This window comes from Aeromonas sp. MdU4, assembly GCF_041929505.1.
In the GTDB taxonomy this organism is placed as follows: Bacteria; Pseudomonadota; Gammaproteobacteria; order Enterobacterales; family Aeromonadaceae; genus Aeromonas.
Map to the genome: position 1 here is coordinate 665 of NZ_JBHFMW010000029.1, position 56154 is coordinate 56818.

Annotated in this window: 53 protein-coding genes (1 of these 53 running past the window's edge); 34 read left to right on the forward strand and 19 right to left on the reverse strand. The window is 59.4% G+C overall.

All coding sequences use genetic code 11. From position 1 onward, the window contains the following. Positions 1 to 58: 58 nt before the first annotated feature. The gene (locus ACE1BR_RS17175; RefSeq protein ID WP_374872683.1) at positions 59 to 424 is read right to left on the reverse strand and encodes a YijD family membrane protein; all 366 of its coding nucleotides are present in this window, start codon (positions 422 to 424) and stop codon (positions 59 to 61) included. Positions 425 to 443: 19 nt separating this feature from the next. Beyond that, positions 444 to 1064: an HTH-type transcriptional repressor FabR gene (fabR, locus tag ACE1BR_RS17180; RefSeq protein ID WP_101345983.1), complete on the reverse strand. Its 621-nt coding sequence runs from the start codon at positions 1062 to 1064 to the stop codon at positions 444 to 446. 147 nt (positions 1065 to 1211) lie between these two features. Between fabR and ACE1BR_RS17185 the strand changes: the two genes are divergently transcribed. Continuing rightward, positions 1212 to 2342: a fatty acid desaturase gene (locus tag ACE1BR_RS17185; RefSeq protein ID WP_374872379.1), complete on the forward strand. Its 1131-nt coding sequence runs from the start codon at positions 1212 to 1214 to the stop codon at positions 2340 to 2342. 82 nt (positions 2343 to 2424) lie between these two features. Here ACE1BR_RS17185 and ACE1BR_RS17190 read toward each other — a convergent pair whose 3' ends face one another. After that, positions 2425 to 2577: a hypothetical protein gene (locus tag ACE1BR_RS17190; protein ID WP_374872381.1), complete on the reverse strand. Its 153-nt coding sequence runs from the start codon at positions 2575 to 2577 to the stop codon at positions 2425 to 2427. 175 nt (positions 2578 to 2752) lie between these two features. Between ACE1BR_RS17190 and ACE1BR_RS17195 the strand changes: the two genes are divergently transcribed. Continuing rightward, complete coding sequence (locus ACE1BR_RS17195; protein ID WP_374872383.1) at positions 2753 to 3379, forward strand: lysoplasmalogenase; 627 nt, start codon at positions 2753 to 2755, stop codon at positions 3377 to 3379. Positions 3380 to 3436: 57 nt separating this feature from the next. On the opposite strand, the gene ACE1BR_RS17200 is transcribed toward ACE1BR_RS17195, so the two are convergent. Together ACE1BR_RS17200 and ACE1BR_RS17205 are read right to left on the reverse strand one after the other, a co-directional pair. Beyond that, positions 3437 to 4990, reverse strand: a complete 1554-nt coding sequence (locus ACE1BR_RS17200) for a DHA2 family efflux MFS transporter permease subunit (protein ID WP_374872385.1) — start codon at positions 4988 to 4990, stop codon at positions 3437 to 3439. Next, positions 4990 to 6042 (reverse strand): HlyD family secretion protein, encoded by a 1053-nt coding sequence (locus ACE1BR_RS17205; RefSeq protein ID WP_374872387.1) that lies wholly within the window; start codon positions 6040 to 6042, stop codon positions 4990 to 4992. The genes ACE1BR_RS17200 and ACE1BR_RS17205 overlap by 1 nt, the downstream gene beginning before the upstream one ends. Positions 6043 to 6139: 97 nt before the next feature. Between ACE1BR_RS17205 and ACE1BR_RS17210 the strand changes: the two genes are divergently transcribed. Together ACE1BR_RS17210 and ACE1BR_RS17215 are read left to right on the forward strand one after the other, a co-directional pair. Next, positions 6140 to 7042 carry a LysR substrate-binding domain-containing protein gene (locus ACE1BR_RS17210; RefSeq protein WP_374872389.1) on the forward strand — a complete coding sequence of 301 codons (903 nt, stop codon included), beginning with the start codon at positions 6140 to 6142 and terminating at the stop codon, positions 7040 to 7042. A 9-nt stretch (positions 7043 to 7051) separates the two neighbouring features. Further along, complete coding sequence (locus tag ACE1BR_RS17215; protein ID WP_374872391.1) at positions 7052 to 7366, forward strand: DUF2007 domain-containing protein; 315 nt, start codon at positions 7052 to 7054, stop codon at positions 7364 to 7366. 6 nt (positions 7367 to 7372) lie between these two features. On the opposite strand, the gene ACE1BR_RS17220 is transcribed toward ACE1BR_RS17215, so the two are convergent. Then, positions 7373 to 8656, reverse strand: coding sequence for a dicarboxylate/amino acid:cation symporter (locus ACE1BR_RS17220; RefSeq protein WP_374872393.1), 1284 nt, complete (start codon positions 8654 to 8656; stop codon positions 7373 to 7375). Between the two features lie 209 nt (positions 8657 to 8865). Between ACE1BR_RS17220 and ACE1BR_RS17225 the strand changes: the two genes are divergently transcribed. Then, complete coding sequence (locus ACE1BR_RS17225; RefSeq protein WP_374872395.1) at positions 8866 to 9111, forward strand: YecH family metal-binding protein; 246 nt, start codon at positions 8866 to 8868, stop codon at positions 9109 to 9111. A gap of 98 nt (positions 9112 to 9209) precedes the next feature. Beyond that, positions 9210 to 9809: a YhgN family NAAT transporter gene (locus tag ACE1BR_RS17230; RefSeq protein WP_374872397.1), complete on the forward strand. Its 600-nt coding sequence runs from the start codon at positions 9210 to 9212 to the stop codon at positions 9807 to 9809. Between the two features lie 74 nt (positions 9810 to 9883). Here the strand turns inward: ACE1BR_RS17230 and ACE1BR_RS17235 are convergent, their stop codons facing one another. Next, positions 9884 to 10852, reverse strand: a complete 969-nt coding sequence (locus ACE1BR_RS17235; protein WP_374872399.1) for a LysR family transcriptional regulator — start codon at positions 10850 to 10852, stop codon at positions 9884 to 9886. Positions 10853 to 11128: 276 nt separating this feature from the next. Between ACE1BR_RS17235 and tatA the strand changes: the two genes are divergently transcribed. The 3 genes from tatA to ACE1BR_RS17250 all read left to right on the forward strand — a co-directional run bounded on the left by tatA (position 11129) and on the right by ACE1BR_RS17250 (position 13258). After that, positions 11129 to 11290 (forward strand): twin-arginine translocase TatA/TatE family subunit, encoded by a 162-nt coding sequence (tatA, locus tag ACE1BR_RS17240; protein ID WP_005339944.1) that lies wholly within the window; start codon positions 11129 to 11131, stop codon positions 11288 to 11290. 14 nt (positions 11291 to 11304) lie between these two features. Further along, positions 11305 to 11607 carry a YfcZ/YiiS family protein gene (locus ACE1BR_RS17245; RefSeq protein ID WP_374872401.1) on the forward strand — a complete coding sequence of 101 codons (303 nt, stop codon included), beginning with the start codon at positions 11305 to 11307 and terminating at the stop codon, positions 11605 to 11607. Between the two features lie 229 nt (positions 11608 to 11836). Further along, positions 11837 to 13258: a transglycosylase SLT domain-containing protein gene (locus ACE1BR_RS17250; RefSeq protein ID WP_374872685.1), complete on the forward strand. Its 1422-nt coding sequence runs from the start codon at positions 11837 to 11839 to the stop codon at positions 13256 to 13258. Here ACE1BR_RS17250 and ACE1BR_RS17255 read toward each other — a convergent pair. Continuing rightward, positions 13236 to 13412: a hypothetical protein gene (locus tag ACE1BR_RS17255; protein WP_374872403.1), complete on the reverse strand. Its 177-nt coding sequence runs from the start codon at positions 13410 to 13412 to the stop codon at positions 13236 to 13238. The genes ACE1BR_RS17250 and ACE1BR_RS17255 overlap by 23 nt on opposite strands. 74 nt (positions 13413 to 13486) lie before the next feature. Here ACE1BR_RS17255 and ACE1BR_RS17260 point away from each other — a divergent pair, with 74 nt between their 5' ends. Next, the gene (locus ACE1BR_RS17260) at positions 13487 to 14740 is read left to right on the forward strand and encodes a phosphatidylserine/phosphatidylglycerophosphate/cardiolipin synthase family protein (protein WP_374872405.1); all 1254 of its coding nucleotides are present in this window, start codon (positions 13487 to 13489) and stop codon (positions 14738 to 14740) included. A 477-nt stretch (positions 14741 to 15217) separates the two neighbouring features. Here ACE1BR_RS17260 and ACE1BR_RS17265 read toward each other — a convergent pair whose 3' ends face one another. From ACE1BR_RS17265 to ACE1BR_RS17290, 6 genes are all read right to left on the reverse strand, one after another. Then, the gene (locus tag ACE1BR_RS17265; protein WP_374872407.1) at positions 15218 to 17773 is read right to left on the reverse strand and encodes a TRAP transporter permease; all 2556 of its coding nucleotides are present in this window, start codon (positions 17771 to 17773) and stop codon (positions 15218 to 15220) included. A 105-nt stretch (positions 17774 to 17878) separates the two neighbouring features. Continuing rightward, the gene (locus tag ACE1BR_RS17270) at positions 17879 to 18850 is read right to left on the reverse strand and encodes a TAXI family TRAP transporter solute-binding subunit (protein ID WP_374872409.1); all 972 of its coding nucleotides are present in this window, start codon (positions 18848 to 18850) and stop codon (positions 17879 to 17881) included. Positions 18851 to 19256: 406 nt separating this feature from the next. Then, complete coding sequence (locus tag ACE1BR_RS17275; RefSeq protein ID WP_374872411.1) at positions 19257 to 21410, reverse strand: S9 family peptidase; 2154 nt, start codon at positions 21408 to 21410, stop codon at positions 19257 to 19259. 234 nt (positions 21411 to 21644) lie between these two features. Further along, positions 21645 to 22076: a DUF411 domain-containing protein gene (locus ACE1BR_RS17280; RefSeq protein ID WP_374872413.1), complete on the reverse strand. Its 432-nt coding sequence runs from the start codon at positions 22074 to 22076 to the stop codon at positions 21645 to 21647. A 46-nt stretch (positions 22077 to 22122) separates the two neighbouring features. Then, positions 22123 to 22446 carry a hypothetical protein gene (locus ACE1BR_RS17285; RefSeq protein ID WP_005342845.1) on the reverse strand — a complete coding sequence of 108 codons (324 nt, stop codon included), beginning with the start codon at positions 22444 to 22446 and terminating at the stop codon, positions 22123 to 22125. Positions 22447 to 22534: 88 nt separating this feature from the next. Beyond that, positions 22535 to 23257, reverse strand: a complete 723-nt coding sequence (locus tag ACE1BR_RS17290) for an SDR family oxidoreductase (RefSeq protein WP_374872415.1) — start codon at positions 23255 to 23257, stop codon at positions 22535 to 22537. A 142-nt stretch (positions 23258 to 23399) separates the two neighbouring features. On the opposite strand from ACE1BR_RS17290, the gene ACE1BR_RS17295 reads away from it, so the two are divergent. The 5 genes from ACE1BR_RS17295 (at position 23400) to ACE1BR_RS17315 (ending at position 28526) form a co-directional block, all read left to right on the forward strand. Beyond that, positions 23400 to 24242: a LysR family transcriptional regulator gene (locus ACE1BR_RS17295; RefSeq protein WP_374872417.1), complete on the forward strand. Its 843-nt coding sequence runs from the start codon at positions 23400 to 23402 to the stop codon at positions 24240 to 24242. Positions 24243 to 24343: 101 nt separating this feature from the next. Next, on the forward strand, positions 24344 to 24940 hold the full coding sequence (locus ACE1BR_RS17300; RefSeq protein ID WP_068978326.1) for an NAD(P)H-dependent oxidoreductase: 597 nt from the start codon (positions 24344 to 24346) through the stop codon (positions 24938 to 24940). 67 nt (positions 24941 to 25007) lie between these two features. Beyond that, positions 25008 to 26864: a monovalent cation:proton antiporter-2 (CPA2) family protein gene (locus ACE1BR_RS17305; protein ID WP_374872419.1), complete on the forward strand. Its 1857-nt coding sequence runs from the start codon at positions 25008 to 25010 to the stop codon at positions 26862 to 26864. Then, a complete protein-coding gene (locus ACE1BR_RS17310) occupies positions 26861 to 27247 on the forward strand; it encodes a SirB2 family protein (RefSeq protein ID WP_374872421.1) in 387 nt (128 codons plus the stop codon). Before ACE1BR_RS17305 ends, ACE1BR_RS17310 begins: the two co-directional genes overlap by 4 nt. Before the next feature lie 292 nt (positions 27248 to 27539). Beyond that, on the forward strand, positions 27540 to 28526 hold the full coding sequence (locus ACE1BR_RS17315; protein ID WP_374872423.1) for a helix-turn-helix transcriptional regulator: 987 nt from the start codon (positions 27540 to 27542) through the stop codon (positions 28524 to 28526). Between the two features lie 852 nt (positions 28527 to 29378). On the opposite strand, the gene ACE1BR_RS17320 is transcribed toward ACE1BR_RS17315, so the two are convergent. Both ACE1BR_RS17320 and rsmD read right to left on the reverse strand, forming a co-directional pair. Beyond that, positions 29379 to 29690: a DUF1145 domain-containing protein gene (locus ACE1BR_RS17320; protein ID WP_374872425.1), complete on the reverse strand. Its 312-nt coding sequence runs from the start codon at positions 29688 to 29690 to the stop codon at positions 29379 to 29381. After that, entirely contained in the window at positions 29674 to 30303 is a 630-nt protein-coding gene (gene rsmD / locus ACE1BR_RS17325) for a 16S rRNA (guanine(966)-N(2))-methyltransferase RsmD (RefSeq protein ID WP_374872427.1), read from the reverse strand. The genes ACE1BR_RS17320 and rsmD overlap by 17 nt, the downstream gene beginning before the upstream one ends. Before the next feature lie 110 nt (positions 30304 to 30413). Between rsmD and ftsY the strand changes: the two genes are divergently transcribed. From ftsY to hutH, 10 genes are all read left to right on the forward strand, one after another. Further along, positions 30414 to 32366, forward strand: a complete 1953-nt coding sequence (gene ftsY, locus ACE1BR_RS17330) for a signal recognition particle-docking protein FtsY (RefSeq protein WP_374872429.1) — start codon at positions 30414 to 30416, stop codon at positions 32364 to 32366. A gap of 89 nt (positions 32367 to 32455) precedes the next feature. Next, positions 32456 to 33124 (forward strand): cell division ATP-binding protein FtsE, encoded by a 669-nt coding sequence (ftsE, locus tag ACE1BR_RS17335; protein ID WP_005339995.1) that lies wholly within the window; start codon positions 32456 to 32458, stop codon positions 33122 to 33124. Further along, a complete protein-coding gene (gene ftsX / locus ACE1BR_RS17340; protein WP_374872431.1) occupies positions 33124 to 34077 on the forward strand; it encodes a permease-like cell division protein FtsX in 954 nt (317 codons plus the stop codon). Before ftsE ends, ftsX begins: the two co-directional genes overlap by 1 nt. A gap of 450 nt (positions 34078 to 34527) precedes the next feature. Further along, a complete protein-coding gene (gene rpoH, locus ACE1BR_RS17345) occupies positions 34528 to 35382 on the forward strand; it encodes an RNA polymerase sigma factor RpoH (protein WP_374872433.1) in 855 nt (284 codons plus the stop codon). 125 nt (positions 35383 to 35507) lie between these two features. After that, positions 35508 to 36167, forward strand: coding sequence for a carbonate dehydratase (gene can / locus ACE1BR_RS17350; protein WP_033112576.1), 660 nt, complete (start codon positions 35508 to 35510; stop codon positions 36165 to 36167). 11 nt (positions 36168 to 36178) lie between these two features. Continuing rightward, the gene (gene hutC / locus ACE1BR_RS17355; RefSeq protein ID WP_374872435.1) at positions 36179 to 36883 is read left to right on the forward strand and encodes a histidine utilization repressor; all 705 of its coding nucleotides are present in this window, start codon (positions 36179 to 36181) and stop codon (positions 36881 to 36883) included. Positions 36884 to 37037: 154 nt separating this feature from the next. Further along, positions 37038 to 38273 carry an imidazolonepropionase gene (gene hutI, locus ACE1BR_RS17360; protein ID WP_374872437.1) on the forward strand — a complete coding sequence of 412 codons (1236 nt, stop codon included), beginning with the start codon at positions 37038 to 37040 and terminating at the stop codon, positions 38271 to 38273. After that, positions 38266 to 39210 (forward strand): formimidoylglutamase, encoded by a 945-nt coding sequence (hutG, locus tag ACE1BR_RS17365; protein ID WP_374872439.1) that lies wholly within the window; start codon positions 38266 to 38268, stop codon positions 39208 to 39210. Before hutI ends, hutG begins: the two co-directional genes overlap by 8 nt. A gap of 53 nt (positions 39211 to 39263) precedes the next feature. Continuing rightward, positions 39264 to 40973: a urocanate hydratase gene (hutU, locus tag ACE1BR_RS17370; protein ID WP_374872441.1), complete on the forward strand. Its 1710-nt coding sequence runs from the start codon at positions 39264 to 39266 to the stop codon at positions 40971 to 40973. A 4-nt stretch (positions 40974 to 40977) separates the two neighbouring features. After that, complete coding sequence (hutH, locus tag ACE1BR_RS17375) at positions 40978 to 42510, forward strand: histidine ammonia-lyase (RefSeq protein ID WP_374872443.1); 1533 nt, start codon at positions 40978 to 40980, stop codon at positions 42508 to 42510. 138 nt (positions 42511 to 42648) lie between these two features. Here the strand turns inward: hutH and ACE1BR_RS17380 are convergent, their stop codons facing one another. Further along, on the reverse strand, positions 42649 to 43746 hold the full coding sequence (locus ACE1BR_RS17380) for a calcium:proton antiporter (protein WP_374872445.1): 1098 nt from the start codon (positions 43744 to 43746) through the stop codon (positions 42649 to 42651). A 217-nt stretch (positions 43747 to 43963) separates the two neighbouring features. Next, positions 43964 to 45493 carry an EAL domain-containing protein gene (locus ACE1BR_RS17385; RefSeq protein ID WP_374872447.1) on the reverse strand — a complete coding sequence of 510 codons (1530 nt, stop codon included), beginning with the start codon at positions 45491 to 45493 and terminating at the stop codon, positions 43964 to 43966. Positions 45494 to 45983: 490 nt separating this feature from the next. Here ACE1BR_RS17385 and ACE1BR_RS17390 point away from each other — a divergent pair, with 490 nt between their 5' ends. Next, positions 45984 to 47912, forward strand: a complete 1929-nt coding sequence (locus ACE1BR_RS17390; protein ID WP_374872449.1) for an EAL domain-containing protein — start codon at positions 45984 to 45986, stop codon at positions 47910 to 47912. 4 nt (positions 47913 to 47916) lie between these two features. On the opposite strand, the gene ACE1BR_RS17395 is transcribed toward ACE1BR_RS17390, so the two are convergent. Further along, on the reverse strand, positions 47917 to 48843 hold the full coding sequence (locus ACE1BR_RS17395) for a 1-aminocyclopropane-1-carboxylate deaminase/D-cysteine desulfhydrase (protein WP_374872451.1): 927 nt from the start codon (positions 48841 to 48843) through the stop codon (positions 47917 to 47919). 87 nt (positions 48844 to 48930) lie between these two features. On the opposite strand from ACE1BR_RS17395, the gene ACE1BR_RS17400 reads away from it, so the two are divergent. From ACE1BR_RS17400 to mshE, 8 genes are all read left to right on the forward strand, one after another. Then, positions 48931 to 49794, forward strand: coding sequence for an MSHA biogenesis protein MshI (locus ACE1BR_RS17400; RefSeq protein WP_374872453.1), 864 nt, complete (start codon positions 48931 to 48933; stop codon positions 49792 to 49794). Further along, positions 49794 to 50387 carry a PilN domain-containing protein gene (locus tag ACE1BR_RS17405; protein ID WP_374872455.1) on the forward strand — a complete coding sequence of 198 codons (594 nt, stop codon included), beginning with the start codon at positions 49794 to 49796 and terminating at the stop codon, positions 50385 to 50387. Before ACE1BR_RS17400 ends, ACE1BR_RS17405 begins: the two co-directional genes overlap by 1 nt. Next, positions 50387 to 51034, forward strand: coding sequence for an MSHA biogenesis protein MshJ (locus ACE1BR_RS17410; protein WP_374872457.1), 648 nt, complete (start codon positions 50387 to 50389; stop codon positions 51032 to 51034). The genes ACE1BR_RS17405 and ACE1BR_RS17410 overlap by 1 nt, the downstream gene beginning before the upstream one ends. Beyond that, positions 51027 to 51356, forward strand: a complete 330-nt coding sequence (locus ACE1BR_RS17415; protein WP_374872459.1) for an MSHA biogenesis protein MshK — start codon at positions 51027 to 51029, stop codon at positions 51354 to 51356. Before ACE1BR_RS17410 ends, ACE1BR_RS17415 begins: the two co-directional genes overlap by 8 nt. Before the next feature lie 67 nt (positions 51357 to 51423). Beyond that, positions 51424 to 53100 (forward strand): pilus (MSHA type) biogenesis protein MshL, encoded by a 1677-nt coding sequence (mshL, locus tag ACE1BR_RS17420; RefSeq protein WP_374872461.1) that lies wholly within the window; start codon positions 51424 to 51426, stop codon positions 53098 to 53100. A 92-nt stretch (positions 53101 to 53192) separates the two neighbouring features. Continuing rightward, positions 53193 to 54083 (forward strand): ExeA family protein, encoded by an 891-nt coding sequence (locus tag ACE1BR_RS17425; RefSeq protein ID WP_374872463.1) that lies wholly within the window; start codon positions 53193 to 53195, stop codon positions 54081 to 54083. Further along, on the forward strand, positions 54080 to 55180 hold the full coding sequence (locus ACE1BR_RS17430; protein WP_374872465.1) for a tetratricopeptide repeat protein: 1101 nt from the start codon (positions 54080 to 54082) through the stop codon (positions 55178 to 55180). The genes ACE1BR_RS17425 and ACE1BR_RS17430 overlap by 4 nt, the downstream gene beginning before the upstream one ends. Before the next feature lie 74 nt (positions 55181 to 55254). Next, positions 55255 to 56154 carry the 5' portion of an MSHA fimbrial ATPase MshE gene (gene mshE, locus ACE1BR_RS17435; protein WP_374872467.1) on the forward strand. 810 nt of this gene lie beyond the right edge of the window, so 900 of the gene's 1710 nt are visible here — the first part of the coding sequence; it begins with the start codon at positions 55255 to 55257; the stop codon falls past the right edge of the window.

Sequence of the window (56154 nt, forward strand, 5' to 3'; positions counted from 1 at the left end):
TCCATATGGAAGGCCTTTTCTTTATCTATCAGTTGGTTGCTATCACTCAGCCAATTTATCAGGGCTTCTTTTGCTTGCCTACGCTCAGTCCTAGTTTGATGGAGAGGGCTGCCAGTAGCAGTAGCATCATGATCAGGGAGAAGAAGTTACTGCCGAGCTCAGGATATTGCACCTTGAGCAGCGCGGAGTGACCGAAGGCACCGATAAAGAAGCAGAGCAGGGTACAGATGGGGGTATTGCCCACCATGGGTTCATGGCGATAGTGCTGGAACAGCTGATAGGCCGCCAGCCAGAGGGCAATCAGCGGGAAGAAGGAGAAGGGCACCACCGAGTTGGTCAGCACGGCCAGAGAAGCATCGCCACAGATGCCAATCAGCATCGCCAGGGCGAGTGGTTTTTTGGGGAGCATCAGCTGTTCGGTCATGTCGTTCTCGATCCTGTGGTTATGGGTGAGGTTCACGGCGCTTCTGGTTTTGCACCTCGGCGCCCATGGCGATCATCCGTAGTTGGCGAATGGTGCGATCGGAGAGTGCCCGGCACTCTTCGCTGGTCATGTCGAGCGCATCGGCACCGGCACTGAATACGATGGTAACCATGGCTTCAGCCTGGATATAGGCGTCTTCCCGTGGTGCTTGGGTGGTTGCTTCCAAGTAATCGGTCAGCTCGGCGATGAAGTGCTGGATCTCGCGGGCCACCGCCTGACGAAAGGCGGCAGATGTGCCGGAGCGCTCCCGCAGCAGCAGCCGGAAGATGTTGGGGTTGTTCTCGACGAACTCCATAAAGGTCTGCACCGAGGTGCTGATGACACTGCCGCCACCGGCAATGCGCTGGCGCGCCTGTCGCATTAGCTGGCGCAGGGTCAGGCCCCCTTCATCCACCAGAGTCAGCCCCAGCTCTTCCATGTCACGAAAGTGGCGATAGAAGGAAGTGGGCGCAATGCCCGCTTCGCGAGCGACTTCCCGCAGACTGAGGTTGGAGAAACTCCGGTTGGCGCACAGTTGGCTGAATGCAGCATCGATCAATGTACGCCGTGTTTTTTCTTTTTGTTGAGCGCGAATACCCACGAAATCAGTCACCTTCAGCTTATTGAGGCCAAATGATAACCCGAAGGCGCCTCAGGGTCAGGTTTGTATCCTATTTTTTTACCATTGACCCTGATGAAGCCGCCATGGAAAATGGCTAACAGCTGTTCGCTGAAAGGATGCAAGAAGATGGCTAGACCCCCGATTATTCTCACCAACACCCTGTTGTTCTCCCTCTCTGGACTGGTCGCACTGGTTGCCGTGCCCTGGTATGGCATGACCCACGGTTACGATCTCTGGCAGTGGGTCACTTTCCTGCTGCTGTTCTGTTTGAGCGGGCTATCGATCACGGCGGGCTATCACCGCCTCTGGTCGCACAAGGCCTACAAGGCTCATCCGGCGTTGCAGTGGCTGTTTGCCATCGGCGGTGCACTGGCGTTGCAGAACTCGGCGCTGCACTGGTCGGCGGATCATCGCCGCCATCATCGCCATGTGGATGACAATGACAAGGACCCCTACAGTGCGGGGCGTGGCTTCTGGTACTCCCATATCGGCTGGATGCTGCGGGAGTATCAGGGGGAGCAATACGGTGATTACAGCAATGTGCGGGATTTGCAGAACAACCCTGTGGTCATGTTTCAACATCGCCACTATCTGGCGCTGGTGCTGGTGACCAATCTGGGTCTGCCGCTGCTGTTTGGCCTGATCCACGGGGATCTGCTCGGTATGCTGTTGCTGGCGGGTGTCTTGCGGATGGTAATGACGCACCACACCACCTTCTTCATCAACTCGCTGGCCCATATCTGGGGCAGTCAGCCCTATACGGATCGCAATACCGCCCGTGACAACGGCATCCTGGCTTTTTTCACCTTCGGCGAGGGGTATCACAACTTCCACCATCTGTTCGAGAACGATTACCGCAACGGTATCCAGTGGTGGCAGTTCGATCCGACCAAGTGGTTGATCCGGTTTGCCTCATGGTGCGGGCTGGCGCGAGATTTGCGTTCATCGCCGGAGGAACGCATCGAGCAGGCCAGGCTGGAGATGCAGCTCAAACGGGCACAGGCCAAGCTCATCAAGCAGGATGATCGCGAACTGTGGCAAGCGTTGCTGCAGGAGGAGTACGCCAAGCTGAGTCAGCAGTTGCAGCACTACTATGCCAGTCGCAAGCGGCTGCTTGAGCTACGCAAGCGCAAGGCGTTGGCTCGTTATGACCGGCTCAAGCTGCAACTGGAATATCGTGCTTTGCGAGATGGCTTCATTGCAGGTAAGCGTAATTGGAGTCGCTTGCTGGCGGGCATTGCCAGAGCCCCGGTCTGAACAAGTCGAAAAAAGAAGACCGCCAATCGGCGGTCTTCTTTTTGGTGGATCCTGCACGCCGGTTTGGCGCCAGAGTCTTGGTTTATTCGGGGTGATCCTGCTCTTGCAGCAGGCTCAGGGTTTGCTGCTCAAGTGGGCTCAGCCCCAGTTGCTCGCAGGCCTGTTCAAAGCTGATCCCCAGATGGCACATCATGATGTCGATTGCGGGCAGATAGTTTTTCATTGTTTCTTCCATGGTGATCCTCCAGACCCGACTCTTATGCCCTGAACCACTCTGGGCGGCAATTAGACTTTAGGCTTAGTCTGCCCATTTGCTAAGCACCCCTGCCACTGGGGGAGGGAATTTGTTACCCTGCACCATGATAAAAACGGTTGCCGTATGACTGCGAGCAACAGGTGAGGAGCAGGGCATGTTATTGAGTTTCTTGATCATCGCTTCAGGTTGGTGGCACATCCGTGCTGCCTACGGTTCAGACAGCCGCCAGTTCTATATCAGCAAGCCGCTGACCATGCTGCTTATCATCGCGTTGGCGTTCGGCTACCAGAGTTATGACCACGATGGTTCTCACGCCTGGATCCTGCTCGGTCTCTGTCTCTCGCTGGCGGGGGATGTGTTGCTGATGCTACCCACTGATCGCTTCATTCAGGGCTTGGCGGCATTTCTTGTCGCGCACCTCTGCTACATCGTCGGGTTTGCCCAAGGGCCGCTGGTGCTCAATCTAGTGGATGGTTTGCTGCTGTTGCTGATCGCCGGCATGGTATTTGGCCTGCTGTGGGGCAAGCTGGGGGAGATGCGGATCCCGGTCTTCTGCTACATGCTGGTGATCATCGGTATGGCCTGGGTGGCCGCCGGTGCCTGGCATGCTTCGCTCACCGCCGGCTCTGCCGCCGCTCTGGTGGGAGCGCTGATGTTCCTCTTCTCCGACAGCATGCTGGCGCTCGATCGCTTCCGTCGTCCCTTTCCTCATGCCAGAGCCTGGGTCATGAGTAGCTACTTTGCCGCTCAGTTCCTGATTGCGGGGTCGCTGGCGGGATAAGCGCACGACTGTGGATAAAGAAAAACGGGCGCTTGCCCGTTTTTTCATTTATGCCTGTTACGCCTCCAGCGGTTCGGCATCCGCTGCCCGCGGAGCGGGGGATTTGAGCAATAGCATCAGGCCGCTGGCGATCAGCAGGAAGATCCCCATGATGTAGAACACCTGGTTGTAGGCCATGATGGCCGCTTCCCGGCTGATGGTGTTGGCGAGCATGGCTCGCGCTTGCTGTTCAGCCAGCTCGGGGCCAGAGCCCTGCGCCACCATGCTTTGAGCCAGTTGCTGCAGGTAGTTTTGCCCTTCGATGCTGCTGGCAGCCAGGGTACTGCTGATCTGCAACACATGGGTGCGGGTGTCGTTGTCGAGCAGGGTCGCGATAATGGCGATACCGAATGCACCACCCAGGTTGCGCAGCACGTTGAGCAGGGTCGAGGAGGAGGGGATCTCGTCGTGGCTCAGACTGGCGGTGGCGACCAGGGAGAGCGGCACCATGATGAAGGGCTGCCCCAGCGCGCGCACGATGAGCGACTGGATCAGCTGCGGCCCGGCGTAGTCAGCACTCATGTTGACGTTCATAAAGCAGCTGACGGCGAAGATGAGAAAGCCGAAGCTCACCAGATAGCGCGGGTCGACCTTGTGGGTCAGCCTGGGCACCAGCGGCAGTACCAGCAGTTGCGGCAGCCCCATCCACATCAATACCTCGCCGATTTCCAGCGCGTTGTAGTTGTGGATCTGGGTCATGTAGAGCGGCAGCACATAGATAGAGCCCATCAGCGCCATCCCGAGGATCAGATAGGCGAAGCAAGCCAGCGCAAAGCGCGGATTGTGCAGCAGCCGCAGGTTGACCAGCGGGTGACGGCGGATCAGCTGACTGATGACGAAGAAGACCAGCGCCACCACCGAGATGACGGTCAGTCGCACGATAAAGGACGAGCCGAACCAGTCCTCCCGATTGCCCTCCTCCAGCACCACTTCCAGCAAGCCGAGGCCGAGTGCCATGGTGGTGATACCGATCAGATCGACTCGCTTGATCACCTCCCAGTCCACAGCCTTCTTGTCCAGTCCGTGCGCCAGCATGGCCATGACCAGCAGTCCCGGCGGGACGTTGAGATAGAAGATGTAGTGCCACGATATCTGCTCGGTGAGCCAGCCACCGAGGGTTGGGCCGATGGCGGGGGCGAAGGTGGCGCAGAGGCCAAACAGAGCCATGCCCGTTGCCCGTTTCTGCAGTGGCAGCAGGGTGACGATGAGGGAGAAGGCCATCGGGATCAGCGCACCGCCGGTGAAGCCTTGCAGCGCCCGGAAGACGATCATGCTGGTGAGGTTCCAGCTGAACGAGCAGAGCACGGAAGAGACGATAAAGGCGCCAGTGGTCCACAGCAGGTAACGGCGCACGCTCAGTCCCCGGCTCAGCCAGCCGCTCAGGGGGATGGCGATCATCTCTGCCACCAGATAGGAGGTGGAGATCCAGGAGCTTTCGCTCAGAGTGGCCGATAGCGCCCCCTGAATATCCTTCAGGGAGGCATTGGTGATCTGGATATCGAGGATGGCCATGAAGGCGCCGATAAGCCCCCCTATGACCGCGATCCAGTTACGACGTGGAATGGGTTCCATCAGTTGGTCGCAACCACGGGATCAGGGGTGCGGGTGTCCACGATCACTTCGGTAGAGAGACCCGGCAGCAGCTTGCCTGCCAGGGGGCCCGGCTCGGGGATGCGGATCTTGACCGGCACTCGCTGGACGATTTTGGTGAAGTTGCCGGTGGCATTCTCCGGTGGCAGCAGGGCGAACTTGGCGCCAGTTGCCGGGGCCAGGCTGTCGATGATCCCCTCGACCGGTTGATCCGGATAGGCGTCCAGCACCACTTCGACCTTCTGCCCCGGTTGCATATGGGCGAGCTGGGTCTCCTTGAAGTTGGCTTCGACCCACACCTGTTGCAGCGGCACCAGACTGGCGACCTGCATGCCGGACTGCACGTAGAGCCCTTCTCGCAGGCTGCGTTTGCCGATGATGCCATCGGCCGGTGCGCGTAGTTCGGTATAACCTAGCTCCAGCTTGGCCTGCTCCAGCTGAGCTTCACTCAGGGCCAGTTTGGCCTGATTCTGCTTGGCTTCGGCATCGAGTACCAGCAACCGTTCCCGGGCGGCCTGCAGAGCGGCCTTGGCCTCCTGCTCCTGTGCCACATTGACCTGCAGACCGGCGCGCACCTCGTCAAGGCTATCTTGCGAGCTGTAGTGACGTTGGTTGAGCTGACTGATCCGCTCTACCTGCTGTCTGGCTCGCTGCTGTTCGGCGTTGGCAGAGGCGACTTTGGCCTCTGCTTGCTGGATCAGACTCAGCTGCTGGATGCGAGTGGCCGCCAGATTCTCGGCATTGGCCTGATTGAGATGCAGGTCGGCCTCAGCCTCGGCCACTTTGGTTTTGTATTCACGGTCATCGAGCCGGGCGATGAGCTGGCCCGCTTTGACGGACTGGTTGTCGGTCACCAGCACTTCGCTGATATAGCCGGGTAGCTTGGAGCTGATCCCGGTCACCTCGCTCTGGAGATAGGCGTTGTCGGTGCTCTCGAAATAGCGTCCGTGGAGATACCAGTAGGCGGAAAAGAGCAGCGCGAGCAGGGCCAGGATCATGGCAGCCAGGAGAGGGATTTTCTTGTGTTGACTCATTTTGGGGGATTCCTGAACGTAAGAGGCGCAGGCTAACACTGCTCGACTGTTTCGATTAGTATTGGTTCACGAGATATACCGTTTCACTGGTGCAACAATGGACCTAAATGCTGCGTTAATTCTGGTACGAATTGTCGATAAAGGCTCGTTTACTGGTGCCGCTCAGGAGCTGGGCATGACCAAGGCGATGGTCAGTCGCCGGATTGCCGAGCTGGAACAGCGGCTCGGGGTGCGGCTGCTCTATCGCTCCACCCGTCAGCTCACCCTGACCGAGGAGGGGGAGAAGTACTACCGGCACTGCAGCAAGGCGGTGGAGGCCTTGACTGAAGCCGAGCTGATGTTGAGCGCCAGCCAGCAGGAGGTCACCGGCACCCTCAAGATGGCCGTTCCCATCGAGACGGGTCAGTTGGTGGTCGGACGCCTGGTCGCCAGGTTTTTGCAAGCCTATCCCGGCTTGCAGGTGGAGCTGGAGCTGACCAACCGGGTGGTTGATCCCATCAGCGAAGGGCTGGATGCGGTGGTGCGGATCGGCGATATGAGCGATTCCAATCTGGCCGCGCGCCGGCTCTGGAGCACCGGACGGCTGCTCTGTGCCAGTCCGGCCTATCTGGCGCGCAGCCCGGTTATCAAGCGGCCGGAGGATCTGGCCCACCATGAGCGGGTGACGGTGAGCAGCGGCTTTCTCGCTTCCCACTGGTGCTTTGAGCTGGATGGTAAAGAGGTGCTGGTTGACCCTCCCTCCCGTTTTCGGGTCAATAATATTACCTGTGCCCGGGAGGCGGCGAAGGCGGGTCTCGGACTTGCCTCGATTCCGGCCATGCTCTGTCAGGAGGAGCTGGCCAGCGGTGAGCTGGTCGCAGTGCTGCCAGAGTGGCAGCAACCCAAGGTGTCGATCTATCTGCTGTTTCCGGAGCGACAACTGATGCCGCGCAAACTGCGGGTATTTATCGATTTCATAGTGGAGAACGGGGCCGAGTTCGGCATCGACAAGCTGCTGTAAGGGGGAGTTATGGATAACTGGATCAATCTCTATCGTGCTTCCCACTCGTTAGAGGCCCATGCCTTGAAAGGGGCGCTGGAGGCGGAAGGAGTGGCAGTGCGGCTCAATGGTGAGGGGTTGTCCGGCGCCCTTGGCGAGCTGCCCGTCGACATGTTGCAGGTCACTTTGATGGTGCGGGCCGAAGATCGCAGCAAGGCCGGGCGGGTCATCGAGCGTTACCAGCAGCGCCAGGGCAACGGCTGGCTCTGTGGCCAGTGCGGGGAGGAGAACGGCGCCAACTTCGAGGTGTGCTGGCGCTGTCATCACGATCCCCACGACAGCTGACCTCCGCTAGCGTGGCGGAAATTCGATATCTTCCCCGGCGCTGGCATCGTGATAGGTCGCCAGATCCAGCTCGTTCTCACTGCGGGCGATCAGCACCGACACCAGAATATCCCCCGAAACGTTGACCGTGGTGCGCGCCATATCGAGGATACGGTCGATCCCCGCAATCAGCGCCACGCCTTCCAGCGGCAAACCCACCGCGGTCAGGGTCAGCGTCAGCAGCATCAGCCCGGTGCCCGGGGTGCCCGCCGTACCGATACTGGCCAGCGTCGCAATACTGATGATGGTCAGATAATCCACCAGATGAAGATCCACGCCAAACGCCTGTGCCACGAACAGGGCGGTGACGCCCTGATAGAGGGCGGTGCCATCCATGTTGATGGTGGCGCCGATAGGCAGCACCTTGGCGGTGATGGCGGGAGAGACGCCCAGCCGATTCTCGGCGCAGGCCAGACTGATGGGCAGGGTGCTGCTGCTGGAGCTGCTGGTGAAGGCCACCGCCTGGGCATCGACGATGCTCTTGAAGTAGTGGATCGGGTTGAGCCGTGCCAGCAGAAGTAACAGGGCGCTGTAGACGCCGAGCACATGGAGCAGACAACCGAGGTAGACAGCACCGATCACCTTGAGCAGGGGAAGCAGCAACTCAAGACCGTATTTGCTGGTCATCCATGCCATCAGGGCACAGACGCCATACGGGGCCAGCGCCATCACCATTTGGGTCAGCTTGAACATCCCTTCTGCCAGTGAGGTAAAGAAGAGGATGGCGGGACGGCCACGGCGACCGCTGGCATTGAGGGCCACTGCCAGTGCAACGGCAAAGACAATCACCTGCAGGATCTTGCCATCTACCATCGCTTGTACCGGGTTGCTCGGTACCAGATGGCTCAATACGCTGGCCAGGGTGGGTTGGGTCATCACGCCGATACGCTCGTAAGGACCCATGTTGGCGCCCATACCGGGCTCCAATAGCCAGCCCATCAACAGGCCAATGCAGATGGCGATGGCGGTCGAGCAGAAATAGAGACAGATCGCTTTGCTGCCGATGCGATCCAGTCCCTTGCCCTTGAGCAGGGAGGTGAGACCGGCGATGACCGAGCAGAAGATGAGGGGCACCATCAGCATCTGGATGGTATTGACGAACAACAGGCCAAGAGGCTTGAGCAGTTGGGCCTGCTGTTCAAACGCGATGCCAAGGCCAACACCTGTCAGCATGCCGAGCAGGGTCTTGAGCCAGAGCGGGCGACGGGTCCAGATCTGCCAGGGCTTGAAAGCCTCTCCATGGAACAGCATGACGCCAATATCCTTATAGATTGTCTGCGATGGTCAAAAAGGGGCGTTAGTGTAGCGATCCCCGTGAGGGGTTGCCACATTATCGACAAAGCGGCGGCGGTGACCACTCTCTCGCTCAGGTAATGCGCAATTTATTGGCCTATATCAAGATCCCTCGGAACAGGGCAGGATTTAATGGGTATTAAATATGTTCATTATTGAGGTGAGAGATGTCGCAATCGGTACATGGTCATGAAGTGATGGAGATGATGCTGGAACAGGATGGTCAATTCACCCGTGCCAGCCTCAAGCAGGCGATGGCGGAGCGGTTCGGTGCCGAGGCCCGTTTTCATACCTGCAGCGCCAGCGAGATGGATGCCGAAGCGCTGATCGACTTCCTGGCCGCTCGCGGCAAGTTCATCGATTCGGCGGAGGGTTTCCAGACCCGTGCCGACAAGATCTGCAACCACGGTTGACCCCTTGCGAGCGCATCATGGCGCTCGCTCAACTCTTCGCCCTTTGCTATATTTCGCCCCTTCTATTTTTTCTCTTCAAGGCGTAACCAGGGCGTTGTATGGATACTTTTTCTGCCGCAGTCATGCTGTTTCTGATCATGGATCCGCTGGGCAACCTGCCGGTCTTCCTCTCTATCCTGCGTCATATCGATCCCAAGCGGCGGCGCAAAGTGATGGTTCGCGAACTGCTCTTCTCGCTGGCGATCATGATGCTGTTCCTGTTCGTCGGTCAGCAGATCCTCGGTTTCCTCAATCTGCGGCAGGAGGCGGTCAGCATCGCTGGCGGCATCATTCTGTTCCTGATCGCCATCAAGATGATCTTCCCGAGTGAGGGTGGGGTGACCGGGCTGGCTGCCGGTGAAGAGCCCTTCCTGGTGCCGATGGCGATCCCGATGATTGCCGGTCCCTCTATCCTGGCTTCCTTGATGTTGCTGGCCAATCAGGAGCCCACCCGGATGGTGGACTGGTCGCTGGCGCTCTTTATGGCCTGGGCCGCCAGTGCGGTGATCCTGATGTTCTACGAGGTATTCAACAAGTTGCTGGGTGAGCGGGGACTCACTGCGGTGGAGCGGCTGATGGGGATGCTGCTGGTGATGATCTCGGTGCAGATGCTACTGGATGGGGTTCATCACTACTTGGCGGTGACCGGTCAGAGTTGACCTGCATGCTGGAATTGATGTCGCGGGGCTGTCTGACAGCCCCGTTTTTTGTTTGTAACGCGCTGGTTTTGTGGTCAGGTACGCTCAGTGATGGAGGGTTCCAGCTTGCTCATGATGAGGGTAAGCAGGGTCTCCCGGAGCCAGCGGTGGCCCGGATCTTCGTTGTGGCGCTGATGCCAGATCAACAGATGGGATATGTTGTCCAGCGCGATGGGCAGCGGCAGTTGCAACAGTGGATAGACCTGAGTGGCATGGCGGGCATAGAGCTGGGGGAGGGTCACTATCATGTCGGAGTGCATCCCCATCCGTAGTGCTGCCTCGAAAGAGGGGACATTTGCCTCGATGCGCCGGTAGAGATCCTGCTCTGCCAGTTTGTGATCCAGCATCCAGCGATCGCGCCCCTCACAGTAGGTCTGGACGTGGGGATAGCTGAGGTAGTGATCGAGGTCCCAGCATGGCGCTCGCAACGCTGGGTGCTGTTGCTGCACCAGACAGGTGAGGCCGTCGATGGTGAGCAGCCGCTGACAGATGCTGCTTGGCAGCGTGTCGAGCCGGTAATCGGAGCTGATGCAGTTCTCCCGTACCGTGAATGCGATGTCTACTTGCCCCTGGCTCATTTCGGTCAGGCTGTTCTCGGTCCACTCTTCATAACGCAAGCGGATCCGTGGTGCCTGCCGTTTCAGCTCGTTCAGATAGAGCGGGGCAAACAGCGTGAAGGCACTGTCCATGCTGGAGATGACAAACTCTCGCTCCGAGCTGGAGGGGTCGAACACGGGCGGCCGGATCAGGTTGTCCAGCGATAGCAGAATGGGTTGCAGCTGTTGTTGCAGTGTCAATGCACGGTCGGTTGGCTCCAGCCCATAGGCTGAGCGGATAAAGAGGGGATCGTCAAAGGTTTCCCGCAGACGGCCAAGCGCCTTGCTGACGGCAGATTGACTCAGATGGAGGCGGCGAGCCGCTTTACTGCCGTTGCGCTCCTCCAGCAGCACCTGCAGGATAATCAGCAGGTTGAGGTCGATGCGGCCCAGTTGATCCAGTAGCATGATATGAATCCTTTTCACTTCTAAGATGAATTTATACCATTTGTTTTCATATCTTGGCGATCTTATCCTCGTTTGGTCTCGGGTTCGCATGAACCACTGGTACAGGATGTAGCGGTTGAGGGGACACGTAGCACAATTCATATGGCGACCTTCGGGTCGCCCTATTTTTTGGCTCTGATTTATTTGCTCGCTTGCGCCCACCTTGATTTTGCCCAACAATTCCAGCGCTCTATTTTGATACAATTAATAGATATCTCTGTGTGAGGGAGTGTCTCTATGGGACTCGGTGGAATTCATATCTGGCACATGTTGATCTTGTTGCTGGTGGTCGTGCTGGTGTTTGGTAGCAAGCGTCTGGCCAGCGCGGGTGAGGATTTGGGAACTGCCATCAAAGATTTTCGCAAGGCTATGCGCGACGACGCAAATCATCCGAAGTAAGTAGGAGTAGAAGTATGTCTGTAGACGAGAAAGTTGAACTGAACGAAACCTGTGACAGCTGTGGCTGTTTTGCCGAGATCGGCACCATCATCGGCGAAGGCGACGATGTGATGGATCTGGTTATTGAAGCCGCCGCCGAGGCTGATGCCCGCGCCAAGCTGGCAGCCTATGAAGCGCTGGCCAAGCAGGTGACTGCTGAAGTCCAGATCAGCAGCGAGCTGACCCAGGGCGCCAATGGCGTGATCCTGAAAGCCCGTCTGCAATTCACCTGCACTGCCGAAAAACTGATTTTCGAAATGCGGGCCCGCTCTATCTGAGTTGTCTGATAACACGGCGGGGTTTCCTGCCGTGTTGACCCTTCTGTTGTGGGTCGCCGTTCTATAGTTTCTCTATTCCTCTGGCGGTTATGTCCGGCGTGAGCCGGTCAACAGAAGGCGTAAACATGATGACGCAGCGATGGATCTCTGCCGTAAATCCTACCTTCTATCGCGATGCCTCTGGCTGGCAAGCCGCTGGTGTTGTACTGCCGCAGTTGATTGCATCATGATGCGGCAATGGATCTGGGCTCTGTTGGCCCTCTGTTCTCTCCCCCTGCTGGCGGCCGATCTCAAGCCACAGCGTCTGCCCCAACCCGGGGATCTCGATAGCATTCTGCAAAAGCGTGAACTTAGGGCGCTGGTGGTCTATGAGCGTGGTTTCTATTTTCTCGACAAGGGAGGGCAGTACGGCATTCTGGTCAATCAGTTGCAAGGTTTTGAGCGCTGGTTGAACAAGACGTACCTCGCCAAAGAGAAGGTCAAGCTCAAGGTGGTCTACATTCCGGTGCGTCAGGACAAGCTGCTCGATTATCTGGCCGAGGGGCGCGGTGATCTGGTGGCGGCGACCATGACGGTGACGCCGACCCGGCGCGAGCAGGTTGCCTTCTCTCGACCGCTCATCTCCTCCATTGAGGAGTGGGTAGTCAGCCAAAATACATTGCCCGGATTTAATCGTATTACCCAGCTCTCTGGCAGGCGGGTTTGGGTGCGGGCCAGCTCCAGTTACTACGAGAGTCTGCGTCAGCTCAACTGGCTGTTTCGCGAGCTGGGATTGCCCCCTGTCTATATCGAGACAGTGCCGGAATATCTGCAGGATGGTGATCTGCTGGAGATGGTTGCGGCTGGCATCATTCCGCTCACGGTGACCGACAGCTACAAGGGGCGGATCTGGTTGGGGGGGATGATCTCCGGTCTCAAGGCGCACAAGCTGGTACCGCTGCGCAGCAGTGGCACCAGCGCCTGGGCGCTGCGCAAGAACAGTCCCGACCTGCTCAAGGCCGTCAATGGTTACCTGGCGAGCGCCAGCCGTAACAGCCTCTATAGCGACATGACTCTGCGGCGGCTACTGGTCCACAGCGATCAGATGAGCAATATTCTGGCGCCGGATCCCATGGGACGACTGGCGACGATCCGCAAGGTGCTTGAACAGTATGCCAACCAATATGACCTCGACTGGTTGATGCTGGCTGCGCTGGGATACAAAGAGTCAGGGCTCAATCCTCAGGTTCGTTCACACAAGGGCGCGGTGGGTATCATGCAGCTGTTGCCCAGCACGGGGCGGGAAGTCGGGATCAATGGCACCAGGTTGAATACGTTGGAGGGCAATGTGGAGGCGGCCTGCCGTTACATGCGATTGATCCTCGATACCTACTTCAATGATCCCCGGCTGGATCGGCTCAATCGTCACCTGTTTGCCCTTGCGGCTTACAACGCTGGGCCAAATCGGGTACAGGCAATGCGGGACAAGGCGGAAAAACTGGGGCTGGATCCCAACGTCTGGTTCGGCAACGTGGATCAGCTGGTAGCCAACGAGGTAGGGCAGGGGCCGATCACCTATGTCGGTACTATCTACAAGTACTATGTGGGTTATCGCTTTAGCCTGCCCCAGATCGAAGGCAAGGCTGCCGCTATCGAAGCGGCTCGGCCCTGAGCCGGTTGACCGGCAGGGTCGCCTGCACGGTTGGCAGCTGCCAGCCACCGTCTCTGTGTTGCAAAAACCAGTGGCCGGGTCCGGTGGCAGGGATGAGATCCGGTTGGCTGAGCTGGCCCAGATAGCGCATCATCGGGGTATCATGCAGTTCCATCAGCAACTCCTTGCGAGATATGTAAAGAGATCCGCCAGCGTTATGACATCTGGCCATGACAGCAGGATGACACCATGATCTCCGGATCCTTTGCCTTGATCGATGATCCCCTGCAGGCCCTCACGGTACGCTGCCACTGGATCCGCAACGCCCGCGAGCGGATCCAGGCGCAGTACTACAGCTGGGAGGAGGACAGCAGCGGCAAGCTGCTGCTGAGCGAGCTGCTCCACGCCGCCCGGCGTGGCGTCAAGGTACAACTGCTGGTGGATGATCTCTACGCCGGTGACAACCGCTTTCTGGAGATGGTGGCTCACTATCCGGGGATAGAGGTGCGGCTATTCAACCCCTTCTGGCTGCGGGGCTGGCGCCCGCTGGCACTGTTGTTGGAGGGGTTGCTCAGCTTTCGCCGCATCAACCACCGGATGCACAACAAGCTGCTGCTGGTGGATGGCAAGCTGGCGCTGATCGGCGGGCGCAACATCGGCGATCGATACTTCGGGCTGGATCTGCAGGCCCCCTTCGTGGATCTCGATCTCGCCTGTCAGGGGGGGCTGTGCCAGCAGATGGCACAGGGGTTCGAGCAGTTCTGGCACAGCCGCTGGAGCCACCCCATCCGCCATCTGCTGCGCCGAGCCCTGTTGCCTGCAGAAATTCAGGTCGTTAACGATTTCCTGCTCACCATGACGGAGCCCGCGGTCGCGGCCGTCTATGATCTGCCTCCAGCCCTGTTTGAACGAGCCGAGTTGCCGCTGCAGTGGCATGAGGGGCGGGCCGAGGTATGGTTTGACCGTCCCGGCAAGGGGCTTATCTCCCGCCCCACCACCGCCCGTCAGTTGTGGCGCCAGCTGGCTGATAATCCCGGCTCGCTGGGGTTGGTGACCCCTTACCTTATTCTTACTCGCGGTTTCCGGCACCGCCTGGCGCGGCTGCGCCAGCAGGGAGTTGCCATCGACATCCTGACCAATTCGCTGGCCAGTACCGATGTGCCACTGGTCTATGGCGCCTACCAACGCTATCTCGGCTGGTTGCTGCGCCAAGGGATCCAGGTAGCTGAATTTGGTGATGGTCACGGCAGCCTGCATGCCAAGTTGATCCTGCTGGGAGATGCGCGAGCGCTGTTTGGCAGTCTCAACCTCGATCCCCGCTCCCTCTTTCTCAATACCGAGCTGATGTTGCATCTGCACTGCCCGCAGATCTGCAAGGAGTTGAGGCAGTGGCTTGCTCGCTGGCAGGCACAGGCCAACCCCCATCCTGTTAAACCGGAAGGGTGGTCACGGCGATTGATCGCCAGGTTGAGCGACTGGTTGCCGCTGCACCGCTGGTTGTAAGGTGGCCGTTTTTTGTGCGAGATCTCGCAAAGCCTTGTGGGTTATTGCAGATGACTATTGCGAGTGAATAGCTATTTTAGATGCTATATGTATGTTTTATAAGTATTTAGTGGTGATGATAAGGCTGTTTTTTGTACTCCCATGGCTATGGGATTGGCATAAAAGCATTTTTTATTTTGTTTTTCTGCGTAATATTTCATCTGCAAGGACAAACACGGCGGTGAGTCTGCCGTGTGGACTAGGGTTGTTACGGGTTGCTGGCCATTTGCATCGCTGCAATTGGCACTCACTTCAGATGGGTCGCGAACTATCGGAAAGCGAGACAGAGACCCGGCGTAGCCGGACTCCAATATGGAACATGCTATTTGCGAGGGGGTGACATGGAAATGTCACCCCACTTTTTTGTCGTTTATCCCCTGCTCTGACCAATAAAAAGAGGGCCGCCATGGCGGCCCTCGGTCTTATCGACTCGGCGGATTAAGCCGCCTTGATGCTGCGGCGACGCTGCAGCCAGACGATGACGCCAAACAGCAGGAAGCCCGGGATCCATATCCACTCCTTGCGCCAGCGGTCGGTCGGCGCCTTGACGGCAATGAGCTGCTGATCGAACTCCAGCCCCATGGCGGCGGCCGGGCTGCCAAACGCGACGCTGTCGATCAGCGTCTTGCCATCCTGCTCATAGAGACTCACTCCCAGATTGGCCAGCCGCTCCTCGCCGTCAGCCCCATCCGGTACGGCGACCAGCAGGGTGAACTGACGGGGTTTGCCTACCGCATCTTCCCCCTGTACCCGTAGCCGCAGAGTGCTCTCCGCCTCTACCTCGCCCATGGTTTTCGCCAACTCGGCGGGTGGGGTGGTGCGATAGGGATCATGCAGCCTGTCCATCCAGAAACCGGGGCGGAACAGAGTGAAAGCGACCAGCAATAGCAGCACGCTCTCGTACCAGCGGCTCTTCACCAGAAAATGGCCCTGGGTGGCGGCGGCAAAGATCAGCATGGCAATGGTCGCCACGATGAAGATCAGCACCCCGTGGGCAAAGTCGACATCGATCAGCAGCAGGTCGGTGTTGAAGATGAAGAGAAACGGCAGTGCCGCAGTACGCAGGCTGTAGTAGAAGGCGGTGATCCCGGTCTTGATGGGATCGCCCTTGGAGACAGCCGCTGCCGCGAAGGAAGCCAGTCCTACCGGCGGCGTCACATCGGCCATTATGCCGAAGTAGAAGACGAACAGGTGCACTGCGATGAGCGGCACGATCAGCCCGTTCTGCTGTCCCAGCGTCACCACCACCGGCGCCAGCAGGCTGGAGACCACTATGTAGTTGGCGGTGGTGGGCAGTCCCATGCCGAGGATCAGGCTTAGCAGGGCGGTCAGCAGCAGCATCAGCAGCAGATTGCCCATGGAGAGCATCTCCACCAGATCCGCCAGCACCAGCCCGACCCCGGTCTGGGACACCGCGCCGACTATGATGCCCGCCGTGGCGGTCGCGATACCGATGCCGATCATGTTGCGGGCACCGGCCACCAGTCCCTCCCGCAGATCGACCATGCCGTCGTTGAAGGTGCCGTAGTCGTGCTTGCCGTCGCGGCGCAGCCAGTTGAGCAGCGGTCGCTGGGTCAGCAGGATAATCACCAGCATCACGGTGCCCCAGAAGGCCGACAGCCCCGGCGAGAGACGTTCCACCATCAGACACCACACCAGCACTACGACCGGCAGTAAGAAGTGGAGGCCGGAGAGCAGCACGGCACGGGTATTGGGCAGCTCGGTGAGCGGCTTGTCCGGATCTTCTGCCGCCAGCGGCTCATTGCTGGCCGCAATCTTCAGCAGACCCAGATAGACGCCTGCCAACAGCAGGCTGATGCCGGGCAGAGCATAGTCGCCCAGTGCGGGCTTGAGCCAACCGAGGCCATAGTAGACCGCCAGTGACAGCCCGCTGATGAGGGCGGCACCGAAAGCAAAGCCGGTCAGACGATGGAGCCATGGCTTGGGCTGGTGGTTGCCGATGGGCTGCATGCCCAGTTTCAGCGCCTCCAGATGGACGATATAGAGCAGCGCGATATAGGAGATGGCAGCCGGCAGAAAGGCGTGCTTGATGATCTCCACATAGGGAATGCCGACATATTCCACCATCAGGAAGGCGGCGGCCCCCATGACCGGCGGCATGATCTGGCCGTTGACCGAGGAGGCCACTTCGACTGCTCCTGCCTTCTCTTTCGAGAAGCCAACCCGCTTCATCATGGGAATGGTGAAGGTACCTGTGGTCACCACGTTGGCAATCGACGAACCGGAAATCAGACCGGTCAGGCCGGAGGCGACGACTGCCGCCTTGGCCGGGCCGCCGCGCAGGTGGCCAAGCAGGCTGAAGGCGAGCTGGATAAAGTAGTGGCCAGCACCGGCCCGCTCCAGCAGGGCGCCGAACAGCACGAACAGGAACACGAAGCTGGTGGAGACGCCGAGGGCGATGCCGAACACCCCTTCGGTGGTGATCCACTGGTGGTTGGCCAGCGCGGTGAAGCTCACCCCGCGGTGAGCCAACAGCCCCGGCATCCAGGGGCCCGCCAGACTGTAGCCGAGGAAGACGATGGCGATGACCGCCAGCGCGGGCCCCAACGCACGACGTGCCGCTTCCAGCAGCAGCGGGAGGCCGATGCAGGCGGTCACCAGATCTGCTGTGGTGAGATTGCCCGGTCGCTGGGCCAGCGCCTCGTACATTACGAACAGGTAGGATGCGGCGCCAGCAGCGATCAGGGCGAGGGCCAGATCGCCAACGGGGATCCGGTCTCGTGGTGACGAGCGAAATGCCGGAAACACCATAAAGGCCAGCAGCAGGGCAAAGGTGAGGTGAATGGAACGGGTTTCGGTGTCATTGAGGACGCCAAAGCCCAGCATGAAGGGGAGCGGCGAGGCGATCCAGAGCTGAAATAGTGACCAGGCCAGTGCCAGGGCGGTAATGAGCCCGCCCATCGCCCCTGGTGGCAAGCGAGCGCCCACGTCCTGGGCGATCAGCTCCTCGGTAGAGAGTTCTTTATCTTGCATAGGGTTAATTTGTGCCAACGAGTACAACAAGAGCGACACCCGCCCCCGCAATCAGGCGCGGAAAACGGGTGTCGAAGAGAGTGACCGGGGCCCGTAGGCCTGCAATCAGAGCCAGCCACGCTCTTTGTAGTAGCGGGCAGCGCCTTCATGCAGTGGCGCGGAGAGCCCTACCTTGATCATGTCGGCCTCTTTCAGCTCGGCAAAAGCAGGATGCAGACGCTTGAAGCGATCCAGATTGTCGAACACCGACTTGACCAGCTGATAGACCACTTCGGGGTCGGTCTTGGCGCTGGTGGAGAGCACCGCCTTGCCACCGATAGACGGGGTCGGCTGGTCGCTGCCCTTGTAGATACCGCCCGGGATTTCAGCCTTGCTGTAGTAGCTCTTCTCGGCCAGCAGCTTGTCGATGTCGGCACCGGTTACCGGTACCAGTACCGCGTCGGTGGTGGTGGAGGCTTCCTGGATGGCGCCGTTCGGGTGACCGACGAAGTAGCTCATGGCGTCGATGTTGTTGTCGCCGAGGGCGGAGGCCTGCTCGGCCGGTTTCAGCTCGGAGACCAGACCGAAGTCACTCTTCTTCCAACCCTTGACCGCCATGATCTCTTCGAACGTGTCGCGCTGGCCGGAGCCCGGGTTGCCGATATTGACCCGCTTGCCCTTCAGATCGTCGAAGCTGGCGATCTTGGCGTCGCGGCGAGCCAAAATGGTGAACACTTCGCTCTGCAGGGAGAAGACTGCGCGGATATCATCCATGGCTCCTTCGGCCTGGAAGGGGGGCAGCCCTTTCATCGCCTTGAACTGGTGATCAGATTGCATGATGCCGAAGTTGAATTCGCCGCTGCGGATACCGTTGACGTTGGCCACGCCGCCACCACTGGCCGGGGCATTGCATTTGATCTGGTGTTCAGCAGCGCCGCGATTGAGGAAGCGGCAGATCGACTGGCCCGCCACGTAGTAGACACCGGTCTGACCGCCGGTGCCGATGGTCACGAAGCGCTCCTGCGCCTGTACCGGACCACCAAACGAGACGCCGACCAGCGCGGCCGACAGGGCGCATGCCAAGGATAATCCTTTCATCTATTCCATCCTTTTCATTGATTTATCTCACCCGTTCCACGGGTGAATGTGCGATCAAGTCCCGTTCTGCGCCGGGCTTGCCGATAGAGCCTCATACGAGGAAAGGTTGGGCTGTTACCCCCTCCCAAAAAAGCCACCATCATCCTGCGGTGAGATAACTGGCGTCCTGCCAGTAGAAGATAATTTGGCCCCTGAGGGGCCAAATAAAAAAGCAGTTACGACTTCGATTAAGCACATTGCACCAACACAAATCAAACAAAACGGCAAAAATGCAGCGTTAAATATCGAAAAGTTTGATGTTGATCATTAATTTTCAGATCGGGGATTAATTTGTCGCGGATGACCGGGAGAGGAGGGTGGGGTTCTTTTGCAGCCCTTGCATGGCAAGGGCTGGCGTCATGGAATATCAGTGGGTTGGCGTGACCAGATCCAGGATAAAAGCGTATTCCAGCGCGATATCCTCGTAGGCTTTGAAGCGGCCCGACTTGCCGCCGTGACCGGCGTCCATGTCGGTATTGAGTAACAACTTGTTATCATCCGTCTTCAGTTCGCGCAGCTTGGCAACCCACTTGGCGGGTTCCCAATACTGCACTTGCGAGTCGTGCAGCCCGGTGGTGACCAGCAGGTTGGGGTAGGCCTGGGCCTTGACCTGATCGTAGGGGCTGTAGCTCTTCATGTAGTCGTAGTAGCGCTTCTGGTTCGGGTTGCCCCACTCGTCATACTCCCCGGTAGTGAGGGGGATCGACTCGTCCAGCATGGTGGTGACTACATCGACGAACGGGACTTGAGCCACCACGCCGCGATAGAGCTGCGGCGCCTGGTTGATGACGGCCCCCATCAGCAGGCCCCCGGCGCTGCCGCCCATGGCGTAGACCTGATCTTTGGCGCCATAACCCTGAGTGACCAGCGCTTCGGTGACATCGATGAAGTCATTGAAGGTGTTCTGCTTTTTCAGCAGCTTGCCATCTTCGTACCAGGGGCGACCCAGCTCTTCGCCACCACGGATATGGGCGATGGCGTAGACGAAGCCGCGATCGAGCAGGCTCAGGCGCGAGCTGCTGAAGTCGGGATCCATGCTGGCGCCGTAGGAGCCGTAGCCATAGACCAGCAGCGGATTCTTGGGCGCATCTGCGTGATCTTGCTTGAACTTGTCCTTGCGATAGACCAGTGACACCGGTACCGCTACCCCGTCGCGGGCGGTGACCCAGAGTCGCTCGCTGGCATATTGATCAGCCTTGAAGCCCGCCACCGGCTGCTGCTTGAGCAGGGTGCGCTTGCCGGTCGCCATATCCAGCTCATAGGTGGATGCGGGGGTGGTCATGGAGGAGTAGCCATAGCGCAGGGCGCTGGTATCTGGCTCCGGATTGTAGGCGAGCCAGGTGACATAGGCGGGATCGTCGAAGGCGATCTCCTTCTCGTCGCCGCTTTGCCAGTTGATCTGGCGCAGTCGGGTCAGCCCCTTGCTGCGCTCCTCCAGCACCAGCCAATCCTTGAACAGGGCATAGTTTTCCAGCAGCACGTCCGGATTGGGGGCGATCACCGGTTTCCAGCGATCGAGAGGACTCTCTTTGGTTTCATAGAGGCCGAAGTTCTTGCCATCCTTGTTGGATCGCACATAGAAGCGACCGCGGTAATGATCCAGGCTGTATTCGTGATCCACCTGGCGGGGCAGGAACAGCCGTGGCGACTGGCTCGGCACATTGGCATCGATCAGTCGCGCTTCGCCGGTGGTGGTGCTGGAGAGCGCGATGACGATGAAGTCTTCCGAGGTGGTGGCGTAGAGGCTGACGTAGAAAGAGTCATCTTTCTCCTCGTAGACCAGCTGATCCTTGGCAGGATCCGTCCCGAGCGTGTGGCGATAGACCTGATAGGGCAGCAGGGTCTGCGGGTGCTTGCGCACATAGAAGACGGTTTTGTTGTCGTTGGCCCACACCAGATTGCCGGAGGTGTTTTCCAGCGTGTCGGTGGCCCACTGGCCGCTCTCCAGATCGAGGAACTGGATCTGGTACTGACGGCGGGAGAGGAAATCTTCCGCTACCGCCAGCCAGCGGTTGTTGCGGCTTACCTCAAGGGCGCCGAGGGCATAGAACTCGTGCCCTTCAGCCCGCTGGTTGCTGTCGAGCAGCAGGTTCGCCTGCTCTTCGCCGAGTTTGGTGCGGGAGTAGATACCGTACTCCTTGCCCGGCTCATAGCGGGTCTGGTAGCGGTAGCCATTCTTCACATAGGGTACCGACTCATCCTGCTGGGGGATGCGGGCGACCATCTCCTTGTAGAGCTGTTCGCGCAGTGGCTGGGTCGGCTTGAGCATGGCTTCGGTGTAGGCGTTTTCGGCCTCGAGGTATTGCAATACTTCCGGCGCCTGACGCTGGTCGTCGCGCAGCCAGTAGTAGTTGTCGATGCGGGTATCCCCGTGTTTTTTCAGGGTGCGGGGATGTTTGGCGGCCACGGGCGGCTGGATTGGATGTTCGCTTGTCAGCATGGCGGGCTCTTCATTGGCATAAGTGGGGGGGAGAACTGTCAGAAAGGCTAGCAGCAGAACTCCTCGGGAAAAGGTAAACATGTCGCATCCTTGGCGCTGGAAAGGGTTGGTAGACCTGAGCATCGGCTCCATGAATTGGCGTTAAATCTGCCCCTTGTTGCCGGTGGTTGCAAGCAATCCCTTGTTATTGCAGGAAATGTAATCAAAAAAAGCCGCTATCTCGCGATAGCGGCCCTCTTTCTGGCCATGAGCGGCAAGAGTCCGCTCAGGTGTGCCTCACATGATATGGGAGTGCCCTCTCATGACCAGTTTTCGTCAGCCGGGGTAGCTCGACCAACGGTTGGTCGCGCCCTCGTTGCTGATACTCAGTACCTCATAGGGATGGCCCGGAATATCCATGCCCGGCGCACTCTGGGGCATGCCCGGAATGGTCAGGCCACGGATCGCCGGTTTTTCCCTGAGCAGCTTCTGCACATCGGCGGCCGGTACATGCCCCTCGATCACATAGCCATTTACGATGCCGGTATGGCAAGAGGCCAGTTCCGGCGCGATACCGTATTGCTGCTTCACCGCGCCGAGCTGTTCGGTCTCGATGACCTCCAGTTCGAAGCCATTCTGCTCCATGTGCTCGTTCCAGCTTTGGCAGCAGCCACAATATTTGGATTTGTAGACGGTCATCTTCTCGGCCGCGAGGGCCGAAAAGCTGATGGTACCGGCCAACATGGCCAGTAACAGGGGTTTGTACATCACTCACCTCAGATTGAAAGAAAAGATGCCCGATACGGGATGCGTTTCAGATCTGGGTGCGTGGGGGACGTTCGAGCCGCTCGCACGGGGCGTCCGGCATAAAGAGAGAGGGGGAGGCGAAGTCGGGGGTATCCGGTTCCAGTACGGCGACCGTCAGGCTGTCGCTGCCTACCAGTGTCATCGAGAGGGCGGTGGTAAAGCTGCCGCAGGGCATCGCTTTTTCCAGGGTGCGCTCGCTCTGGCTGCAGTGGGTAGTCAGGGTACAGAGGTCGGTTGCGGCCCGGCTGCCAAACGACATCAACACCAGCACCAGACTCCACAAGGGGAGCCAGCGACGGGCGTGAGCGAGTTGGCGACGGGTGAGAACCATGGAATGACTCGAAAATAACAAGGGGCACATGGTAACCCTGTGCCCCGGGGGAGGGTCAAGCCCTCCCCATGGTGTCAGTCAGCTGGATTCAAGGTTGCTGACGGGTGGCCGCCAGCACGATCTCGCGCACGCAGACGTTGGCAGGCTGGTTCCAGGCGTAGAGCACCGCGTCGGCGATCACTTCCGGCGCGATGACGCCGCCCATCTGATCTTTCCAGTCGTGGTAACCGGCCTTGATGTTCTCGTCAGTGGTGTGGCTGAGCAGCTCGGTCTCGACTGCGCCCGGAGCTATGGTCACCATCCGCACGCCGACATCGGCCACCTCTTCGCGGATGTTCTCGGTCAGGGCGTGGACGGCGAACTTGGTGGCGCAGTAGGCGGCATGGTTCGGGAAGGTCTTGCGACCGGCGATGGAGCTGATGTTGATGATGGTGCCGCTGTGGCGCTCCTTCATCCCGGCCAGCACCGCGTGGACGCCGTTCAGCACCCCCATCACGTTGATGTTGAGCATCTGCTGCCACTCGGCCGGATCCTGCACGTCAGCCTGACCCAGCAGCATGACGCCGGCGTTGTTGACCATGCAGCCCACCGGGCCGAATTGAGTTTCCGCTTGCTGGACGGCTGCCTTCATGGCGGCGGTGTCGGTCACATCGACCCCGATGCAGAGGGTATCGGGCAGGTTCAGTGCCTGCATCGGCTCGACCCGGCGGGCCAACAGCAGCAGCGGATGACCGGCGGCAGAGAAGGCACGGGCGATGGCGGCACCGATCCCGGCGGAGGCGCCGGTGATCACGACGAGAGATTTGGACATGGGTCTTTCCTTCTGATTCAAGAGTCGGTTTGAGCAAACAGGTGGCTGGCCAGCACGGAACCCAATCACTATAGTCACTGCATCTATAAGTGATAAATATTGTTTTCCGCTGGTTATCATCTGAAAAAACTATGGTTGGGTTATGCTGGACTTGAGATTGCTGCGTTTCTTCATCGCCATCTATGAAGAGAAGAACATCACGGCGGCGGCCGAGCGCTGCCACGTCAGCCAGCCCTCCCTCTCGGCGGGGCTGCGCCAGCTGGAAGAGGCGCTCGGTGACAGCCTGTTTATCCGGGGCAAGAAGGGAGTGGTGGCGAAAGATCCGGCCCACTATCTCTATCCCCATGCGGTCAAGCTGGTGGAGGAGGCGCGCCGGCTGCCGGAGCTGTTTCGCCAGAAAGCGACGCGTGCGCGGCTCAATATGGCCATCATGCCGGACTTGAGTCGCCGCCGGGTGGCCGAGCTGCTGCAGCAAGTACAGCGCGTGTTGCCGCAGCTGGATCTCACCCTCTCCGACTACACCACGCCCGCCGACTGCCGCTTGACGCTCGATGCCCTGCGTCGGGAGGACGAAATCTTCTTGCCGTTGTGGGAGGAGGATTACGTGCTCTGCGTGCCGGTCGACCATCCCCTGGCCAGTCGCGAGAGGATCGAGTTGGCCGAGCTGCAACATTATGATTTTATTGAGTGCCCACCTTGTGAAGCCCATCAACAGACCATAGGTCTGCTGGCCTGTGACCGGCTCACCCTCAATCTGGTGGCCAAGGCCGAGAGCAAGGGGTTGGTGATGGCGCTGGTGCTGGCGGGGGTTGGCATCAGTTTTTTGCCGGACGGGCTGGTCGAGGATGAGGCGGGGCTCTGTACCTTGCCGGTGAGCGGGCCGCGGATGTTTCGCCGGATCGGCCTCTGCTATCCCGCCCACCAGACCCTCAATCCGGCGCTGCGGGAGCTGATCCCCGAGTTGGCAGGTTATGGCGCTTCCTGATAAGGTCGCTTTCCGGTGCACCTTTACGATGCAGCTCCCTAGACACCCCCTTTCTGTTTACCGCGCCTTGCACCGCAAGGCTTTGTTCGGGTGATGTGGTCATGAAACGCATTCTGGTTATTTTTTCCCATCCCGCTCTGCAGAGCTCGCGGGCCAACAAGCAGCTGTTGCAGGCGATTGAGGGGCTGGAGGGGGTCACGGTTCACGACCTCTACCAGCACTATCCCGACATGTTCATCGATGTGAAGCGGGAGCAGGCGCTGCTGTCGGAGCACGACATCATCGTCTTTCAGCACCCGTTTTACTGGTACTCATGCCCGGCCATCATGAAGGAGTGGATGGATCTGGTGCTGGAGTATGGCTATGCCTACGGCCCCGAAGCCCACGCCCTCAAGGGCAAGCAGTGGTTGAGCGCCATCACCACTGGCGGGGCGCCGGAGTCCTACTGCAGCGAGGGGTACAACAGCCGACCGCTGCTCGACTTTCTGCTGCCATTTCAGCAGGCGGCCACCTTGTGCGGTATGAACTGGCTGCCCCCTTTCGTGCTGCACTCCTTTCACAAGATCAAGGACCCTGCCGCCCTGCGCCGCTGCGGTCAGGATTATCGCCAGCTGCTCTGCGCCCTGCGTGACGATCAGTTGACCCCTGAGCAGTTGGCCGGGCGTCCTTATCTACGCGACTTGCTGGAGGTGCTCTGATGACACACGGGCAGCTTGTTGGCCGAGTTCATGAGCCGGACCAGATGTTCACACGGAGGGCAGAGTGATGGGCCACGGGATCCTGTTTGATGCTTTTATCTATCTCTCCGCCGCCGTCATCGCGGTGCCACTCGCCAAACGCTGGGGGCTAGGCTCGGTGCTCGGCTATCTGCTGGCGGGGATCATCATAGGCCCCTTCCTGCTGGGGCTGGTGGGCGAACAGAAGGATGTGATGCACTTCGCCGAGTTTGGCGTAGTGCTGATGCTGTTTCTGGTCGGTCTTGAATTGCGTCCGGCCCTCTTGTGGCAGCTGAAGGGGCCGATCCTCGGCACTGGCGGCCTGCAGGTGCTGCTCACCACGGCAGCTCTGACCGGCGTGGCGCACCTTATTGGTCTGCCGTTGCAACAGGGGCTGGCCATTGGCTTGATCCTGGCGCTCTCCTCCACAGCCATCGTGTTGCAAAGCCTGCAGGAGCGCAAGCTGATGCAGAGCGAGAGCGGTCGCTCCGCCTTTGCGGTGCTGTTGTTTCAGGACATCGCCGTCATTCCAATTCTGGCGCTGCTGCCGCTGCTGGCTATCGCGCCGGTCGCCAGCAATGGCGGTTCCGAACTGGCGGGTTGGCAGCATGGTCTGCTGGTGGTCGCGGCAATCTCAGGCATAGTGCTGGGTGGTCACTACCTGATGCGGCCGGTGTTTCGCGCCATCGCCCAGTCCCACATGCGGGAGATCTTCGTCGCCGCCGCCCTGCTGCTGGTGATCGCCATCGCGGTACTGATGGAGTCGGTGGGACTCTCGCCTGCACTCGGCTCCTTCCTCGCCGGGGTGGTGCTGGCCGACAGCGAATATCGCCACGAGCTGGAGGCGGATATAGAGCCGTTCAAGGGCTTGCTGCTTGGCCTGTTCTTTATGTCGGTGGGGGCGGGGATCGATTTTGGCCTGTTTGCCGAGCATCCCTTCCTCATACCTACCCTGGTGGTTGGCCTGATGACGCTCAAATGGCTGGTGCTGATGGCGCTCGGCTTTGCCATCCGCATCTCGCCGAGCCAACGCTGGACCTTCGGGCTGGCGTTGGCGCAAGGGGGCGAGTTTGCCTTCGTGCTCTTCTCGTTTGCCGCCCAGAACCGGGTGCTGCCCGGTGAGACCATTTCGCTGTTGACGCTGGTGGTGGCGCTCTCCATGGCGTTGACCCCGCTGCTGCTGATCCTCAACGATCGGGTGATCCAGCCCTGGTTCGATTACCGTAACCAGAGCGACGCGCCGCAGCATGAGCAACCGGAGCTGGTGGAGCATCCGGTGATCATCGCGGGCTTCGGCCGTTTTGGTCAGATCGTGGGGCGCTTGTTGCACGGTCACGGTATCGGCACCACCATCCTCGAGCAGGATGCCAGCCAGATAGAAACGCTGCGCAAGTATGGTTATCAGGTGTTCTATGGCGATGCCAGCCGGCTCGACCTGCTCCATGCCGCCGGTGCGCACAAGGCTAAATTGCTGGTGCTCTCCATCAACGATCCCGCCACTTCGCTGGCGGTGATCGAGATGGTGCAGAAGCACTTCCCGCACCTGAAGATCCTGGCGCGGGCGCTGGATCGGCCCCATGCCCACGAGATCCTGCGGCACGGGGTCGAGAGCGTACACCGCGAAACCCTGGGCTCGGCGGTCGATCTGGGGGTGGAAGCCCTGACCCAGCTCGGTTTTCGGGCCAACCAGGCCTGGCGGGCGGGACAGACCTTCAAGCAGCACGATAACTGGCTGTTGCGCGAGCAGGTCAATTATCTGGACGACGAACACACTTATATCAACAAGAGCCTGCAATACCGGGAGATCCTCTCCGATCTGTTGCAAGACGACGAGGAGGGGCAGGAGCGTATCCATGCCCACAACTGGAACAGCGGGTTACCCGACGACGACAAGGAAGCAAGATGATTGCCTATTACCCCATGTTCAAACACCTGCATATGACGCTGGCGCTGGTCAGTCTGCTGCTGTTTATCTATCGCTGGAGTCTGGCGCTGGCTGGCAGCGCGCGGTTGCAGCAGAAGTGGCTAAAGATCCTGCCGCATATCAACGACACCTTCCTGCTGCTGTTTGGTGTGCTGCTGGCGGTGACCTTGCAGCTGAGCCCCGGCCAACAACCCTGGCTGATGGCCAAGCTGATTGCACTGGTGCTCTATATCGGTCTGGGTGTCATGGCGCTCAAACGCCCAGCCCGCGGTCAGAAGCTGGTGGCCGGTGTGGCGGCGCTGGCAGTGTTCGGATACATGGTCGGTGCGGCGATCACCAAGTCTGCCTGGTCGTGGCTGATGTAAATGAGAGGGGGGAGGAAGGTCTCCCCTTATTTCAAAATAATAATCTACTTTGTTTTTATTTTTTGGAGTTTATATCTGGCCGTGGATGTGACTATAGAACTTTAATTTGATGCCCTTTCTGCTAATTCAAGCCCTTATTGACACCTTTCTTTTTGCATTTATTCTTTTAAATCAACTGCATACCTCCTTTTGTATGAAAATGGCGACAGTTGTCGCAGCAAAACTTGCGACATAGACTGTCGCAGGTCACGACTAGCATACTGTCAACGCTAAACCAGTGAAGGCATGCACCATGAGTAAGAAGCTGTTACGACAACTGACCTTGGCGCGTTGCATCCCGCACCGCCCTTACAAGCTGACCGCCAGCCAACTCCAGGTAAAACTGGAAGAGGAAGGTATCCACGTCAGTCTGCGTACCGTGCAACGGGACCTGGAGGAGATGTCTGGCATGGGCCTGTTCGACCTCACCTCGGATGAACGCAGCAAACCCCATGGCTGGTGCTTCGAGCGCCACGGCCTCAACGATTTTGCCAATATCATGCCGCTGTCGCTGGCGGTGGCCCTGAAAACCTGGAGTGATCAGGCGAGCCAACTGTTGCCGGCGAGTGTGCTGACTGAATTGAACCCGCTGGTCGACAAGGCAAGCCAGGTGATCCGCGACAGCCAGAGTGAACTGGCCGAGCGCTGGCTGGAGAGTGTGCACCAGTCGCCGCGCCCGTTTGCCGGTAACCCGGAGATCCGCCGCAGCACCCTGATCCGCGACGCCCTCTGGCGTGGCCGTAAATTCAGCGCCGAAATCCAGCGTGTGATTAAAGAGCGCACCGTGTGGCTCTGTTATGACCGTATCAACCCGCTCGGTATCCTCAATCAGCCGGATGGGCCCATCCTGCTCTGCACCCTCTCCGAACTGGATCCCAAGGTTTACGGCATTCCGTTCGACCATATCAAGAGCGTGGAGCTGACCAACTTCAGCGCCACCCAGCCGAAGGATTTCAATGTCCAGAAGCTGATCCGCGATCAGGGCTATCAGGATGTAAGCGGCCCGATCCGCTTCGTCGGCCGCATCGATGCCAACAGCCCGTCGCTGGTGGATAACCAGATCCCGGGCAACAATCCACGCATGACTCGCTACGACAAGCGCAGCGTGGTGGTTGAGACGGAAGTGCAGGATACCCCCGAGTTTCGCAGTTGGCTGAACAACATCAGTGGTGACTTGGAGGTGCTGGCCCCCGAGTCGTTACGCAAGGCCTACCTCAACCCGACTAATCGGGTGAGCTGATTTAAAACGGGAATGCTCAAGAGTCGAGCCTGGTCTCGGCTCTTTTTTTGCTGTTTTTTTGAGCATATCTATTCAACTCATTTTTAAGCTTTCACGACAGGATTGAACCGTTTTCCTGCCAAATTTGGGGGGGCTGAACCGGTGTAAGAGATCTGCCATAGCCACTGTGAGAGGCTGGCGCTTTAAGCCGTACGTGAAGCCATGCCAGAATGATCGAGCTTTCCAGTGAAACTAAATAACTAATTGATTTTTATTGGTTAGTTTTTAAGTTTTCTTTTTGAGATGGGAGCGGTCTCGGATCTTTCTCATCGGATGGCACTTGCTCGAAGTATGCATTTCCTTAGTATGGGTCTCACAAGGACGGAGCTGATTCCGCAGGATGCAGAGCAGCGCATAAAGATGGAATAGTCTGCAGGATGCAGGCAGGGACACCTCAGGATGAGTTCGATAGTCTGGATGACTGTCGTCATGGATGAATAAAGGAACACCGCGGGATGCGGCAGGACTCTCTCAGGATGAGAGCAGAACGAACGGAACCTCGTTCTTCAGGATGAACAGGACCTCGCCGGATGCGAGATGGATACTTCAGGATGAAGTGAGATAACCCGGATGGTTATCTGTCAGGAAGACGCAAGGAACCCCACAGGACGTGGTAATGGACACCTCCAGGATGGAGACAGTGAAGCAGTTCAGGATGAATTGCCAGGCCAGGAGTGCCGCAGGACACGCCAATGGATTGGAAAGGGGATATTCCAAAGGATTAGGATAAAGTCAGGGATTGCAGGGAGCATTGCAGTTCTATGGACAGGACGACACGACTCTAGGGGACGGTTAACACCGTCCCCTTTTCTTTTATGGCTGATCAGCGTTGCCGGGGCGCTGCGCCGAGCTAACAATCTCTTGCAGGCGGCGGCGAATGTCGACCATGCCAAACACGCCAAAGATCAGCACAGTGACAAACTCGGCCTTGCTAACGGTAAAGTAGCGTTTGCAGGCGGCCTTGATCATGCTGGCCTGCAGCCAGTGCAGTAGCGCAACGATCACGCCACAGACCGGCAGAAAGCCATTGAGTTTGCCCGGCAGAGGGGCAATCAGGCTTACCAGCACGCCAAACCAGAAGAACAGTACCAGTCCCATCGCCAGCAGATTAAAGATCCGCTTCATTGTTTACCTCCCGCAGATAGAGTTGATAGCAGACCTGACCTGCTTGTTTGTCCTTGAGTAACTGCCAGCTGGCAGGTAGCGCCAGATCAGCCATCTCTTTTTCCCGTTCCAGATAGATCAAGGCATCCGCTGCCAGCCAGCCGCGCTGCTCCAGCAGTTCGCAAACTTGCGGCAGCAGTTCCCGGCGAAACGGTGGATCAAGGAACACCAGATCGAAGGGGGTAGCTGGGCCTTGCAGCCAGCTCACCGCATCAGACTGGATCACCTGACCCTGGCTGCTGCCGAGGGCGGCCAGATTCTTTTTGATCTGGTCAGCGGCCCCTTTGTCCATCTCGATCAGGGTGACCTGCTCGGCATAGCGTGACAGCGCCTCCAGTCCCAGGCCGCCGCTGCCGGCAAACAGGTCCAGGCAACGGGTGCCACGGATGTGGGGCGCCAGCCAGTTGAAGATGGTCTCCTTGACGCGATCCGTGGTGGGTCTGAGCCCTTCCACATCCTTGACCGGCAATTTGCGGCCTCGCCACTGGCCGCTGATGATTCTTACAAAGCCCGATTTTCCTTGCGGGGCGGGACTCTTGCTCGGGTTGCTACGGCTGGATTTCACTCTGGGCATCGCGTTTCATCGTCAGAAAATAAAGTGGTAGTATAAGGCGGTTCATTTTTATGCCGACCCGCCAAGGGACGGCTATCTTAGCAGTCAGCCTTTGATGTGAGTATTTTTAGATGGCAAAAGGTTTGTTTTCCTGGCTGGGTTTCGGCCGCAAGAAAGAAGAGGCTGAGGCTGTCCAACCACAGACACCGCAAGCCACCCCGATTACCGTTGAGCCTGAGGTCGCTGCTACCCCCGCTCCTGTTTCCGAAACAACTGTTTCCGATAGTACGCCGACTGTTGCACCCGAAGTGCCCACCAGCGCACAGAATCCCGTTTTGCACGACGATTGCTGCCCGCCAACCGAGCTGGACGACCGAGGTCCGCTGGTGGTGGAGGAGTGCGCCTCCGATCTGGAGCCGGTGATCGTCAACGAATCCCTGATGGCAGAAGAGGAGCGTGCCGCCGCAGAGGCGCAAGCTGCCGAAGCTGCCCGTGTTGCCTCCGAGGTTAAAGCCGCCGAAGAGGCTCGTATCGCTGCCGAGGCCCGCGCCGCCGAAGAGGCTCGCATTGCTGCCGAAGTCCGCGCTGCGGAAGAGGCTCGTATCGCCGCCGAAGCCCGCGCTATGGAAGAGGCTCGTATCGCTGCCGAAGCCCGCGCTATGGAAGAGGCTCGTATTGCTGCTGAAGCTCGCGCTGTGGAAGAGGCTCGCATTGCCGCTGAAGCTCGCGCTGTGGAAGAGGCTCGCATTTCCGCTGAAGCTCGCGCTGCGGAAGAGGCTCGTATTGCCGCCGAAGCTCGCGCTGCGGAAGAGGCTCGTATTGCCGCCGAAGCCCGCGCTATGGAAGAGGCTCGTATCGCCGCCGAAGCCCGCGCTATGGAAGAGGCTCGTATTGCTGCTGAAACCCGTGCTGCGGAAGAGGCGCGTATTGCCGCCGAAGCCCGCGCTGCGGAAGAGGCCCGTATCGCTGCCGAAGCCCGCGCCGCGGAAGAGGCTCGCATTGCTGCCGACGCTCAGGCTGCGGAAGAAGCCCGTATCGCCAAAGAGGCTCAGCGAGCGGAAGATCTGCGCCTGGTTGCCGCAATGGAGGCTGAGGCCGCCGCGTTGGCTGCCCTGCCATTGGCTGCCAAGGTAGACGATGACACCCAGGACAAACCGCAGCGGGAGGGCTTCTTTGCCCGTCTCAAGCGTAGTCTGGTGCGCACCAAGGAGAATATCGGCTCCGGTTTCTTCGGTCTGTTCCGTGGCAAGAAGATTGACGATGAGCTGTTTGAAGAGCTGGAGACCCAGCTGCTGACCGCCGATCTCGGCGTCGACACAACCACCCGCATCATCGAGGGGCTGGTGCAGCATGCGGATCGCAAGCAGCTCAAGGACGCCGAGGCGCTCTACGGCCTGCTCAAACAGGATATGGGAGAGATGCTGGCCAAGGTCGAGCAGCCGCTGGTGATCGACACCAACAAGAAACCTTACGTGATCCTGATGGTCGGCGTGAACGGCGTTGGCAAGACCACCACCATCGGCAAGATGGCCAAGCAGTTCCAGGCAGAAGGCAAGAGCGTGATGCTGGCGGCGGGTGATACTTTCCGTGCCGCTGCGGTCGAGCAGTTGCAGGTTTGGGGTCAGCGCAACAATATTCCGGTGATCGCCCAGCATACCGGTGCCGACTCCGCTTCCGTGATTTATGACGCCATTGAGGCTGCCCGTTCCCGCGGCGCCGATGTACTGATCGCCGATACCGCCGGTCGCCTGCAGAACAAGAGCAACCTGATGGAAGAGCTCAAGAAAGTGGTGCGGGTGATGAAGAAGCTGGATGAGGAAGCGCCTCACGAGGTCATGCTGACCCTGGATGCGGGTACCGGCCAGAACGCCCTGAGCCAGGCAAAGCTGTTCAGCGAGGCGGTCGGCCTGACCGGTATCACCCTCACCAAGCTGGATGGTACTGCCAAGGGTGGCGTCATCTTCGCGGTAGCTGACAAGTTCCAGATCCCGATCCGCTACATCGGGGTTGGCGAGGGGATCGACGATCTGCGTCCCTTTGTTGCCAACGATTTTATCGAGGCGCTCTTCAGCCGCGATGAATAAGTCCGGCCGCGATGAGTCAGCTCAGCCGTGATGAGTAAGTGTTCCACACCCCGACTCCGGTCGGGGTTTGTCAATTTCAGGGAACCGTTATGATTCGTTTTGACAAGGTCAGCAAGGTATATAGCGGCGGTCATCAGGCGCTGCAGAAGGTCAGCTTTCACCTGCGCAAGGGAGAGATGGCCTTTCTGACCGGGCACTCGGGGGCGGGCAAGAGTACCCTCCTCAAACTGATCAGCGTGATGGAGCGACCGACCGATGGTCGCGTCTTCTTTCATGGCGACGACGTCAGCCATATCCAGCGCAGCCAGATCCCCTATGTGCGCCGCCAGATCGGGATGATCTTTCAGGATCACCGATTGCTGATGGACCGCACCGTGTTCGATAACGTGGCGTTGCCGCTGGTGATCGATGGCTACAGTCACGCCGATATCAACAAGCGGGTGGCAGCGGCGCTCGACAAGGTGGGGCTGCTCGGCAAGGAGCGCTATCAGCCGCGCATGCTCTCCGGTGGTGAACAGCAGCGGGTCGGTATTGCCCGCGCCATCGTCAACAAACCCCCCCTGCTGCTGGCGGATGAGCCGACCGGTAACCTGGATCCCCAACTCTCCATGGACATCATGCGGCTGTTTCAGGAGTTCAACAATTTTGGGGTTTCGGTGCTGATTGCCACCCACGATCTGGGGCTGATCGCTCGCATGCGTTATCGCACCCTGACCCTCAAGGCGGGTCGCATGTATTCGGCAGGGGAGGAGCTCTGATGGCTATCGTTCGTCATAAACAACCGCCGTTGCGCCGTTTGATGATGTACGGGTTAGACCACGTGCGTCAGGCGTTTGCCAGTCTGGGGGAGCTGTGGCGCAATCCGCTCGCCTCCCTGATGACGCTGGCAGTGCTTGGCGTCAGTCTGGCGCTACCCTCCTGCTTCCACGTGCTGCTGAAAAATGCCGAAGTGGTGGAGGGGAGCTGGCAGACCAGTTCCCAGATCTCCCTCTATCTGCGCAAGGATCTGCCGGAGCAGAGCATTCTCGATTTGCAGCATCGGATCTTGCTCTATCCCGAGGTGGATTCAGTCACCTACCTGAGCCGTGACGATGCGTTGCGGGAGTTTCGCGAGATCTCCGGCTTCGGCGATGCCCTCGATTATCTGGACAGCAACCCGCTGCCGCCTGTGTTGAGCGTCATCCCGGATCCGCGCTGGCAGAACCCGGAAGGGGCCGCCGAGCTGCTCGGCAAGCTCAACAACGAGGATGGAGTGGAGCAGGGCAAGCTGGATCTGCAGTGGTTGACCCGGTTGCAGGGGATCATGAACCTGCTGCGCCACACCATTACCGGTATCGCGGTGTTGCTGCTCTCCGCCGTGCTGTTGATCGTCGGCAATACTCTGCGCCTCAACATCCTCAATCAGCGTTCCGAGATCGAAGTGCTCAAGCTGGTGGGAGCAACCGACTCCTTCATTCATCGTCCCTTCCTCTATACCGGCATCTGGTTTGGGGTGATCGGCGGCATGCTGGCCTGGTGGTTGACCGAGGTGATGGTGATCTGGAGCGAGGGGGTGGTGAAAGAGTTGGCAGGCTTGTATAACAGCAATTTCCAGCTGGTTGGCATGGGTCTGGTGGATGGGGTGAATCTGATCCTGCTGGGCGCTCTGCTGGGGTTGATCGCCTCCTGGTTCTCGGTCCATCGCCACATCCGCGACATTGAACCATCCTGATTGATTTATCATCAAAGTAAATCGCTGGATTTTGCTAATCGGATCAAGTAAAAGGGTTGCCACTTCTGGCTTGGCCACCCTAGTCAGGTTATTCTGAACATTACTGATCTTCCGGATCTTTACTGGATCCGTTGAACCTTCTGATTTATAAACAGTCTATTAAGCTGAAGCATTTTAACGAGTGTGGCCCCTCTGCCTTGCTCGTCAGACTTGGCAAGCATGTGAAGGTTGCGAGCTCCGCAACAATGGACTTAGCATGCTACTTTTCGGGGGTCCTTCATTGTGACCCCCTTTTTTTGACTGTTCATTCATGATTCATCTTGCAGGCATAAGATAACCCGGTCTAAAACTGGGCATGTTATTTGATACGTGCCGCAGAATGGCATCCGGTCAGTAGACAGACCCTCTCTGGGTGTTAGACTGATTCGATTGAAAAGAAAGAGGTAACAGATGGGAACTTCATTGCAGCGCACTATGGCTTTGATTCCGCAAGGTAGTCTGGAAGGCTATATCCAGGCAGTAAACTCTATTCCGGTGCTGAGCGCAGAGGAAGAGCGTGAACTGGCTGAGCGTTTGCAGCAGGATGGCGATCTCGAGGCTGCTCGTCAGCTGGTAATGTCGCACCTGCGCTTTGTCGTTCATGTCGCTAAAAGTTATGCCGGTTACGGTCTGCCGCAGGCCGATTTGGTACAGGAAGGCAACATCGGCCTGATGAAGGCGGTCAAGCGCTTCGACCCGACGGTCGGCGTGCGTCTGGTCTCCTTCGCCGTGCACTGGATCAAGGCCGAAATCCACGAATATGTTCTGCGCAACTGGCGCATGGTCAAGGTGGCGACCACCAAGGCCCAGCGCAAGCTCTTCTTCAACCTGCGCAAATCCAAAAAGCGTCTGGGCTGGCTGAACCACGAAGAGGTTCAGGCCGTGGCGGCCGATCTCGGCGTCTCTACTGCTGACGTGACCGAAATGGAAGCTCGGATGGCCAACTACGATCAGGCATTCGATCTGGTTGGTGATGATGAAGAAGAGGGTGGTTTCGCACCGGTTCACTATCTGGAGGACAAATCCTCCGATCTGGCCACGACCATCGAGAATGACAACTGGGACGATCATGCGACCCGTCGTCTGAGCTCGGCGCTCTCTTCCCTCGACGAGCGCAGCCAGCACATCATCCGCGCCCGCTGGCTCGACGATGACAGCAAGACCACTCTGCAGGAGCTGGCCGATACCTACGGCGTCTCTGCCGAGCGAGTGCGTCAGCTTGAGAAGAACGCGCTCAAGAAGCTGAAAGATGCCATGGAGGCTTGATGCCTCCGCGCTGAAAACAGGGCCTGATGGCCCTGTTTTTGTTTCTGCCGCCGGTAATCGGGGCTTGCCCTGATAACCCTTGGGTATGTTATGTTGCCGCCACAGCCACATGATGGAGAGCAGAAGTGAAACTGTTGAAGGACCTGTTTACCAATAATCGTGAGTGGGCCGAGCGGATCAAAGCAGAAGATCCCGCCTTCTTTGCCACCCTCTCTGCCCAGCAGGCTCCCGAATACCTCTGGATCGGCTGCTCCGATAGCCGGGTGCCCGCCAACCAGCTGATGGGACTGCTGCCGGGGGATGTCTTCGTTCACCGCAACGTAGCCAATCTGGTGGTTCACACCGATTTCAACTGCCTCTCCGTACTGCAATATGCGGTCGAGGTACTCAAGGTGAAGCACATCATCGTCTGCGGCCACTATGGCTGCGGCGGGGTCAAGGCGGCGATGCAGAATCAGGAGCTGGGGCTCATCGACAACTGGCTGCGCAACATCAAGGATGTCTACTTCAAATATGGCGAAGAGCTGGAGGCCATCGAGGATGAGCACGAGCGCTTCGACTATCTGTGCGAGCTGAACGTGGCCGAGCAGGTGGCCAACGTCTGTCACACCACCATCATCCAGAACGCCTGGCGCAAGGGGCAGGAGCTAGCCGTTCACGGCTGGATCTACGGGATCAAGGACGGTCTGCTGCACGATCTCGATCTCTGCATCAGCGGGCCGGATCAGATCCCCGATGTCTACCGCGCCTGGCCGGATATGCGTCCGCCGCACCGTCGGCGCTAAGGAGCATCCCGTTGGCGCCAGCCCTCTATCTGCAGATCAAGCAGCACATTCTGGATCGGATCCGTGAACGCCACTATCAGGCGGGGGATCGGATCCCGACCGAAGCCGCTCTGTGCGAGCAGTTTGTGGTGAGTCGGATGACGGTCAACCGGGCGCTGCGCGAACTGGTAGCCGAGGGGTGGCTGGTGCGTACCGCCGGATCCGGCAGCTTCGTTGCGGATCGGCGCACCGAATCGCCGCTGCTGGCCATTCGCAACATCGCCGACGAGATTGCCGAGCGGGGCAGTGAATACAGCGCCCGGGTGATCCGGCTACAGCGACTGGCTGCCGACGAGAGGGTGGCGGTGCAGCTGGGGCTGCGGGTCGGCGCCCCCATCTTTCACAGCCTGATCGTCCATCAGGCTGATGGTGAACCGCTGCAACTGGAGGAGCGTTTCGTCGATGCCGAGCGGCTGCCGGGCTACGGTGAGCAGGATTTTACCTGCCAGACTCCCAATAGCTATCTGATGGCACTTTGTCCGCTGTCGGAGATGGAGCACGTGGTGGAAGCCGTGTTGCCGAGCGCCGGTGAGGCGGGATTGTTGCAAATTCGCGTGGATACACCCTGCCTATTGTTGCACAGGCGCACCTGGTCGGAAGGATATCTGGTCTCCTACGCCAGATTGCTCTCCCCCGGTTCTCGCTACAAGCTGAGCTCCAAGGCGCAGTTGTCCTGATTGTATATACAAATAGATTGCTCTCAAGCCCACCTCTGGTGGGCTTTTTTGTGCTTAAACTCTAAGCGTGATGCTGTTATCAGGATGTGAATCCTGCTCTTTCTTTCGCCGGATGGATCGATTATAAGGATATGTATATACATTTGAGGTCGCTATGAACAAGGAACTGTTGAACTGCGAGCGGGTCTGGCTCAACGTGACGCCCGCCACCCTGAATGCCGAACTGGTCGACTACGGCCTGTTGCCGCTCCACGCCATCGGTGTAAAGGGGGGCAAGATCCATGCCCTGGTGCCGATGGCCGAGTTGAAGGGGCCGCATCCCGCCCATTGGCAGGATATGCAGGGCAAGCTGGTCACCCCCGGCCTTATCGATTGCCACACCCACCTCATCTTTGCCGGCAGTCGCGCCGAGGAGTTCGAGCTGCGTCAGCAGGGGGTGCCCTATGCCGAGATCGCCCGCCGGGGCGGTGGCATCGTTAGCACGGTGCGTGCCACCCGTGAGGCCAGCGAGGAGCAGCTCTTTGAGCTGGCTTTGCCGAGGGTGAAATCCCTGATCCGCGAAGGGGTCACCATGGTGGAGATCAAATCCGGCTATGGCCTGACGCTGGATGATGAACTCAAGATGCTGCGGGTGGCCCGCCGACTGGGAGAGGCGCTGCCGATCCGGGTCAAGACCACATTGCTGGCGGCCCATGCGGTGCCGCCGGAGTATCGCAATGACCCCGACAGCTGGGTCGAGACCATCTGTCAGGAGATCATCCCGGCCGCCGCCAACGCGGGGCTGGCCGATGCGGTGGATGTATTCTGCGAACACATAGGTTTCTCGCTGGCCCAGACCGAGCAGGTCTATCTGGCGGCGGATCTATATGGCCTGCCGGTGAAGGGCCACATGGATCAGCTCTCCAATCTGGGGGGGAGCACCCTGGCCGCCAATTTCGGTGCTCTCTCGGTGGATCATCTGGAGTATCTGGATCCGCAGGGGATCCTGGCACTGGCCCAGCGCGGCGTGGTTGCCACCCTGCTGCCCACCGCCTTCTATTTTCTCAAAGAGACCAAACTGCCGCCGGTCGCCGCCCTGCGCAAGGCGGGGGTGGCGATGGCGGTCTCCTCCGACATCAACCCGGGCACCGCCCCCATCGTCTCGCTGCGGATGGCGATGAACATGGCCTGCACCCTGTTTGGCCTGACCCCGGTGGAGGCGATGGTCGGGGTGACCCGTAACGCCGCCAAAGCGCTTGGCGAGCAGGAACGCCTTGGCCAGCTCAGGGTGGGGATGGCGGCCGATTTCCTGATCTGGCACTGCGCCCATCCGGCCGAGCTGAGCTACATGGTCGGCGTCGATCAGCTGGCAGGCCGCATCTTCAACGGCGAGGAGACCCTCCATGGATAAGTTCAACCCGGTCGACATGTCGCTCTGGCAGGGGCGCCAGGATCCGGAAGATGGCGAGCTGGCCCTGCGCTGGCACGACAAGGTGCAGACCTGGGCCGCAGGGGCACAAGAGGCTGCCGGGGTGGTGCTGCTCGGCTTTGCCTGCGATGAAGGGGTGCGCCGCAACAAGGGGCGTGTCGGCGCTGCCGGGGCGCCGATGGCGGTACGCAAGCTGCTGGCCAACACCGCTTGGCATCTGACTCGACCCGTTTACGATGGTGGGGATGTGAGTTGCCCCGATGGCGATCTCGACACCGCCCACGGCCGTCTGGCCGAGCGGGTCGCTGCTGCGCTCGATTTGGGTCACTTTCCGCTGGTGCTGGGGGGCGGCCACGAGGTGGCCTTCGGCAGCTGGAGTGGCCTTAACCGTCATTTGGGCGGTAGTGGCAAGGTCGGCATTATCAATTTCGATGCCCACTTCGACCTGCGGATGAAGCTGGAACTGGCGAGCTCCGGCACCCCCTTCTTCCAGATCGCCGAGCAGTGCGCCGCTCAGGGCACGTCGTTTCACTACGCCTGTCTCGGGGTGGCCGAGACAGCCAATACCCAAGCCTTGTTTGCCCGCGCCGAGGCGCTGGGAGTGTGGCATGTGCTGGATGAGGCGATGACTCAGACCGAGTTGCCAGCCTTGCTAAGCGGGCTGGACACCTTTATCACCGATTGTGATCACCTCTACCTCACCATCGATCTCGATGTGCTGCCCGGTGCCGTGATGCCGGGAGTGAGCGCTCCCGCCGCCCGTGGCGTGGAGCTGGCGGTGATCGAACCGCTGATTGCCTATATCCGGGCCTGCGGCAAGCTCAGGCTTGCCGATCTGGCCGAGTACAACCCGACGCTGGATCAGGACAACCGCAGTGCCCGCGTGGCCGCGCGGCTGGTTCATCTGTTGACCCGTTAACCCTTTGGCCGCACATCGCCGAAGGCACCCTATTGATACAACAAGGAGTGTGTATGTCTGTGCAACAGCAGGATCCCCGTCATGATCCTAACCGCGTGATCCGTGCCCCGCGCGGCATCGAACTGACCGCCAAGAGCTGGCTCACCGAGGCGCCGCTGCGGATGCTGATGAACAACCTGGACCCCGAGGTGGCCGAGCATCCCCAGTCGCTGGTGGTCTATGGCGGCATCGGTCGCGCCGCCCGCAACTGGGCCTGCTTCGACAAGATCGTCGAGGTGCTGACCCGGCTCGAGGAGGATCAGACTCTGCTGGTGCAATCCGGCAAGCCGGTCGGGGTGTTCCAGACCCACAAGGATGCGCCGCGGGTACTGATCGCCAACTCCAATCTGGTGCCGCACTGGGCCAACTGGGAGCACTTCAACGAGCTCGATAAGAAGGGCCTGATGATGTACGGCCAGATGACCGCCGGCTCTTGGATCTACATCGGCACTCAGGGGATCGTGCAGGGCACCTACGAGACCTTCTTCGCGGTGGCTAACCAGCACTTCAACGGCGAACCCAAAGGGCGCTGGATCCTGACCGGTGGTCTTGGCGGCATGGGCGGTGCCCAGCCGCTGGCTGCCACCATGGCCGGCTTCTCGATGATCGCCGTCGAGTGCGACGAGACCCGCATCGATTTTCGTCTGAGCACCCGTTATGTGGACAAGAAGGCTCACACTCTGGATGAGGCGCTGGCCATGGTCGAAGAGGCCAAGCAGAGCGGCACCGCTGTTTCCGTCGGTCTGCTCGGCAACGCCGCCGACGTCTTTGCCGAACTGGTGGCCCGGGGCATCACCCCGGATGTGGTGACCGACCAGACCTCTGCCCACGATCCAGTGCACGGCTATCTGCCGCAGGGTTGGAGCGTTGCCAAGTGGCGCGAGCTGCAACAGAGTGCGCCGCAGGAGGTGAATCTGGCCGCTCGTCGATCCATGGCTCGTCAGGTCGAAGCCATGCTGACCCTGCAAGCCCGCGGTGCGGCGACTCTGGATTACGGCAACAACATCCGGCAGATGGCGCTTGAGGAGGGGGTGAAAAACGCCTTCGACTTCCCCGGCTTCGTCCCCGCCTATATCCGCCCGCTGTTCTGCGAGGGGATCGGCCCGTTCCGCTGGGTAGCCCTCTCCGGCGATCCGGAAGATATCTACAAGACCGATCAGAAGGTGAAAGAGCTGATCCCCGATGATCCTCACCTGCACAACTGGCTCGACATGGCCCGCGAGCGCATCGCGTTTCAGGGGCTGCCGGCACGGATCTGCTGGGTTGGGGTCAAGGATCGGGTACGCCTGGGTCTGGCCTTCAACGAGATGGTGAAAAACGGCGAGTTGAAAGCCCCCATCGTCATCGGCCGCGATCATCTGGATTCCGGCTCGGTGGCGAGCCCGAACCGCGAGACCGAGTCGATGATGGATGGCTCAGATGCCGTCTCCGACTGGCCGCTGCTCAACGCCCTGCTCAACACCGCTGGCGGTGCGACCTGGGTCTCCCTGCACCATGGCGGCGGGGTCGGCATGGGTTTCTCCCAGCACTCCGGCGTGGTGATCGTCTGCGACGGCACCGACGATGCGGCTCGCCGCGTCGGTCGGGTACTGCGCAACGATCCGGCCACCGGGGTGATGCGTCACGCCGACGCGGGCTACGAGATTGCCATCAACTGTGCCCACGAGGCGAAACTGGATCTACCGATGTTAGGCGGCGCCCACGGTGTCAAAGGAAAGGTGTAACACCATGTTTGAATTGACTATTACTCCGGGCGAGCTGGATCTTGCCACCCTGCGCCGCGTCAGCCGCGGGCCGGTACACGCGTCGCTGGATCCCGCCGCCCTGCCGGGGATCCACGCCTCCGCTGCCGTGGTCACCAAGGTGATCGAGCAGAACCGGGTGGTGTATGGCATCAACACCGGCTTTGGCTTGCTGGCCAACACCCGCATTCCGGTGGAGCAGCTGGACGAGTTGCAGCGCTCCATCGTGCTTTCTCATGCGGCAGGGATTGGCACCTATATGGATGACGCCACCGTGCGGCTGATGATGGTGCTCAAGCTCAACTCGCTGGCGCGGGGCTTCTCCGGCATCCGGCTGGCGGTGCTGGAGGCGCTGATGCAGCTCATCAACGCCGAAGTCTATCCGGTGGTGCCAAAGAAGGGCTCCGTCGGTGCCTCAGGCGATCTGGCACCGCTAGCCCATATGAGCTGCCTGCTGATCGGTGAAGGCAAGGCCCGTCATAAGGGCGAGCTGATCGACGCCGCCACGGCGCTGAAAATTGCCGGGCTCGAGCCCATCGCGCTGGCGCCAAAAGAGGGGCTGGCGCTGCTCAACGGCACCCAGGCGAGCACTGCCTTTGCGCTGGAGGGGCTGTTCCACGCCGAGGATCTGTTTGCTGGTGCCATCACCATCGGCGCCATGAGCGTGGAGGCCGCCCTTGGCAGTCGCCGGCCGTTCGATGCCCGGATCCACGCGGTGCGCGGTCAGCGTGGCCAGATTGATGTGGCCGCCTGTTATCGCCACCTGCTGGGGGATCTCAGCGAGATTGGCATGTCCCATCACAACTGCGAAAAGGTGCAGGATCCCTACTCCCTGCGCTGCCAGCCGCAGGTGATGGGGGCCTGCCTGACCCAGATCCGCCAGGCGGCCGAGGTGCTGGTGTGCGAGGCCAACGCGGTCTCCGATAACCCGCTGGTATTTGCCGAGGATGAAGATATCCTCTCCGGCGGCAACTTCCACGCCGAACCCGTGGCCTTCGCCGCCGACAACCTGGCGCTGGCCATCGCCGAGATCGGGTCGCTGTCCGAGCGGCGTATGGCGCTGCTGATCGACTCGCGGATGTCCGGTTTGCCGGCCTTCCTGGTCAACAACGGCGGCGTCAACTCCGGCTTTATGATCGCTCAGGTCACCTCGGCGGCGCTTGCCTCCGAGAACAAGACCCTGGCCCATCCCGCCTCGGTGGACAGCCTGCCCACCTCCGCCAATCAGGAGGATCACGTCTCCATGGCGACCTTCGCCGGCCGTCGACTGGCGGACATGGCCGAGAACACCCGCGGCATTCTGGCGGTGGAACTGCTGGCGGCGGCGCAGGGGCTGGATTTCCGCGCGCCGCTGCGCAGTACCGAGCTGATCGAGCTGGCTAAGGGACGCCTGCGGGAAGAGGTCAGCTTCTACGACAAGGACAGGTACTTCGCGCCGGACATCGAAGCGGCCGCCGCGCTGCTGGGGCGTGCCAGCTACAACGATCTGATCCCGGCCGGCGTGTTGCCGAGCCTGTAAGCCTTGCTCCCCCTTCTCCCTTGGCGGGAGAAGGGTTGGGGATGAGGGGGAAGCCGCTTCACTGGCGTCCGTGAGATCCTGGATCTGATAACAAAAGACCGCCCAATCGGGCGGTCTTTTCGTCTCTGCGATAGTCGGTCACTGGTGCTCGAACATCAGGAACAGATAGACCACGAACAACACCAGATGGGTGGCACCATGGAGCACATTGGTACGGCCGCTGCTGAAGGTCACTTTGCACACCATGAGCGTGGTGACCAGCAGTACCATGTCGGCAGGGTCGAGACCGAGTCGCACCTCCTGACCCAGCAGGGAGCCGATAAAGAGCACGGCGGGCACGGTGAGGGCGATGGTGGCCAGCACCGAGCCGAAGTAGAGGTTCATCGCCCGTTGCAACTGGTTGTTGATGGCCGCCTTGATGGCGCCAACCGCTTCGGGCGCCAGCACGATACAGGCGACGATAAAGCCGCCGAGCGCCTGCGGCGCCGCCATCACCTTGACCCCGTAGTTGATGGGGATGGCGAGGGTCTTGGCCAGCAGGATCACCACCACCAGATAGGCGAGCAGCAGCAGGGTGTGATAGACGTTGCTCTGCAGCGGGCCGTGGTGCTCCTCATAATCCTCGTGGTCGCTGTCGACGAAGAAGTGGCTGTGGCTGCGGGTCTGGATCAGCAGGAAGACCCCGTAGAGCAGTACCGAGATGGTGATGAGCATCCATGACATGGCGCGCGACATGCTGCCAACCGTGCCCCCTTCGGTGAAATTGGGTAGCACCAGACAGAGCAGCGCCAGCGGGATAATGGCCACCAGATAGGATTTGACCCCGTCCAGATTGAAGCTCTGGGTGTGGTAGCGCCAGCCGCCAAACAGCAGGGTAAAACCGACCAGACCGTTGGTCACCAGCATCACCACCGCAAACATGGTGTCGCGGGCCATTACCGGATTGGGCTCGCCGGTCAGCATGACCGAGGAGATCATCACCACCTCCAGCGAGATGACCGACAGGGTGAGGATCAGGGTGCCGAAGGGCTCGCCCAGCTTGATGGCGAGGGCATCGGAATGGCGCACTACCGAGAAGATGGCCCAGGTGACGATGGCAAGCAGCCCCGCCGATACCGGAAGATAGATCCCGAGCGGAGTTGTCTCTGTCAGCAGGTCACTGCCCAGCGTCTTGAAAAAGAGCAGGGTCAGCAGGCCGACGGGCAGGGCAATCTCTTGCCGGATAACTGTCTTCATAGGCAATGGTTCTCTTCTGGGGGGCCGGGATGACCGGGAAAAAATGGACAAGGAGCACAATTATCGATTACACGACAACCAGCCCCCTTATGATAAAGGCAGTTATCCCAGTGCGGGCAGATCATTTTGTTGCTGAATGTAAATCAAGGGTTGAAGTGGCTGGGCAAATGATCCCTGCGCGAGTAAGGGGCAGGGAACCATTGTTGTCACCGCAGCGTCAGGCGCTCTGCGGGTATTGCAGTTGCCACTCCTGTTGCCAGTCCGCTAGCTCTGTCAGGCTCATGGGTTTGCCAAAGACGTAGCCCTGGATCAGATAGACGCCCTGCTGATGGAGATAATCAGCTTGTTCCTGTGTTTCAACACCCTCGGCAATCATCTCCATGCCCGACTTGCGGCCAAAGGCGATGATGGCATCCAGTACGCTGCGCTTGAGATCATGGGTGCCAATGGTATCGACAAACATCTTGTCGATTTTGATCTGGCGGATCCCCAGGCTCTGCAGGTAGGCAAAGCCGCCGTAGCCGGTACCGAAATCATCCAGCTTGAAGTGATACCCCAACTGCTGCAGCAGGGTGATCTCCCGGGTCGCCGCCTGGATATCGAGGATCGGCTTGCGCTCGGTCAGCTCGAAGGTGAGCCGGGTGGGGGCGGGGTGGTGGCAGTCGCTGAGCAGAGTGCGCAGCAAGGGTTGCTCGATATGGGCTGCGACCACGTTGACGCTGACCCACTGCTCTGGCGCCAGTAGTGGCAGGTCGTTGATGACCTGTTGCAACAGCTGCTCGGTCATCGGCAGGATCAGCTGCTGCTCCTCCGCGTAATCGATAAAGGTGTTGGGGGGGATCAGCTCGCTCCCTCGCTGCCAGCGCAGCAGGGCCTCGAAACCAACCACCTGGTGGGAGCGGGTATCCACGACGGGCTGGTAAAAAGGAATAAATTCACGATGTTCCAGCCCTGTTTGCAACAGCCCCTTGAGGGAGCGCCTGTAGCTGCGCAGAAGCCAGTAGATCGCGTTCAATAAACAGCCCACTGCGATGCCAATCCAGAGTCCATAACGTTTTACCTGCTGGAGTGCGTACTCTTTCAGTGCCTTGCCAGCCCAGACAGTTTGTTTGATCAGCTGGCGCTGATCCAGAAAGCTCTGGCTGTAGTTGCTGTTTTCCGTCTTGATAGACCTGTCCCCACGGGGAAAGAGGGTCGGGGCCATGCCCTGATGCCGCTGGGTGAATTCAAGATAGAAGCAGTTGGTACAGGAGTGTTGTATCAGCTGGTGGCTCCAGCTGTTATCGAGTACCCAGTAGGCCAGGTTGTCGCCTACTCTGGCGTAGGCGACAACCTCCTGTTCGGTATTGAATCTGGCGGTGGTGGCTGTCAGGCCATACTTGCTTGCTGGCAGTTCATCGTGATTAAGTTCGTGGATCAGTGGAATACCCAGCCCAAGGCTGGAGCAGCTTTTACCGGATGCCAGCTCCAGTCCCTGCAAGCGGATATGAGTGCTGTAGAAGCGCGGGTCGCGCAGTAGCGCCATGTCATTGGCCCCACAGTTGAAATCAAATTTTGCCAGTTGACTGCTGAGGGCTATGTCGAGTTCGTGATTGCGCTCTTCGGTGGCCATTTTTATTTCGGTCACTTTTTGTTGCAGCAGATGATAGGCCATCTGTGTGCTCTGCCAGGGGGCAAGCAGCTGGCCGATGATGATGGGCACGATAAACAGCAACAAGCTGTTCCACAGTGGGCGGATGGGTTGCATAAGGGACCTGTCTACTTTATGAGACACAAATGAGAAATCCCATAATAGAGCATTAGTGCAATCAATTTGAATCACGCTGATCGCACTTGTTGGATGTTTTTTCAACTATATGATTTTAAATGCTTTTATTATTAACTTTTAGCTAGATTCAATCGCTGACCTGTCATAAATGACAATTGCCCAGCTTATCCGAACTGGATTAAAGTACCCCTGCGGTTTGACTCACCGTGTGTTCAATACTCCTGTATCTGTTTTTTTGTCAGTAGCACAGAGTGTTAGTTTTGATATGAGTGTTCCTTTTGGTCCCTTATCAGGGACCATTTTTCTGCCCGCTATTTCCCTCTTCTCGCACCATCCTTGGTATTCTCTCCGCGCTTTGAGTATGCTGCCCGCTTAAATTGCAGAAGCGGGATCTTCATCCATAGCAGTGCTCCGATCGCCGCTGCTACCATGAGGTCACAAGGATGATGCTGGGCATACGGAAAGGCGCATGAAACTCACTACACAGCTTGTCTCGTTTATCACCCTGTGCGTGATTGCCGCTATGGCGACCGTGCTGGTTGGCGGTGTAATCAGTTTTCGCGAGCTGGGGATGGAGCTGCAGCAGAAGAAGGTCAATGCGCTGGTTGAGGTGATCGACAAGCAGTTCGATTCCGCCCATGAGATGGATGAGATGAGCCACTGGCTGCCGACGCTGCTGCGAGCCTCCCATGTGGTTGAGCTGGAAGTGCGTCAGAATGACCAGCGAGTCTACTGGTTTCGCGATGTGCAGCGTTCGGTTGATGAGCAGCTGTTGCTGCCATACAGCAAGGCGCTTGCTCATCAGAGTGGTATGCAGGTCAATTTAAAACTGGAGCGCCCCTTCAAGGAGGCAGAGTACTCCATGAAGGCGATGTCCGGCGTTTCGTTGGGCGTCTTTATCGTGGTGTTCGGCCTCTGGTACTCCATTCGCTGGCTGCGCCAGCAACTGCGCGGTGCCGAGTTGCTGGCCGAACGCGCCCAGCTGATCCTCGATGACAAACTCTCCAAACTGAATCACGATCCCGCCGAAGAGTGGCCGGTGGCCGCCAGTCAGGCGTTTGATCATCTGCTGGCCGAGTTGGCAGATGCCCGCAAGGAGCGCAGCCGCTTCGATAACTTCATCCGCAGCAATGCGTTCGTCGACAAGATGACCGGCATTGGCAACCGTCTTTTCTTCGACAACCGGCTCGAGAGCGCCATCATGGAGGCGAGCGTGATGAGCGGCGGCGTGTTGCTGATCGATCTCGCCTGCTTGGAGGATCTGGAGGCCGAGCAGTTCGACTTGCTGGGGCATGACCTGATGCTGGAGGCGAGCGCGACGATCGGGGCCTTTGTGCGCAAGCATAGTGGTGCTTTGCAGGCTCGTTACGCCGGTCAGGTGTTTGCCGTATTACTGCCCAATATGTCCGAGAGCGAGATGGTGGATAGCGCCAGCCAGCTGCTCAAGAGTCTGCAGCGCCTTCACTGGCCGCAGGAGGTCAATCCGGAGACGGCGGTCTATCTCGGCGCGGTCTGCTATCAGGCGCAGGATTCGCTGCTCAAGGTGCAGGAGGAGGCCGAGCTGGCCCTCAAGAGTGCCCGCCTGCAGGGGCACAACGGCTGGTTCCTCTTCGAGAAGCAGCTGGATGAGGAGGTGAGCAGCAAAGGCACAGTGCGTTGGCGCACTCTCATCAGCCGTCGGCTCGAGGAGCATGGCATCGACTTCTATATCCAGCCGATCCAGCAGGATCATGGCCAGGTGATATTGCAGCAGGAGCTGCTGACCTATATCCATGACGAACAGGGGAGAGCCCTGCAGGCGGGGATCTTCATGCCGATGGCGGAGAAGGTGGGCCTGTTGCTGCAACTGGATCGACTGGTCGTTGAACAGACCCTGAGGCTGCTGCGCCAGCGCTCCGAGCAGAGCTGCCCCATCAGCCTGACCCTGAGCGCGCAGAGTCTGCTCAACCGCGAGTTCCAGCGCTGGCTCTTCTTCGACTTGTTCCAACTGCCGCGCAGCACTAATGAGCGGCTGGTTTTGCAGCTCTCCGAATCTCAGGTAACCCGCCACTTCGAAGCGCTCAAGCGGCCATTGCGCTCCTTGCGGATGCTTGGTTGCAAGCTGGCCATCGATCATGCTGGTCAGGATGTGGTGAGCACCCAGTACATCAAGGAGTTCGAGATCAACTTCCTCAAGCTGCATCCCAGCCTGGTGCGGGAGATCCATACCCGCCAGGTCAATCAGATGGCGGTACGCAGTCTGGTGGGGGGGTGTGCCAATACCCCGACCCGGGTACTGGCGGTGGGTGTCGAGAGTGGTGAGGAGTGGAATATGCTGCGCCACCTCGGGGTGCATGCGGGGCAAGGTCCCTGGTTTGCCCCGCCGGAGCGGCTGGTCATGGGCGCTGCCGACGCCTGACGAGTCAGAATCGCCTCTGCTCCCTGAGCCCGGCCAACCCCTGCATGCCGCCAGTGTGGATAAAGACGATCCTGCTGCCCGGGGCAACACGGCCAGCTTCCAGTTCGCGAAACAGCCCCCACATCGCTTTGCCGCTATAGATGGGCTCCAGCGGCAGGCCGGTTTCAGCGCTGAAATCCTGTACCCACTGCCAGAGCGCCGGGCTGAATCTGGCATAACCGCCATCGTGGTGATCCAGCGCGATCCGCCAGCCTAGGCGCGTAGCGGCGGCCGGGTAAAGACGGCGCACTTCGTCGGCGATAAAGCCGCCCCCCTTTAGCACCGCGATGGCGAGGATCTGCTCACGTTCCCGTTTGCCAGCGACCAGGCCCGCCAGGGTGCCGCCGCTGGCACAGGGCAGTACCCAGAGATCCGGTGAGAAAGGGAGTTCGTCTACCAGCTCGGCTACCCCGGGGATGGCGAGTGGGCTGCTGCCCCCTTCCGGGACGATCAGGGTATCTGGTGCCTCGAACTGCGCCAGCCAATCAGGATCCTGCCGACGCCGATAACTCTGGCGATCGACGAAAACGAGATCCATGCCCCAGCGTCTGGCATCCCTCAGGGTAGAGTTACTGACGGCATCCACTTCGCCCCGTATGATACCGGTAGTACGAAGACCAGATTGGCGCCCTGCAGCCGCTAACGCGTGGATATGATTGGAGTAAGCGCCGCCAAACGAGAGCAAATGGTGTTTGCCGTGTTCACGGGCATAGTGCAGATGGTATTTGAGCTTGCGCCACTTGTTGCCGGAGATGGCTGGATGGATCAGGTCATCCCGCTTGCACCAGAGTTCGACGCCATAGCGCGTCAGCAAGGGATGCTGGATGAGTAGCAGTGGGGAGGGCAGGATGGCCAGGCCATCCGTGGCTTCGGAGTGAGGGTCGGCTTGCAAAGGTGAGTCCGTCTTTTATCTGGAGGCTAATCTTCTGTTTATGTTAACATTTCACACATTTAACCAATAATGATGGGGCGGGCTAACATGAAACAACTGTTCAGACGGTCGACGCCAAGCCGCCAGGTGGGGCTCTTGCTGGCCAATGACAGGATCATGCTGGCTGCGGTGGGCAACCCCCCCGTCTTTGCGACGCGCGCCATCAATGGCCCACAGGAGTGGGCTACCGCCATGACCGAGTTGTTCAGCCGCCATGGGTTGGCCAAGTCTACGGTGCGGGTGGCCCTTGCTGCCACTCTTTATCAACAGATCCAGATCGACAAGCCTGCCGTGCCCGATGCCGAGATGGCGGGGGCGCTTCCCTGGGCCATCAAAGATTATGTCAGCGAGCCGGTGCTGCAACTGGCGATGGATTATGTGGATTTACCAACCCCTCCGGCCGGTCGGCCGCGGATCAATGTGATTTGCCTGCCCAAGAGCCGGGTGCAACAGCTGGCCGATGCCATCAACGGCATCGCCACCCTGCAATCCATCATCAGCGACGAACTGGCGCTCACCTCTCTGTACGACGCAGATGACGCGGTGCGCATGTTGCTGTGGCAGCCCAAGGGGCAGGACCTGCAACTGCTGGTCTTCCATCAGGGGGGGCTCTGCTTCTCCCGCCAGTTGCGCGGTTTTACCAGCCTGACCGGCGAACAGGAGCCCGACAGCATGCTGCTCGATTCGCTGGCGCTGGAGATCCAGCGCTCTCTCGACTATCTGGCGGGGCAGCTCAAGTTGCCGGAGCTGGGTCAGATGCAGTTTGCCGTCGCCTCGCCCTTTATCGGTACTTTGGTGCGTCACATGGAGCAGACCTTCGGTTTTAACGTCTCCGCGATGGCCAACAAGGCCATATTGGCCGGGGTTGAGTACCTGTCGGCTTACGCTGCCGCCATCGGGGAGGATGCCTGATGAAACGCCAGATAAACCTCTATGGTGCCGAATTTCGCCCCAAACGGCAGTGGGCCAGTCTCAATCAGATGGCGCTGGTGTGGGGGGGCGCGCTGGTGCTGATCCTGCTGGCGTGCTTCGGTTACGGCTGGCAGCAGCAGCAGGTCAGCCGGGCACTGATACAGGTCAATGCCGAGCTGGAACTCAAACGCAGCGAGGCGCAGCGGCTCGATGCCGAGCTGGCCCGTCATCAGGCCGATCCCGCTTTGCAGCAACAGCTGGTCAACAAACAGGATGATCTGACTGCCAAGCAGGGATTGTTGCGTCAGCTGGGCAGCCTGACCCTGCAAAAATCCCAAGGCTACGCCAGTGTGATGGCAGATTTGTCCCGCATTCGCAGCAGCAACCTCTCGTTGCAGCGCATCGAAATCAACGAAGGGCGGATCAACCTCTCCGGTTTTGCCGGTCGCAGTCAGGATGTGCCGGCCTGGGTCAACCGCTTCAAGCAGACCCCGACTCTGGTGGGCAAGGAGTTTGGCGAGTTGACCCTGAGCCGTGACAAGGAGGGGCGCCTGACCTTCCAGTTGAGCGGCATCGCACGGGAGAAACCCTGATGAACCTGAAAGCACAATGGCAGGCATGGAGTCAGCGCATTGCCGGGCTGAGTCAGCGGGAGCGGCTGTTGATCATGCTGACCGGGCTGGTGTTGCTGGTGGCTGGCAGTGTTTATGGCTGGCTCGATGGGGCCGATACCCGGCTGCGTCAGGATCGTATCGCCTTGAGCGCCGCCGAGCGGGATCTCGAGATCATGGAGCTGGAGAACCTCGGCAAGCAGGCCAGGCTCAAGCGGGATCCAAGTCAAGGGGTGCATGATCAGCTGGCACAGGTGGAGGCTGACCTGGCACGGGTTGATGCCGAGCTCAAAGCCCAGACTGTGGATCTTATTCCTGCGTACGAGATGCCGCTGGTGCTGGAGGCGCTGCTCTCCCGCTCTGCCAATCTCCATATGCTGGCGCTCAGCTCGCTGGAGCCGACACCGCTGATGGCGGGAGAGCAGAAGGTCAACCTCTACAAGCATGGTATCAAGATCCAGCTTGAGGGGGGGTATTTCGATGTGTATCAATATCTTAAGGCGCTAGAAGCCTTGCCGCGCCACTTCTACTGGAAGCAGTTCGACTATCAGGTCAAAGCCTATCCCGGCGCCGTGGTGGAGATGGAGATCTACACCCTGAGTACCAGCAAGGAGTTTATTCGTGGCTAGATGGTTTGCATTGTGTTGTTGCCTGCTCAGCCTGCTGGTGCAGGCTGAGCAGGTCGAGGTATTGCAGGATCCCACTGCGCCGCTGGCTGATGTGACGATGGGGGCCAAAACGACCGCCCAGAGCAATGCCGGTGTGCCGAAACTGCAGAGCATCATGCTGGGCAATGGCCCCGCACTGGCGGTGCTCAATGGCAAAAGTTATCGGGTGGGCCAGCAGGTGGACGGCTATACGCTGATCTCCATCACGGCGGATGCCGTGGTGCTGGAAAAGGCGGGAAAACGCCACTCAGTGTCACTGTTTGCCAGCAAGATCCGGGTTTGAGTCGGTCTTGCCTCTTGGGCAAGCCTGGTTTATCGAATTTAATTGCAAGTCAGGGTGCATTAATTACATGAAAACACACCGTCTCTGTCTGATCTCCGCGGCCATGCTGGCTGCTGGCTGTACCACGTATCAGCACCCCGAGCCGACTCAGGCCAAGGATGCGCTCAAGCACGCCATGAACGAACAGCAGACACAGGCGGCCCCTTTGACGACGCTGCCAAAATCGGTGCAGAGCGAATTGCTGCAACTGAACCGGCCACAGGTTCCGGTCGGCATGCCCGAGAAGCGACTGCGCATTGCAGCCAATGATGTGGAGGCGGTGGAGTTTTTCGGCTCTCTGTTCAAGGGCTCCCGTTACAGCGTGGCCGTTCATCCCGGGGTGTCCGGACTGGTCTCCGTTGAACTCAAGGATGTGACTCTGCCGGAAGTGCTGGCGGTGGTCGGTGACATGTACGGCTTTGACGTGCAGCGCAAGGGCAATGTGTTCCATATCTACCCCTCTGGCCTGCGCACCGAGACCATTCCGGTCAACTACCTGATGATGGCCCGCCGCGGTCTCTCCCGTACTTCGGTCAGCACTGGCGGGGTAACGGCCAGCGACGGTAACAGTGGCAGCAATAACAGCAGTTTTGACAGCACCTCGAACAACAGCGGTACCAATACCTCCTCCAGCAACAACTCGAGCGGTGACAGCAGCAATGGCACTCGCATCGAGACCGACACCAACAGCGATTACTGGACCGATCTGCGTGACTCCCTGCAGACCCTGATCGGCAACGGTGACGGCCGTGCCGTGATCACCAGCCCGCAAGCGGGTCTGGTGACCATCCGCGCTTATCCCAATGAACTCAAGGCGGTACGTGAGTTCCTCAATCAGTCCGAGAGTCATCTCAAACGTCAAGTGGTGCTGGAAGCGCGGATCATCGAGGTCTCCCTCAACGAAGGGTATGAGCAGGGGGTGGACTGGAGCGGCCTTTCCGCCAGCTGGGATGGTAACAAGGGGATCACTGGCGGCGGCTCTTTGCAAACCAGCACTATTGCCAAAACCCCAAACCAGATCTTTACTGCGCTGGGAGGTGGTGCCGGTTTTACCATCTCTGATGGCAACTTCAACGTGGCGGTCAATCTGCTCAAGACCCAGGGTGATGTGAATACCCTCTCCAGTCCGCGTGTCACTGCGACCAACAACCAGAAAGCGGTGATCAAGGTGGGTACCGACGAATACTTCGTGACCAATGCATCGACCACCACGGTGACCTCGACCGGCACGGCTGAGCCTATCGTCACCCCCAATGTGGAACTGACCCCCTTCTTCTCCGGTATCGCGCTGGATGTGACGCCGCAGATCGATGAAGAGGGCAAGGTGCTGCTTCATATCCATCCCTCCGTTATCGACACTGAAGAGCAGACGAAAACCATCAACGTCGGAACCGCCAAACCGCTGGTGCTGCCGCTGGCCAAGAGCTCGATCCGTGAGTCTGATACCGTGGTGCAGGCCAATAACGGCGACATCATCGTGATCGGCGGTCTGATGAAGACCGACAAGCAGGAGATTGTCAGCAAGGTGCCCTTGCTCGGTGATATCCCCTGGGTTGGCGAAGCCTTTACCAACCGCCGCGAGAGCACCAAGAAGGTGGAGCTGGTGATTATGCTTAAACCGACCGTGGTGGAGAAAGATACCTGGCAAAACGAGCTGCAGCGCTCCTCCGAGCTGCTCGACAAGTGGTATCCGGCCAAGGGCTGAATCATGACGCACCATGCGGTCACCCTTATCCCGAACGGCCTGTGCTGCCTTGTCAGCACAGGCTTCTTGTATGCCGTGGCAGGTGACCCCCCATGTACCTGACCCACTTCGGCCTACAGGAGGCGCCGTTCAGCCTCACCCCCAATACCGGCTTCTACTACGGCCTGCCGCCTCACGAAGAGGCGCTGCAGGTGCTCAATTGGGCGCTGGCGCAGGGGGAAGGGTTTATCAAGGTGACCGGCGAGGTGGGCACCGGCAAGACCCTGCTCTGCCGCAAGCTGCTAAGCGAGTTGGGCTCGGAAGAGCGGCCGGTGCGGCTTGCCTGGTTGCCCAATCCCCACCTCACGCCAGCCGAGCTGCGTATCGCGCTGGCACTGGAGCTGGGTTTGGCGGTGCGGGATCAGAGCGAGCTGGATCTCACCGATCGCATCCATCGCCACCTGATCAGTCTGCACCAGCAGGGGAGCCGGGTGGTGGTCTTGATCGACGAGGCGCAAGCGTTGCCGGACGAGACCCTGGAGGCGATCCGGCTGTTCGGCAATCTTGAGACCGAGTCGAGCAAGTTGTTGCAGATCGTGCTGTTTGGCCAGCCCGAGCTGGATGCCCGACTGGCCAAGCCCCATCTGCGCCAGCTACGCCAGCGGATTGGTTTCTCTTACTGCCTGCGCCCGCTGCGTTTTGACGAGACCCGCGCCTATCTGGAGCACAGATTGCAGGTCTCCGGGTATCGTGGGGCACCGCTGTTTGCCGGTTACGCCATCCGTCTGTTGTGGCGGGCATCGCGAGGGATCCCGAGACTTATCAATATCCTGGCGCACAAGTGCCTGATGCTTGCCTACGGTCAGGGTGTGCGCCAGATCGACAGCCGTCTGGTGTGGCTCGCCATTCGCGATACCGACGATGCCAATCGCTTTGCGCCATTACGCTGGTGGCCATTGTTACTGTTGCTGGGGTGTGCCCTGGCTTATGGAGTCTGGTCATGAGCGTCATCAACCAGATGCTGAAGGATCTGGATCAGCGCCAGCAAGGATCCGATGGTGCTGCCGTCTATATTGCTCCTGCGCGCCAGCAGGGGTGGTGGATGTTGTTGCTGACCCTGATCTGCGGGCTGGCGCTGGGGATCCTCGGGTGGCGAACCTGGATCTACTGGCAGCAAACCCATCCCGTGGTGATCGCCAGTGAAGCCGTCGCCGCTGATGCGGTGGCTCCCGATGTGGTGACAAGGGCCGCCGCGCCGGTCAGTGAGACCGAGCCAGCTGAAGTGACGGCAGCTCTGCCGCTGCCCAGACATGAACCACGTGCCGTCGACGACAGTGAGGGCAATTTTGCAGAAGGAGAAGCCGCCGATGGTGCCCCCTTTGATGCCTCCAGCGAGGTTGATGAGCGCACGCCGAGCGATGAGGAGCTGCAACCCGAACTCTATGCCGAGCTGGCTGCCGAGCAGCAGGCTGTCGCTAGCTCGCCGCGCAAACCGAGCGTATTGAAGATCGAGACGGTAGAGTTGTCAGCCAAGGAGCTGGCGACACTGGCAGAGCGCAAGGCGACCACCGCCATGGCCAAGGGGAACCTGCGGGATGCACAGGATAACTATTACCAGGTTCTGGCCCATGATCCTTACAACCAGGGCGCACGGGAGCAGCTGGCCGGGTTGCTCTATGGCGAGGGCCGCCTGACCGAGGCGCGCCAGCTGCTGGAAGAGGGGATTCGGATCGAGCCGCAGCAGGCTGACTTTCGTCTGTTGCTGGCCCGTCTCGCCATCAGCGAGGGGCAGCAGCAGCAGGCGCTTGGCTGGCTATCCGGTTATCAGCCTGATCTTGCCAGCAACATGGACTATTACGCTACCTGGGCCGGATTGACCCAGGAGCTGGGCCAGAATGCCGATGCGGCAAATCTCTATGTGAAACTGCTGCGTCAGCAGCCGGATCAGGGGCGCTGGTGGCTGGGGCTCGGTGTGGCCGAAGATGGCCAGGGCCACAGCCAGCGGGCTCTCGATGCCTATCGCAACGCCCTGCTGCACGGCAACCTCGGTGAGGCGTCGACCAGCTGGCTGGAACAACGTATTGGCCAACTAACCCCTTGATAAATTGCAGGTTCGATTAGCGAAGCGTAATCGAACGCGGTAACGGGTGTGAAGTAACAGACATCGGAGCAAAAATGGCACAACCCAGACTGAAGATGCGCCTCGGCGACCTGCTGGTACAAGAGCAGATCATCTCTGATGATCAGCTGCAGCTTGCCCTGCAGCAGCAGCGTCAGACCGGCCGCAAGCTGGGCACCACCCTCATCGACCTCGGCTTTATCAGCGAGGTGCAGCTGCTGCAATTTCTTGCCCGTCAGCTGGATGTGCCCTTCTTCGATCTCAATAACCTCACCATCGATGCAGCCGCGGTGCCGCTGTTGCCTGAGGTGCAGGCGCGCCGTTACCGGGCGCTGGCGGTCAATCTTACCGACGACCGGGTGACGGTCGCCATGTCGGATCCGGCGGATTTGAGCGCGCTTGATGCCATCGCGGCCCTGCTCAGCCCGCGCATCATGGTGCTGGCAGTCGCCCGCGAAGGGCAGTTGCTGGAGTATTTCGACCGCCTCTATCGCCGTACCCGCGAGATCGAGAGCTTCGCCGAGCAGTTGCAGGAGGAGTATCAGGACTCCGGTTTCGAGCTGGGCTCCAGTAATTTGGGTGCCAATGACGAAGGGGAGGCGACAGTGGCCAAGCTGCTGCGCTCCCTGTTCGAGGATGCGGTACAGGTAGGCGCCTCGGATATCCATATCGAGCCGGACGAGAAGGTACTGCGCATTCGTCAGCGGATAGACGGCATCCTCCACGAAAATATCCTCAACGAAGTGCGTATCGCCCAGGCGTTGGTGCTGCGCCTCAAGCTGGTGGCGGGGCTCGATATCTCCGAGAAACGCTTGCCGCAGGATGGTCGCTTCAACATGAAGGTGCGTGGCCGTGACGTGGATGTGCGGATGTCCACCATGCCGGTGCAGTATGGCGAGTCGGTGGTGATGCGTCTGCTGGATCAATCTTCCGGCATCCTTTCGCTGACTGAAACC

Excerpts from the sequence above, each read along its gene's own strand:
- ACE1BR_RS17175 (WP_374872683.1), bottom strand. The coding sequence starts at position 424 with ATGACCGAACAGCTGATGCTCCCCAAAAAACCACTCGCCCTGGCGATG.
- ACE1BR_RS17185 (WP_374872379.1), top strand. The coding sequence starts at position 1,212 with ATGGCTAGACCCCCGATTATTCTCACCAACACCCTGTTGTTCTCCCTC.
- ACE1BR_RS17190 (WP_374872381.1), bottom strand. The coding sequence starts at position 2,577 with ATGGAAGAAACAATGAAAAACTATCTGCCCGCAATCGACATCATGATG.
- ACE1BR_RS17195 (WP_374872383.1), top strand. The coding sequence starts at position 2,753 with ATGTTATTGAGTTTCTTGATCATCGCTTCAGGTTGGTGGCACATCCGT.
- ACE1BR_RS17200 (WP_374872385.1), bottom strand. The coding sequence starts at position 4,990 with ATGGAACCCATTCCACGTCGTAACTGGATCGCGGTCATAGGGGGGCTT.
- ACE1BR_RS17205 (WP_374872387.1), bottom strand. The coding sequence starts at position 6,042 with ATGAGTCAACACAAGAAAATCCCTCTCCTGGCTGCCATGATCCTGGCC.
- ACE1BR_RS17210 (WP_374872389.1), top strand. The coding sequence starts at position 6,140 with ATGGACCTAAATGCTGCGTTAATTCTGGTACGAATTGTCGATAAAGGC.
- ACE1BR_RS17215 (WP_374872391.1), top strand. The coding sequence starts at position 7,052 with ATGGATAACTGGATCAATCTCTATCGTGCTTCCCACTCGTTAGAGGCC.
- ACE1BR_RS17220 (WP_374872393.1), bottom strand. The coding sequence starts at position 8,656 with ATGCTGTTCCATGGAGAGGCTTTCAAGCCCTGGCAGATCTGGACCCGT.
- ACE1BR_RS17225 (WP_374872395.1), top strand. The coding sequence starts at position 8,866 with ATGTCGCAATCGGTACATGGTCATGAAGTGATGGAGATGATGCTGGAA.
- ACE1BR_RS17230 (WP_374872397.1), top strand. The coding sequence starts at position 9,210 with ATGGATACTTTTTCTGCCGCAGTCATGCTGTTTCTGATCATGGATCCG.
- ACE1BR_RS17235 (WP_374872399.1), bottom strand. The coding sequence starts at position 10,852 with ATGCTACTGGATCAACTGGGCCGCATCGACCTCAACCTGCTGATTATC.
- tatA (WP_005339944.1), top strand. The coding sequence starts at position 11,129 with ATGGGACTCGGTGGAATTCATATCTGGCACATGTTGATCTTGTTGCTG.
- ACE1BR_RS17245 (WP_374872401.1), top strand. The coding sequence starts at position 11,305 with ATGTCTGTAGACGAGAAAGTTGAACTGAACGAAACCTGTGACAGCTGT.
- ACE1BR_RS17250 (WP_374872685.1), top strand. The coding sequence starts at position 11,837 with ATGCGGCAATGGATCTGGGCTCTGTTGGCCCTCTGTTCTCTCCCCCTG.
- ACE1BR_RS17255 (WP_374872403.1), bottom strand. The coding sequence starts at position 13,412 with ATGGAACTGCATGATACCCCGATGATGCGCTATCTGGGCCAGCTCAGC.
- ACE1BR_RS17260 (WP_374872405.1), top strand. The coding sequence starts at position 13,487 with ATGATCTCCGGATCCTTTGCCTTGATCGATGATCCCCTGCAGGCCCTC.
- ACE1BR_RS17265 (WP_374872407.1), bottom strand. The coding sequence starts at position 17,773 with ATGCAAGATAAAGAACTCTCTACCGAGGAGCTGATCGCCCAGGACGTG.
- ACE1BR_RS17270 (WP_374872409.1), bottom strand. The coding sequence starts at position 18,850 with ATGAAAGGATTATCCTTGGCATGCGCCCTGTCGGCCGCGCTGGTCGGC.
- ACE1BR_RS17275 (WP_374872411.1), bottom strand. The coding sequence starts at position 21,410 with ATGTTTACCTTTTCCCGAGGAGTTCTGCTGCTAGCCTTTCTGACAGTT.
- ACE1BR_RS17280 (WP_374872413.1), bottom strand. The coding sequence starts at position 22,076 with ATGTACAAACCCCTGTTACTGGCCATGTTGGCCGGTACCATCAGCTTT.
- ACE1BR_RS17285 (WP_005342845.1), bottom strand. The coding sequence starts at position 22,446 with ATGGTTCTCACCCGTCGCCAACTCGCTCACGCCCGTCGCTGGCTCCCC.
- ACE1BR_RS17290 (WP_374872415.1), bottom strand. The coding sequence starts at position 23,257 with ATGTCCAAATCTCTCGTCGTGATCACCGGCGCCTCCGCCGGGATCGGT.
- ACE1BR_RS17295 (WP_374872417.1), top strand. The coding sequence starts at position 23,400 with ATGCTGGACTTGAGATTGCTGCGTTTCTTCATCGCCATCTATGAAGAG.
- ACE1BR_RS17300 (WP_068978326.1), top strand. The coding sequence starts at position 24,344 with ATGAAACGCATTCTGGTTATTTTTTCCCATCCCGCTCTGCAGAGCTCG.
- ACE1BR_RS17305 (WP_374872419.1), top strand. The coding sequence starts at position 25,008 with ATGGGCCACGGGATCCTGTTTGATGCTTTTATCTATCTCTCCGCCGCC.
- ACE1BR_RS17310 (WP_374872421.1), top strand. The coding sequence starts at position 26,861 with ATGATTGCCTATTACCCCATGTTCAAACACCTGCATATGACGCTGGCG.
- ACE1BR_RS17315 (WP_374872423.1), top strand. The coding sequence starts at position 27,540 with ATGAGTAAGAAGCTGTTACGACAACTGACCTTGGCGCGTTGCATCCCG.
- ACE1BR_RS17320 (WP_374872425.1), bottom strand. The coding sequence starts at position 29,690 with ATGAAGCGGATCTTTAATCTGCTGGCGATGGGACTGGTACTGTTCTTC.
- rsmD (WP_374872427.1), bottom strand. The coding sequence starts at position 30,303 with ATGCCCAGAGTGAAATCCAGCCGTAGCAACCCGAGCAAGAGTCCCGCC.
- ftsY (WP_374872429.1), top strand. The coding sequence starts at position 30,414 with ATGGCAAAAGGTTTGTTTTCCTGGCTGGGTTTCGGCCGCAAGAAAGAA.
- ftsE (WP_005339995.1), top strand. The coding sequence starts at position 32,456 with ATGATTCGTTTTGACAAGGTCAGCAAGGTATATAGCGGCGGTCATCAG.
- ftsX (WP_374872431.1), top strand. The coding sequence starts at position 33,124 with ATGGCTATCGTTCGTCATAAACAACCGCCGTTGCGCCGTTTGATGATG.
- rpoH (WP_374872433.1), top strand. The coding sequence starts at position 34,528 with ATGGGAACTTCATTGCAGCGCACTATGGCTTTGATTCCGCAAGGTAGT.
- hutI (WP_374872437.1), top strand. The coding sequence starts at position 37,038 with ATGAACAAGGAACTGTTGAACTGCGAGCGGGTCTGGCTCAACGTGACG.
- hutG (WP_374872439.1), top strand. The coding sequence starts at position 38,266 with ATGGATAAGTTCAACCCGGTCGACATGTCGCTCTGGCAGGGGCGCCAG.
- hutU (WP_374872441.1), top strand. The coding sequence starts at position 39,264 with ATGTCTGTGCAACAGCAGGATCCCCGTCATGATCCTAACCGCGTGATC.
- hutH (WP_374872443.1), top strand. The coding sequence starts at position 40,978 with ATGTTTGAATTGACTATTACTCCGGGCGAGCTGGATCTTGCCACCCTG.
- ACE1BR_RS17380 (WP_374872445.1), bottom strand. The coding sequence starts at position 43,746 with ATGAAGACAGTTATCCGGCAAGAGATTGCCCTGCCCGTCGGCCTGCTG.
- ACE1BR_RS17385 (WP_374872447.1), bottom strand. The coding sequence starts at position 45,493 with ATGCAACCCATCCGCCCACTGTGGAACAGCTTGTTGCTGTTTATCGTG.
- ACE1BR_RS17390 (WP_374872449.1), top strand. The coding sequence starts at position 45,984 with ATGAAACTCACTACACAGCTTGTCTCGTTTATCACCCTGTGCGTGATT.
- ACE1BR_RS17400 (WP_374872453.1), top strand. The coding sequence starts at position 48,931 with ATGAAACAACTGTTCAGACGGTCGACGCCAAGCCGCCAGGTGGGGCTC.
- ACE1BR_RS17405 (WP_374872455.1), top strand. The coding sequence starts at position 49,794 with ATGAAACGCCAGATAAACCTCTATGGTGCCGAATTTCGCCCCAAACGG.
- ACE1BR_RS17410 (WP_374872457.1), top strand. The coding sequence starts at position 50,387 with ATGAACCTGAAAGCACAATGGCAGGCATGGAGTCAGCGCATTGCCGGG.
- mshL (WP_374872461.1), top strand. The coding sequence starts at position 51,424 with ATGAAAACACACCGTCTCTGTCTGATCTCCGCGGCCATGCTGGCTGCT.
- ACE1BR_RS17425 (WP_374872463.1), top strand. The coding sequence starts at position 53,193 with ATGTACCTGACCCACTTCGGCCTACAGGAGGCGCCGTTCAGCCTCACC.
- ACE1BR_RS17430 (WP_374872465.1), top strand. The coding sequence starts at position 54,080 with ATGAGCGTCATCAACCAGATGCTGAAGGATCTGGATCAGCGCCAGCAA.